Consider the following 57,546-nt stretch of genomic DNA (forward strand, 5'->3'; position numbering starts at 1 on the left):
GGGCCCCTTCCGCGAGCGCGGAAGGGGCCCCCTCATACGTTCTGTGATGTCAGTCGCGCTCGTCGCGCCCCTTCGCCTCGCGCTCGGCGTTCCGCTCCTTGATGCGGATGTTCTCCTTGCGGACGTCCGCCTGGACGGCGCGCTCCTTCCGCAGCCACTCCGGGTTCTCCTGCTTCAGGGCGTCGATCTGCTCGGTGGTCAGCGCCTCGGTGACCCCGCCTCGGGCCAGGCCCGAGATGGAGACGCCGAGCTTGGACGCGACGACCGGGCGGGGGTGCGGGCCGTTGTTCCGCAGGTCGGTCAGCCACTCGGGCGGATCGGCCTGGAGGGCCGCCAGCTCGGCGCGCGAGACGACACCCTCCTGGAATTCGGCGGGGGTGGCGTCGAGGTACACACCCAGCTTCTTCGCCGCGGTCGCGGGCTTCATCGTCTGGGCGGTCTGGTGGGACTTCATGAGGTCAAGGGTATCCAGCGCGTGCGGCGCCCTCGACCACGGCCGGTAACCTGGCGGGGTGACAGGCCCCGAAGCAACCCCCTCGTTCCGGCTGGCGTACGTCCCCGGAGTGACCCCCGCCAAATGGGTGCGGATCTGGAACGAGCGCCTGCCGGACATCCCCCTGACCCTCGTCCAGGTCCCCGCGCTCGGCGCCCAGGAGCTGCTGCGCGCCGGTGACGCCGACGCGGCGTTCCTCCGGCTGCCGGTCGGGGGCACGGACCTCAGCGCGATCCCGCTGTACACGGAGACCACGGTCGTCGTGGTCCCCAAGGACCACCTGGTCGCGGCGGTGGACGAGCTGTCGGTCGCGGAGCTGGCCGACGAGATCGTGCTCCACCCGCTGGACGACGCCCTGCCCTGGGAGCAGCTGCCCGGCCGCCCGGCGCTGGAGCGGCCGGCGACCACGGCGGACGCCGTCGAGCTGGTCGCGGCGGGCATCGGCGTCCTCGTCGTCCCCCAGTCGCTGGCCCGGCTGCACCACCGCAAGGACCTGACGTACCGGCCGCTGACGGACGCGCCGGAGTCACGCGTCGCGCTGTCGTGGCCGCAGGAGAGGACCACCGACCAGGTGGAGGACTTCATCGGCATCGTCCGCGGCCGTACGGTGAACAGCTCGCGCGGCCGGGCAGGGGCGGCGCCTGCCGCCCAGCCGAAGGCCAAGGACAAAGGCAGGCGCGCTTCCGGTACGGGGTCGGGGAAGGGCTCCCGGGGCGGCCCGGGAGGCTCCGGTGGCTCCAAGGGCACCAAGGGCGCTCGCGGCGCCGCCGCCAAGCGCGGCAAGCCCCGCCGGAGGCCGTGATCCGAGCCGTTGTCGGACCCGCCTGGCAGCATCGGGGAGCATGACGCACACCGAACGCCCGATGCCGCCCCTCGACGCCGACGAGCGCACCGGCCTGGAGAGCTGGCTCGACTTCTACCGGAGCACCGTGGCCCAGAAGGTCGAGGACCTCACCGACGAGCAGGCGCGCAGCGCCTCCGTACCGCCGTCGTCGCTGACGCCGATGGGGCTCGTCCGGCATCTCGCGGAGGTCGAGCGGAACTGGTTCCGGCGGATCCTGACCGGCGAGGACGTCCCGCCGGTGCACGGCGGACCGGTCCGGCCCGAGGGCCACGACGGGGGCTTCGAGCTCGCCGGGAGCGCCACGCTCGCCGGCGCCCTCGCGGCCTGGCGGGAGGAGGTCGCCGTGTCGCGGGCGGTCTGCGCCGAGCGCTCTCTGGAGGACTCGGCGCCCTTCATGGGCGGCGAGGTGAAGCTCCGCTGGATCTACCACCACATGATCGGCGAGTACGCTCGCCACAGCGGTCACGCCGATCTGCTCCGCGAGCGGATCGACGGAAGCACCGGTGTCTGACGGGCCGGGCGTCGGGACCGATCGGGCGGATGTCAGGATGGACGCATGACGAGCCAGGTTTTCTTCGACATCACCATCAACGACGAGCCCGCCGGGCGGATCGTGTTCAATCTGTTCGACGACATCGTTCCCAAGACCGCCGAGAACTTCCGCCAGCTGGCGACCGGCCAGAACGGCTTCGGTTACAAGGGCTCCTCCTTCCACCGGGTCATCCCGCAGTTCATGCTCCAGGGCGGCGACTTCACGCGCGGCGACGGCACGGGCGGCAAGAGCATCTACGGCAACAAGTTCGCCGACGAGAACTTCGAGCTGAAGCACACCAAGCCGGGTCTGCTCTCGATGGCCAACGCCGGACCGAACTCGAACGGTTCGCAGTTCTTCATCACCACGATCGTGACGTCCTGGCTGGACGGCAAGCACGTCGTCTTCGGCGAGGTCGCCGACGAGGACAGCATGGTCCTGGTCAAGCGCATCGAGGGCCTCGGCTCGCAGAGCGGCCGCACCCAGGCGAAGATCACCATCGCGGACTCCGGCATCCTCTGATCCCGGATCCCCGGCGCACCGAACGCGCCGTCCGACGTCTCTCGTCGGGCGGCGCGTTTCCGCATTCGGAAACGCATGCACTGTCAACTGACAGTTGACACCCCGACCACTGTCAACTTATGGTTGACACATGACGAATCCCGTAGTCCCGTCGCAGCCCATCCGTCTCGACGACCTGATCGCGGCCATCAAGAAGGTGCACTCCGACGCCCTGGACCAGCTCCAGGACGCCGTCATCGCCGCCGACCACCTCGGCGACGTCGCCGACCACCTGATCGGCCACTTCGTGGACCAGGCGCGCCGCTCCGGCGCCTCCTGGACCGACATCGGCAAGAGCATGGGCGTGACCCGGCAGGCCGCCCAGAAGCGCTTCGTCGCCAAGGACCCCGGCGAGGGCACCGCCCTCGACCCGAACCAGGGCTTCGGCCGCTTCACGCAGCGCGCCAAGAACGTGGTGATGGCGGCCCAGAACGAGGCCCGGGCGGCCGGCAACACCGAGATCGGCACCGAACACCTCGTCCTCGGCCTGCTCAGCGAGCCCGAGGGTCTGGCGGCGGCGTTCATCAAGGCCCAGGGCGTGGCCCTGGACTCCGTCCGGCAGGCGGCCACCGAGGCGCTTCCCCCGGCCTCCGAGGGCGAGATCCCCGAGCTCATCCCGTACAACGGCGACGCGCGCAAGGCGCTGGAGCTCACCTTCCGCGAGGCCCTGCGGATGGGGCACAACTACATCGGCACCGAGCACCTCCTGCTCGCCCTGCTGGAGCACGAGGACGGCTCCGGCGTGCTCAGCGGCCTCGGCATCGACAAGGCGGCCGCCGAGCTGGCCATCACCGAGGCCCTGTCCATCCTCACGGCCGGCAAGCAGACGCCCGCCCAGGAGGGGTGACCCGCCGGCCCGCCGCGCCGCACTCAGCCCGTCCCGTTCTCCAGGCGCAGGCTCCAGCGGCGCGGCAGGCCCGTGAGGGTGACGGTGGAGAGCGGGCCGACGTCGACGTTCCAGTACGTGGACGGCGGGGCCTTCAACGCGTACACGAGGGCCGCACGGACCACGGCCGGTTCGGCGACGGCCACGATCGCGCCGTCACAGGCGGGGCGGGTGTCCAGCCAGCCGCCTATCCGCGAGATGAAGGCGAGCAGCGGCTCCCCGCCGTGCGGCGCCGCACGCGGGTCCGCCAGCCAGGCGTCCACGGCCGCCGGTTCCCGGGCGGTGACCTCGGCGAGGGTACGGCCCCGCCACCGCCCCATGTCGCAGTCGCGCAGGGCCGGCTGGACCAGGGGGTGGAAACCGAGCGCCTCACCGGTGGCCCGGCTGCGCGGGGTCGGCGAGCAGTAGCGCAGCTCTGCGGAGCCCAGGGGCGCCAGGGCCGGGGCGGCGAACCGCGCCGCGTACCAGCCGGCCTCGTCGAGCGGCCGGTCGTCATCGAATCGCTCGCCGAGCAGGGCGGAGCCGCGCGCCGCGGCGAGGAGCGTGACCCGAACACTCATGGCCGCGATCGTGGGGGCGGATCGCGACGCGGGTCAAGAGGTCGTTCGCGCAGACCTACGCCCGAGTAGGTCAGGGCGAGCGGCCGGGGTGCCCTCCCAGGCCCTACGCAGTCGGCGCACGCCCTCCGTGATCTCCGGCGGCCCGGCGACCGAGGCGAAGCTCAGGCGGATGTGCGCCGCCGGCGGTTCGGCCGAGAAGTACGGGCGCCCCGGGGCGACGGCCACGCCCGCGCGCAGGGCGGACTGGACCATCGCGGACTCGTCCGCGCCCGCCTCGGAGCCGGGCAGGGTCAGCCAGAGGTAGCCGCCGCCGGACGGGACACGGGCCGGCCCGAGGCCCGGCAGGGCCGTCCGCAGCGCTGCCGCCATCGCCGTGCGGCGGGCACCGAGCTCGGCCGAGACGGCGCGCAGATGGCGGGCCCAGGAGGGCGAGCCGACCAGTTCGAGCGCGGCCTCCTGGAGCGGCCGGGGGACGAAGAAGCTGTCCACGATCTGGATGGAGCGCAGCCGCTCCAGAGCCGGGCCGCGGGCGGCCAGCGCGCCCACCCTCAGGCTGGGCGATGCGGCCTTGGTGAGCGAGCGGGTGTGGACGACGACGCCGTCGGGGTCGTCCGCGGCGAGCGGCCTCGGCAGCGGGCCCGCGTCGTCGTGCGCGAGGAGGCGGGCGAAGTCGTCCTCGATGACGAAGGCCCCCGCCTCCCGGGCGATCCGCACGACCTCGGGGCGCCGGGCCTCGGAGAGCACCGTGCCCGTCGGGTTCTGGAACAGCGGCTGGCAGACGAAGACACGGGCCCCGGTCGCCCGGAACGCGGCGGCGAGCAGGTCGGGCCGGACGCCCTCGCCGTCCACCGGGACCGGCACCGGCCGCAGCCCGGCCGCCCGGGCGGCCGCCAGCATGCCCGGGTACGTGGGCGACTCCACCAGCACGGGCGCGCCGGGCGGGGCGAGGGCCCGCAGCGCGGTGGCCAGGGCGCTCTGCCCGCCCGCGGTGATCAGCACGTCGGCGGCGCCGAGCGAGGGCCCGATGTCGCGGGCGAACCAGGCGCGCAGTTCGGTGAGCCCGTCGATGGGCGGGCGGCTCCACGCGCCCGGGCGGCGGCCGGCCCTGGCCAGGGCGGCGGCCAGGGCCTGTTCGGGCTGGAGCGAGGCGTGCAGATAGCCGCCGTTGAGCTCGATGACCCCGGTGGGCGGGGCGGCGAGGCTGAACAGGAGGCCGGAGACGTCGACGCTGCGGGGTACCGCCTCCGGGAGGCCGTCGCCGCTGAGCGAGACCTCCTGCCAGGAGGTGTCACCGGCCGGGGGCGCCGGCCGGGCGGCGGGCTGCGCCCGGTAGGCGCCGGAACCGGGGCGCGTCACGACGAGCCCTTCGGCGGCGAGCTGGGCGATGGCCCGCGACACGGTCACGGGGCCGGCCCGGAAGCGCTCCACCAGAGCCCGGCTCGACGGCAGCTTCTCCCCTGGCGAGTAGCGGTCGAGTTCGGATCGCAGGACTTTCACCAGTTCCGCCACGCTGCTACGCTCATGCATGAGAGCAGAGAGTAGCGCTACTGCGCCGAACACGATAGCGGTCGCCCCCGCCGACGTCCGCCCGAGTCCGTCCGCGCCGGCCGGCCGGGGAACGCTGCTCGCGCTGCTGGGCGTGGTGACGTTCTCGCTGACCTTCCCCTCCACCGCCTGGGGCCTGGAGAGCTTCGGCCCCTGGTCCCTGGTCGCGCTGCGCAGCCTGCTCGCCGCGGCACTGGCCGGCGGTTTCCTCCTCGCGCGACGGGTCCGGGTGCCGGCCCGGGAGCACTGGGCGGGGCTGGCCGTCGTGGCCTGCGGGGTGGTGGTCGGCTTCCCGCTGCTGACGACGCTGGCGCTGCGGACGTCCACGACCTCGCACGCCGCGGTGGTCGTGGGGCTGCTCCCGCTGACCACGGCGGTCTTCTCCTCGCTGCGGACCGGGACGCGCCCGCCCCGCGCCTTCTGGGCGGCGGCGGTGGCCGGGGCGGCCGTGGTGATCGTCTTCACCGTGGCGCAGAGCGGCGGCGCGGTGTCGGCCGGGGACCTCTTCCTGTTCGGCGCGCTGCTGGTGTGCGCGGCGGGGTACACGGAGGGCGGCAGGCTGGCGAAGGTGATGCCGGGCTGGCAGGTGACGGGCTGGGCGCTGATCCTCACGCTGCCGCTCAACCTCGCGGGCGCCGCCGTCGCGCTGGCTTACGAGCCGGTGCACCTGAGCGCGCACGGGGTCGTCGGGCTGGTCTGGGTGTCGGCCGTCTCCACGTTCCTCGGGCTGTACGTCTGGTACCGGGGCATGGCGGAGATCGGGGTGGCCCGGGCCAGCCAGCTCCAGCTCGCCCAGCCGCTGCTCACCCTGTTCTGGTCGTTCTTCCTGCTCGACGAGGAGGTCTCGGCGGCGGCCCCGGTGGCGGCCGTCGCGGTCCTGGTCTGCATCGCGCTCACCCAGCGCGCGGCGCGCACCCGGTCCTAGACTGGTCAGCACAGCACGCCACCCCGAGGAGGTCACTCCCGATGGAGGCACACCAGGGCGACCGGTTGCTGACGCACGGCAGGACCGTGGGGCAGCACGACCGGGTCGCGGAGGTCGTCGAAGTGCTCGGGACCGGGGGTTCTCCCCCGTACCGCGTCCGCTTCGAGGACGGACACGAACATCTGCTCGCACCGGGTCCCGACACCGTCGTCCAGCACACGGGCTGCGCGTCGGGCCGGGACGCGGACATCACGTAACCCTCAGCGCGGGGGCCTCGCGCGGCTCCGGTAGTGGTCGGCGACCACCCGGTCCATCGCGCCGATCCGGTCCGCCGCCACGCTCTTCGCCGAGAAGTACACGTGGCCGCGGACCTGATCGTGCCCGGCCGCGAGGGCGATGTGGCGGGACAGCTCCGCCGGGTCCTGCCAGGCGGCGGGCTGGGCCGGGTCGCCGCACTTGTACAGCGCCTCGCCGATGAAGAGGTCGACGCCCGTCCCGCGCACGGTGTCGGACCACCACGGCACGAGCTCGGCGTAGTCCGCGGCGGCGTTGCCGATGTGCCAGTACAGCTGCGGGACGACGTAGTCCAGCCAGCCCTTCTCGATCCAGCCCCGCGTGTCGGCGTACAGGTCGTCGTACGTCTGCACCCCCGCCCTGGTCCGCGAGCCCGCCGGGTCCGTGTCCGCGTTGCGCCAGACGCCGAAGGGACTGATGCCGAAGCGGACGCCGGGCTTCAGCGCCTTGACGCGCTCGGACGTCTCGCGCACCAGCCGGTCCGTGTTCTCGCGGCGCCAGGCCGCCCGGTCGGGGAATCCGGCGCCGTACTTCTCGTACGCGGCGCCGTCCGCGAAGCTCTGGCCGGCCACCGGGTACGGGTAGAAGTAGTCGTCCCAGTGCACGGCGTCGATGTCGTAACGGCGGACCGCGTCGAGCATCGCGTCCTGGACGAAGGCGCGGACCTCGGGCAGGCCCGGGTTGTAGTAGAGCTTGCCGCCGTACGGAAGCACCCAGCCGGGATTGCGGCGCGCGGGGTGGGAGGCCGTCAGGCGGGACGGGTCGGTGTGGTTGGCGACCCGGTACGGGTTGAACCAGGCGTGCAGCTCCAGGCCCCGGTCGTGCGCCTCCCGCACGGCGGTGCCGAGCGGGTCCCAGCCGGGGTCCTTGCCCTGCGTCCCGGTCAGGCACGCGGCCCACGGCTCGTACGCCGACGGCCACAGCGCGTCGGCGGTCGGGCGGACCTGGAGGATCACCGCGTTCAGCTTCCGCGCCACGGCGCGGTCCAGGACGGCGACGAGCTCGTCCCGCTGCGCGGCGGCGGACAGACCCGGCTTCGACGGCCAGTCCGTGTTGGCGACGGTCGCCACCCACATGCCGCGCAGCTCCCGCCGCACCACGTCCCGCCCGGCGGCGGGACCGGGCAGGGGCCGCGCCCGCACGGGCCGGGCGACCGCGTCACCGGCCACCACCGCCGCTCCCGCCACCCCGGCGACCGCCCCGGCCGCACCCGTCACGAACCCTCTCCGGGCCATTCCTGGCATCGCGTCGCACCCGCTCTCTCTCCGTACACGTCCGAGCCCCGCCGTATCCCCGCAATCCGGGCACGACGGGTGTCCAGGGCCGAGCATGCACGCCCCGGCCTGCTATTCCTGGTAGGGCGCGGAGTAACGTCGGGGAGTCGTGGTGGAGCCCGGAACCAGACGGAAGCCGCCGAACGGGAACAGCGAAAGGCACGAGGTGACGGACTCTATGGCCGACATTGCACGCGTCGGAGTGGTGGGCTGCGGCCAGATGGGCGCGGGCATCGCGGAGGTGTGCGCGCGCAGCGGCCTCGACGTCAAGGTGGCCGAGACGACCGGCGAGGCGCTGGAGATCGGCCGGACCCGGCTCCACAACTCCCTGTCGAAGGCCGCCGAGCGCGGCAAGATCACGGCGGAGGAGCGCGACGAGACCCTGGCCCGGCTCAGCTTCACCACGGACCTCGGCGAGTTCGCCGACCGCGACCTCGTCATCGAGGCCGTCGTGGAGAACGAGCAGGTCAAGACCGAGATCTTCCAGGTGCTCGACCAGGTGGTGACCCGCCCGGACGCGATCCTGGCCTCCAACACCTCCTCGATCCCGCTGGTGAAGCTGGCCGTCGCGACCTCCCGCCCGGACCAGGTCATCGGTATCCACTTCTTCAACCCGGCACCGGTGCAGCGGCTCGTGGAGCTGATCCCCGCGCTGACCACGTCGGACGAGACCATCAAGCGCTCCGAGGCCGTGGTCCGGGACATACTGGGCAAGCACCCGATCCGCGCCCAGGACCGCTCCGGCTTCGTCGTCAACGCCCTGCTGATCCCGTACCTGCTCTCGGCGATCCGGATGTTCGAGTCGGGCATCGCCAGCCGCGAGGACATCGACAACGGCATGGAGATGGGCTGCGCCCACCCCATGGGCCCGCTCAAGCTCGCGGACCTCATCGGCCTGGACACGGTCGCCTCGGTCGCCGACTCGATGTACGCCGAGTACAAGGAGCCCCTGTACGCCGCTCCCCCGCTGCTCCAGCGCATGGTCGACGCGGGCCGCCTCGGCCGGAAGTCGGGGTCGGGGTTCTACCCGTACGCCTGACCGCCCGTCGGCGGGCCCGGCGCTCACGCCGCCGGGCCCGCGAGGGCACGTTTCCCGAGGTCAGGACCGTGCGCGGCCCCGAAGAACCTCGTCTGCTACCGCCGATCCGCCGTCGTGCCGGAGCGCTATCGAGCGACGGCTCGTATGCGCGGGCCCGAAGCCCTGGGTCTTTCGGCGCTGTCGCAGCCTTCCGTGCTTGTACTGCGAAAACTCCCTCGGATGTCCCTCCGACAGAGCTGAAAGTCCCTGAAAAGTCCCTGGCGCCTCGGTCCCCGGACCTACGCACTACGAGACCGAGACCGGAAAATCGGTCGGCGAGGTCGCGAAGGACTTGGGGATCAACGAGACGACGTTGGCGAGCTGGGTCTCACCGGCTGCGGCAAAAGAACGCCCAGCTCAGGAAGGACAACAAGGAGCTGTCCATAAAGCGTGATGTCCTCAAACGCTGCATGGTCACCTGGGTGAAGTAACTGTGGCGGACCCGGCGGCTGCCGTCGGGGTGATCAGCGACCAGAAGACCGAGTACAACGTTCCGCACCTCGTGCCGGGCCCTGGGCGTGGTTCTACAAATGGCGCCGGCGCCCCGCCAGGCCGACGAAACGCGAGGTCGGACGGGTCGCGCTGGAGGAACGGATCCGGTACTTCTTCGACCGGTCCGGCCGGACCTACGGCTCGCCGAGGATCACACTGGACCCGCGGGAGGAGGGCTGGCAGGTGTCGCAGAACACGGTCGCGGAGATCATGGCCGAGCTCGGTCTCCAGGGCCGCAAGCCGCCCCTGACCTGGTGCGACGCGGGTTCGATGCGGTCGCGCCGGACGTGTTGTGGTGGGGTGACACGACGGAGATCGAGGCCAGTGAGGGCAAGCTCTACCTCGCCTCGGTCCACGGCGCGTTCTCGTGCCGGGACCTCGGCTACGCGATGGGGCTACGGCACGACACCGCCCTGGTCGGCGCCGCGCTGAAGATGGCGATCGCCACCTGGGGCGGCACCGTGGACGGGGTCATCTTTCACACCGACAGAGACAGCCGAGTACAACTCGGAGGCGTTCCAGCATCTGTGTGGCCGCTGGGGCGTGGTGCAGTCCATGGGACGGGTGGGGTCGGCGCTGGACAATGCCGCCGCGGAGTCGTTCCACAGCGCGCTCAAGGTCGAGTACGTCCACCGCCACCGCTTCGCCACCCGGGCCGAGGCCAGGCTCAGGATCACGGACTTCTACAACACCAGACGTCGCCACAGCGCGGCTGGCGGGCAACCACCCGTCACCTTCGAGAACACCATTCACAAAACGCGTGACCGTACCGGTCACCAGAACCAGGCTCATAACCAACGTCTCTACCCTTCCAGGGGATTGACAACCGAGGTTGACGCCCTTCGGGCCGCCAGCGCCACGAGATGCCTTTGCGCCCTACGGGCTTTTTGGTCTTGCGGAACTTCTGCTCACCAGCCGCCTCTCGAACGAGGCCAACACGTTTCTATGCCCTGAGGGCCTTTCGGCCCTGCGGAACGATACGACTTCGACGACGCCCTCCAGATAGAGGAAGCGTTTCTATGCCCTGCGGGCTTTTTGGCCTTGCGGAACGCGGTACCAGTACTGAGCACGTCCACAACCACCGGGAGTTTCTATGCCCTGCGGGCTTTTTGGCCTTGCGGAACGTCACCCTGACCCGTAAGGGACAGAACGAGTGAAATGTGTTTCTATGCCCTGCGGGCTTTTTGGCCTTGCGGAACGACGCCCTCAAGGGTGACGAGGGTTGGAAGTGGTTCCGTTTCTATGCCCTGCGGGCTTTTTGGCCTTGTGGAACTACCGACGCCGATGTAACGATCGAGGGTCAGAGCACGAAACGTTTCTATGCCCTGCGGGCTTTTTGGCCTTGTGGAACCCTTCGCTCTGGAGGGTGTCCGTGACCTGCGGTGATTCTGCCCGTTGCGCGGGGGCACTCGCTCGCCACTCGGTTGATCTGTGACGAGCGCCACAAGACTGGGCTGTGGGGCTGGGACCTGCGGTTATGGCGCGCGCGGGAATCGACTCCCACCTGGGGTTGCCGCCGGGGACGGTGATGGGTTCCCAGAGGCTGGGTGCCAGCCGGAGTATCGGCATGTCACCTCACACGATCCAGAAGTCGGCGCGTTCCTCAAGGCGGCGGTTGCCGAGGATCACGAGCTCGTTGAGGACCGGGGCGGACAGCGGGTAGAGGCGGACCTGGTCTTCATCACGGTCAATCAACTTGCGCAGTGTGCCGCGTAGTTGCCGCACCGCTTTCTTGGTCGGCAGCGTGACTTCGAAGACGCTGTACTGGACTCGGGCGCCGTGTGCGGCGAGTGTGTCGGAGATTTCGCCTCTCCGGTCGTCGTCGGCGATGTCGTAGCTGACCAACAGGGTGTAGGACACGTGGGTCACCGCCAGCTGACGGGCGAGTAGGCAGGGGTACGGTCGGCGATGACATCCGCGAGGTGGCGGGCCTGCACGGTCAGCGCCGCGCGGTAGGAGGCGCGTCGGCCGGCGGTGGGGTGGTGGGCGACAGTCAGCATGCGGCGTTCGTACGCCGCGAGGAACGTCCGGAGCGCGTCGCGGTCCATGCGGCACCCTTTGCCCTCGTCGAGGGTGGTGAAGTCACCCGGGCCGAGTTTTCCGGACATGCACAGCCCGATGACAAGGTGGTCCACGATCAGTGGGCGGAACTCCTCCATGAGGTCAAGGGCGAGCGACGGGCGCCCGCGGCGCATCTCATGGAGGAAGCCCACTCCGGGATCGAGGCCCGCGAGCTCGACGGCGGTGGCCGCCTCGCGGGTCAGCAGCGTGTACCCGAAGGACAACAACGCGTTGACCGGATCCGGGGGCGGCCGCCGGCGGCGCTGGGTGAAGGCCCACGTGGGGCCGAGCATGCGACCCACGGCGCCGAAGTGATCGCGGGATGCCGCACCTTCCACTCCCATCAGCGCCGCCGGCGACGCGGCGGCCAGCGCGCTTTTTCGGGCCTCCAGGAGGCGAGCGGCCGTCGGCTCGGTCGGCTGAATGTGTCCGGCACGGGCGGCGCGCAGAAGGCAGGTGCGCATGTTGGCGATCTTCCCGGCGACGAAGGCCGTCGCCAGGTCCAGCTTCGCCGCATTCTTGTCGGCCAGACGGTGCTGGGCATGGCGGAGTTCGACGTCGGGGCCGTCCGGGCCGGTGAGACGGCCGAGGAACTCGCCGTCCTCCTCGGTGAGGACGACATCGATGCCGTGTTCCAGCGCGCGGCGCAGGAACGGGGTGGTCAGGGTGGCGGGCGTGGTGCACACGACCTGGTGCACGCGATCGAGGGGCACGCCGAGCAGCTGCTTCTCGCGGCGCATGACACGCAGGCGGGATCCTTTGGTGCGCAGTGACGATCCGGGCTCGGTGACGTAGACCGCGGACTCCAGCGGGGAGACGCGCGTCGACGTGCGCGTCCGTGATCCGGCGGTGGTGAGCTTCCCCAGGAACTCCACGCCCTCGTCGAAGCTTTCGATACGGGACTTGCTGTCGTTGAGTTCGAGGTCGAGTCGCTTGAGGGCCTCCTCCGCCAGCCCCAGGACCCTCTCGCCTTCGGCATGGGTCGCCACAGGGACGGCGAAGTCGTCGCTGTAACGCAGGACCCGGTGGCCTGTACGGAGCAAGTCGCGGTCGAACGAGTCCAGGTAGAGATTGGTGAGCGCGGGGGAAAGGGAACCTCCCTGGTGCAGGCCGCGCCCGCTCTTGATGCGACGGGCAGCAGGGCCCACGCCATGACGGTTGACGAGTCGGCCGACCAGGTGGCACAACTCAGGGTCGGGGATGAGTTCGCGCAACCGCATCAGCGCCGGCCAGCGAGGCACCTGCTCGAAGCAATCCTTGATGTCGGCCCGGACGACCCAGCGCGCACCGTCGTCGCGCGCGGCTGCGAGGTCGTCCAAGGCATCGGACACCGAGAGGCCCTTGCGGTAGGCGTAGCTCCAGGGGAGCAGCACGGCGTCGATGTGGTCGTCGACGACCTCCATGAGCGCGCGCTCGACGACGCGATCCTCGACGGCAGGCACAGCCAGAAGGCGCTTACCGCCGGTTCTCTTGTCGATCTCCATGGCGTAGACGGGCGACGGATTCCACGTACCGGCCCGAAGCGCGCGGCTGAGCGCGGCCAGTCGACCGAGCACGCCCTTCGCGTAGTCGGCGACCTGTCGGCTCACCTTGCCGTCCGCCAGATCGTTCTCCTGCACCTCACCCCAAGCGGCAAGCAACGCGGACTCCGAGGCGGCGCGGTAGAGCAGCTCAGCCATGAAATTCCCTTCGGGGTGAACGAGGAATCCACGCCCTACGGACTTCTTCGTCCCGCGGAACTGGCAGGACGTCGAGGCCACCGCCGGGCCGTTCAGTTTCTATGCCCTACGGGCCTTTTTCGCCCCACGGAACACACCAACTTGCCCTGCAAGTCGGCGTTCCACCCCCATGCCCTACGGGCCTTGCTTCCCACGGAACCGGCATCGCTGCCGACTTCCTTTCCCGATGTAGACGTTTCTATCCCCCGCGGGCTTTTTGTTCCTGCGGAACGTCCCCGCCATGTGGATCGACTTCGGCAACTGACCGTCGGCTTCTACGCCCTGCGGGCTTTTCGGTCCTGCGGAACCCGTGTGAGACCTGTCGACCCGGCTTCGTTCCAACGTTTCTATGCCCTGCGGGCTTTTCGGTCCTGCGGAACTCTCCAGGCAGATGCGATCCGCTCTGCACAACCAGTTTCTATGCCCTGCGGGCTTTTCGGTCCTGCGGAACCATGGTCGAGTGGACCCACGAGAGTGACCTCTTCGCGTTTCTATGCCCTGCGGGCTTTTCGGTCCTGCGGAACGCAGTCTCGCAAGGAGGTCCAGATCTTCGAGAGCCGTTTCTATGCCCTGCGGGCTTTTCGGTCCTGCGGAACTGTGGCCGTCTGCTTGATGATTTGTGCCACGATTCTGTTTCTATGCCCTGCGGGCTTTTCGGTCCTGCGGAACCCTCGACCTCCAGCGAGCGTCGCGGCCTGCGCCGATTGTGCCCGTTGCGCAGGGCGCGCCGCCACCCGCATCGGCAGCCCGTGACGCAGGTCACATGATCCCCTTCTGGGTCTGTGACCTGCCCGTTTGGCTTGCGCCGGAGTCAAGGCCGACGGGCTGTCTGCGAGCGGGACGGTAACGGTCTCGGCGCGACGGCTGCTTGTCCGCTGCTCCCCGGCCGCGCTCCAGCGTGGTGACTGTCGTCCAGCCCAGGCCGTGGGTGGTCTGGGCGCCGACTCCTGCGCATTCCGCGAAGCGAGAGAGGGCGGTGAACGCGGCCAGCACTTCGGTGTCGACCGTGCGGAGCAGGGTGAAGGAAGCCTGGCCGAGGAAGCCGATGCGGTGGCCCTGGCCGATTTCGGCCGGGGCGCTCCTCACCTCGTGGGCGGCCAGAAGGACGGCCTCCCGAAGTGCGGTGATCAGGCCGTCCGGGATGGGGATACCGGCGTACGTGTTCCAGCGGCGCGCGAGACCGGCGTAGAGGAGTTCGGGGTCGGGGAGGGGGATCCAGCGGCCCTTGCGGGTGAAGTAGGTGACCGAGAGGAAGTCCATGGTCACGCGCCGAGAGGGCGGGAGGGTGCGCAGAGCAGCATACGGGGCTCCTGTGACGTGGGCGTCCTCGACGGTGAAGAACTGGCCACCGAGGCGGACCTGTTCGCCGAGGCGTTTGTCGAGCGGCGGTGTCGTGCTGTCGTCGAGCCAGCCCAGGGCGAGCAGCGCGCATCCCGGGGCATCTGGAGCGCCCATGAGCGGGGTGACGGAGAAGGGCTTGGTCTGGCTGTGGTGGTCGATCGCCGCTCCTTCAAGCAATGTGCAAGCCAGTGCGTGGAGTTGGGCGGGCGTGACTTGCTGCTCGCGTGGGGCTGCGGCGCGCAGGCGGAGTGTCCAGGTATAGGGCATCAGCGCACTCTTGGCATCTCTGGTACGGGCCGGTTGGCGGCGGAGGTGGCGGTGACGAAGGTCGTGGGATGGGGTCCGGCGGCTTCGAGTAGGTGCCAAGTCCAGGCGTAGGCGGCTTCGGGCAGAGGGCCGGCCTGCCGGTCTGTGGCGCTCCAGAGGGTTCCTGTGCGCACGCTGACGGTGGTTGCCGCTTCGGTGAGTTGGGGGGTGTGGTCGGTGAGAGGTGGGGTTCGGCGGAGGGTGGCGAGGTAGACGTGGTCGGTGTCGAAGCGGAGTCGGGCCGCGTGGGTGATGTCCTGCCATGCCCACAGGTGTGTGGCGCCTACGGGGAGGTGAGCGGGGGCCTGTTCGGCGATGTGGATGCCGTCGAGGTCCGTCCAGGTGCAGTGGTGGGCGCGGAGGAAAGGGAGGGCTTCGGTCCAGGTCAGGCGGCCGTAGCCGTGGAGGGTGAGGGTCAGGGGTTCGTGTTGTGGGCTCACGCGGGGCTGCTTTCCTGGGGGGCGGCGGTGTCCGTGAGGGCTGCTGCGAGCAGCTCGGCGGCGTGGCGTCGTTCGTCCTCGATAGCTGCCTCGTCAAGGTCCCTTCGGCGCACGGTGCCCAGACCTCTTGTGGTCGCCCCGCCGAGGCCAAGCTGTCCGGCGTGGAGGTCGTAGTAGGCCAGCCTTAGTGCGGCTACTGCGAGTGGCGGGATGGCGGGGGTGGTGAGGTCGGGGTCGCGAGTGATGGTGAGCGTGAGGTGTCCGGCGTCGACGACCTGGCGGGCGTAGAGGAGTCCGGCCGCTGCGCCGCCGGTGAAGCGGTCGAGCGGGACGTGCTGGCGTACGGAGAGTGCGGCGCCGGTGATGGGCGAGTCGGCGAAGTGCAGCAGCGCCCGCTGTCCGACGGAGTCGCCGTCATCGTCTTCGGTCGTATAGCCGAAGGCGATGCAAACGTCGCACTTGCCGCAGGTGCCGTCCGGTCCCGTGGAGTCGCACACGGGGAGGTCAAGGGAGCGCAGGATGTATTCGACCTGGCTGCGCAGTACGCCCTTCCACGTGGAGCCGGGAACGTAGGGAAGGCGGGTGCGGTTGCCGTCTCCCGTGGAGAATCGGCCGGTGAGCACACGGGCCACGGTGCGGCCGGTGGCTTCGTCGAGCTCCGGCTCTCCGGTAGTAATGGAGAGGCCGTCGACGATCTCCCAGGAGGCCCGCAGCACCACCTCGGGCTGTGCGGCTTCGAGGTCGAGCGCGGTGCCGCCCGCGAAGAGGTCCTCGCCCCCTTGGGTGAGCCAGCGGGCCCTGCCCTCAGGCGTGTTCAGGTCGAGCGCCTGATACCGGGCTGTGGTCACGCGGGCTCGGCCGAGGCCGGTGCTGCGGCCGCCGCCGATGGTGGGGCGCCAGTCGGCGAGCGCCCCCAGGACCCGCGTGTGCAGAGCCAGGTCGTCGACGCGGAGCCAGCAACTGATCCGGGTGCCGGGTGGCAGAAGTTCGTCGGTGCGCAGCTTGTGGTTGGCGGGGGCTGCGCGATGGCGGTCCACGGCGGTGCGGCCGCGTTGGGCGAGCTCGAAGCCGGTGTCGTCGGCAGGTTCGATGCGGGTGCCCAGGAATCGGATGGCGGACGGGCGAGCCTGCTGCTGTTCCTCGCCGGGATGGTTGGTTTCCCAGCGGGAGCTGGAGGTGCGGGTGCCTGGTTCCTCGCCCATCAGCGTTTCGACCTGGCCAATGTGGTGACGGCGCATATGGGCGCGAAGGGATCCGGCCAGGGAGCTGGCGGGGAGGTAGGGGCGCCCTTGGGCGTCGCGGCTGAGCGGGTGTGTGGTCTGGTCGCCCTTCCCGGCTCTTTCGGGGGCTTTGACGGCGGCGTGGCTTTCGAGTTCGAGTTCGAGGGCGATGAGCAGGACGGAAGTCATCGGGCACTCCCGTCGACTGCGCTGCTGGCCGTGCCGGGTCTCTGCTGGGCAGCGGCGTCACTCAACCTGCTGGAGAGCAACAAAAGTTGGGTTTTGTTGTGCCCGTGGGCGGCGAGTAGGAGGCTCAGGGTCTTTCGTGCTGCACCGGCGCGGGCGAACGCCGGACCGCGTACCAGTGCGGTCGCGGCGGCGGGGCTGCGGTCTTTCTGCTGGGCGAATGCCTTGATCTGGCGGGCGATCCAAGAGCCGTGGCCGGTGGCGGCCAGCCGCTCAAGCGCCTCGTCGTCGTTCGGCCCACTGCCTGCTGCTGCGCTTGGTGATGCGGCGCCGGTCTCTGTCGGCTGCTTCCAGGGGCCGAGCGTCAGCCACCCGTGACCCTCTGCGCGCCGCAGGCCGACGCCGTCCTGAATGATCCGGGCAAGTCCGGCGGGCCCCGGAGTTCCGGTCAGCTTGAGGAGGTAGACGCTGCCGGCGGCGGCGGCGAGGTCCTCCGGTTTGGGGATCCTTGCCATGGCGTTCCAGCCGCCGACTCGTTCCCATCGGGTCCATGATCGTTCGATGTCGACGGAGGTGACCCCGAGGGTCTCGGCGAGCAGTTCCGGGTCGGGGCGGTTGCTGGGCCGGCCTGCGGCATCTACGAGGATGGCGGGGCTGAGCAATCGCAGGATCAATGCCCCGTCCTTGGTGAACAAGTTGCCTGTGGGCGTCGGAGGGCTGGCGGCGGGTGTGGCCCGGTAGTGGACTTCGCCGCTGGTTCCGCGTCGGCCGCCGAGACGCAGCACACGGTCGGTGGTCAGCCAGGCCACTTGGTCGTCGTGGAGGGTGGCGGTGGCGATCTGGCCGCTGAGGGCATGTCGTGCGGCGTCTGGTTGGCCGGGTCGTTGGGCGAACTCCTGCCGGGTGAAGATCTGCCCGGTGGCTGCGGTTTCCTGTGCGGTGAGCTGGATGCGGGTGGTCTCGATGATGTTCATCGGGGAGTCGGGCCCGAGTTCCACCTGGCCGCGGCCGACGACGAGCGGCGACTCTCCGCAGGCACGACAGCGGTGCGGCCGGGGGCCGGAGTCGGCTGCTTCGTCGTAACTGTGCTGGGCGCAGTCCGGCTTGGGCCGGTACTTGCAGGTGTGGACGGAGAGCGGCACTACCCAGGATCCGTGGGCGAGCAGTGGTCCGAAGCGGGCGCGCCCTTCGAAGAGTTCGTGGAAACTCGTCCGGTGTGCGGGCGCGGCGTGCTGCGGAGGTCCGAATTCGGCGATCCACGCCGCGGCCAGGGCTCCGCGGAGTACGGATCCGGGCACGTGGTGGTGGCCGGCGACCGGGGCGAGCCCGCGCGGGCGGCGGCCCATGGCCAGTGGCTGCACTGGGGTGGCGTACACATCGAGCATGGGTGTCGGGCTCCTCAGTCTCGCCTGTCGGCGGCGCGCAGTTCCTCGAACCGTGCCAGCAGCGCCTCGTCAACGGCCGGGTGGGGTGTGCATGTCACCCATCCCAGCCCGCGCCGCCGGTCACCGCCGAGCGTGTGTACGCCGGCGGCGGCGCAGGCCAGTACGGTGCGGTGGTCGGCCAGCTGGTCGGCAGGCACGTGCCCCTGCCTGCTGATGGTGAACTCAGCGGTGGTGGCCCAGACCTCCTCACCCAGGAGAAGGTGGTTGTTGCGTGCTGCTCCGGTGTCCGGGTCCAGGGACACACGGGCCCGGGGAACAACCTCGGGTGTGTCGTTGAAGCGGACTTGCCCCCAGTGCCAGGGGGTGGGGGTGATCGCGGTGCCGAACACCGCACCCAGGAGGTCGTGTCGGCCGGGCAGCAGCTGGGCCGCGGAGGCCCGCAGCAGCCCCTTGATGGAGGAGGCGGGAATCAGATCGGCCCGGTTCACGGTCTGGTCGGTGCCTTCATGGGCACGACCGGTGGCCACCCGGAACGGACCGTGGAAGGCGATGTGGACTCTCACCGTGTCACCGGCGAGCGGATCAGGGGGCAGTTGGGCGGCGCCCGGTGTCGTGCGGGCCGGCTCGGTGTTCATGACCACCACCTCGTGATCCGCAGGGCCTGGCGCAGTCCGATCGCGGGGCGCGCACCACTGTCGTCGGGCAGGAAGGGCTGGATGATGGCGCGGCAGCCCAGGCGTTCGGCGTCGGCCAGGAGCACGTCCAGCGCGGCGTCGGGGGTTCCCGCTGTCCGGGCGGCGCGCAGGGCGGTCTCCCATCCGGTGCGTCGTGAACCGGGCAGGGCTGCCAGGGCGGTGAGCTGTGGTCGAAGGTCGAGCAGGTGCTTTGCGCGCAGTGCGGGCAGGTCGCCGCCGGCTGGGCCGTCGGCGGTCAGGTCGACGAAGTCCACCGAAGCCTCAGTCCCGGCCACCGCCTGCTTGGCCTTGCGCAGTCTCTGGTCCGCTGCCTCTACCAGCAGATGGAAGGGGTGGGTGGGGTGGGAGAAGGCGATGCCGGCCGAAGCCGACAGGTCGGGGAGCTTCTTGATGAATCCGGCGACCTCGCCCCGGGTGCGCTGAACCAGCACGCCGAAGCGTTCCAAGTAGTGCAGGACGAATGGCCATGCCCGGTCGGCGGGAAGGCTGACCAGTACGTCGTCGCCGCCCACCAGGTGGGGGACGACGGCCATCCGGATGTCGTCCGCGCGTACGACCGCGCAGGTGGCATCGGTCAGAGCGGTACGGGTGTGTTCGTTCAGCGCCCGGGAGATGGCTGCCTTGTCGACGAGTGTCCGGGCCCCGGTGCGGGACGCCGTACCGTGCATGGCGAGCTGGTCGAAGAACATGCCGAAGGCGTTGCCGTCGATGTAGACGGTAGCGATCTGGGTGATGCCCTTGTTGCCGGCGTCGGTGCCGCGTGGAAGCGTCAGAGCGGACAGGTCCGGCGCCAGCTCCAGTGTGTGGTTCAGCCTGTGCTGTACGGCGCTGAGGAGCTGCTCCTCCTGGGCTTTTCCGCCCTTGCGCGCACGTACCGAGTAGCGGCGCACACAGTCCGCACAGGCATCCAGCAGTTCAGGGCCACCGGTGGAGGCCCTTCCTGTGGAACTTGCTGTGTGGCACACCCGGCAGGGCACCGTCAGCGGGAACTCGGGGACGGCCGGGAGGGACTCCAGCCCTTGGCCTGCACGGTACTGCGCGTCGATCAGCCGGTACGCCGACGGGTAGTCCGAAGCCTCGGCCCAGCCGGCGCGGAACTCCGCCCCGGGCAGGTCTGCGCGCAGCCTTGCCAGCAGCTCGCGTGCGAGCATCTCGGCCCGGCGTGCCGCCTGGGCGGTGTCGTACGGGCGGGCGGGGTCGTCGGTCAGCACCAGGTTGAGTACACCGTCCGCTTCCCCGGCCGCCTCGTTGATCTCGGCCCGCCCCGCGATCAGGGGGTGCTGCGGGTCGATGCGGGTGGTGGCTGCCAGGGCGGCGCTCGCGGCGCGCCTGGCTTTCAGGTGGGGTGTGCGTGAGAGGTAGTGCTGGATGCGGACCGCGCCGACGTCCAGGTATATCCTCGTCGAGGGCGCCTTCATCGCCGGCCCTTCTTCTTGGGCGTGGACTGCTCGCTGATAACGGGAAGGGCCTGGTCCTGCGCAGGGGCGCTCGGCCTTGGCAGTGGGCGCAGTTCCCTGCGTCTGTCTGCGAGCTGTTCGCCTGCGGTCTCGGCCCAGAAGGTGAACCCTGCTTCCAGGTCCTCGGGGGTCAGCTTCCCCTCGGGGATGCGGGCGTTGACCGGGTACCAGACGTTGTCCGGGGCGACATGGTCGACTGTCAGCGCTGCGCGCACGTCCGGCCAGGTCTCTCGTACGCCCCGGTCGACCGTGTCGCGGAAGGCCGCGATCGCGTCCTGCGGGTCAATGAGGGTCTGCTCCCGGCCGGCGCCCGTGTACCACTGCGCGGCGGTGTAGGCGCGCAGCGCCTTCACGTGGGAGGTGCAGGTGCCGAAGCCGAGCGGGCGTCCACCGCCGGCAGCGAATCCGGTGTTTCCCGGGAACAGGCCGGCGGGGTCCAGGGCAGTGAGGAGTCCCCCCAGCTCGCCGAGGTCGAGGTTCGTGAAGCGGACGGTGTAGGTGAACCTGCTGCCCGGTGCTACCGCCTCCGCGCGCTGCTGCATGTCCTTGTTGTCCGACCAGGTGGTATTCGGGTCTGCCCTGAAGTACGGCCGTCTGTGGCTTTTTCCGGTCAGCCAGTACTGCTTGCGTCCCCGCAGCCGACGCGCTTCGCCGGCGTCGGCCCGCGACCCCCACTCACGCAGCGGAACCTCGTTGCTCTTCGGCTGGATGTTCGTCGGCTGGAGGTAGAACTGTCCCGCACCGGGGCGCGGGGTACCCAAAGGTGCCAGGTTGTACTCGTGTGTGGTGGGAGGAGCGGTGCCGAGCGGGCGTGCGTCGGAGAACCGGATGTGCCCGCGATAGGAATGCTGACGCGCGGCGAAGTCGTCCTTGCCACGCGTGTCCGCGGACCCGAAGATCCGGCAGGTCGGGCACAGCTCTTGAGGATCGTGGCAGGGCAGCAGCCGCGTGGGGACGCGTCGTCCTGACGGTTCGCCCGTGGCGGTGTGCCGCCAGATCTGGCTGAGGGCCAGCCGGGTGACCCGGGGTCGCCCCGGCATGCTGTGCGGTTCGGTCGTCACCCAGACGACCTGTCGGGGCCGCAGGCGCGGCAGAGCCTTGTGGCGCACGCCGATCGGGTCGCGGCCGGGGTCTTCTCCGGGCCTGACTCTCGCGGTGAACGGATCCTGTCCCCTTCGGCTTTCCTCGGGCTTACGGGACTCTCGCGCATCGTTGGCGCCCTCCACCGCGTCCTGGTACTCCTGCCAGGCCGCGTCGGTGATGCCGTGGGCGTCGTAGGAGCCGGGCCCGAGGTGGCCGGCGTAGGCGTAGTGCACGTCGTCCGGTTGGTGTGCGCCCGCGTGCGTGATCAGCAGGACCCAGTCACCGGACTCGCTCCAGTCGATCGTCCCGCTGCGTACCTTGGTCTTCACGTGATCGCCCACGACGACGGCATCGGGTCCGAAGCTGATCCGGTCCCCCGTCACGGGCAGCCCGCCCTTGGCCCGGCGCAGGATGTCGAGCGGTACGCGGCGGCGTTCGCTCGCGCAGACGGTGAACCTGGTGGGCCGTCCCTCCTCGTCGACCGCGTCGACCGTGGCCATGCGCCACTGAGCAGGCAGGGCCTTGGGCCGGTCCCGGTACACGGGCAGGAAGTCGTCCCTGAACACCCGCAGACAGCCGCCGCCGATGAGTTCGTGAAGCGAGCGGACGACGCCTGCGAGGGACGCCCCCGGCAGGTACGGCACCGGCTCCATCAGGCCGTCCGCGGGAAAGGCCCGGCGCGGGAAGCGCTGCACACCGTCCGCGACATCGCCCTCGCGCACCCCGCGAAGCAACAGCGGGGCGCAGGCGGTCAGCTCCACCTCGATCTCGCCCTGGTAACGGCCTTCACCCAACTTGGCGTGACCGGCTGCGGGGTGCGAAAACTGCGCGGGGGCGGCGATCGTCGGCAGCGGCACGAAGGTGTAAGGGTTGGTGAATTCGCCCTCGGGCCGCGCCGGAGAGGGAACCGGGTGCTTCACAGTGTGGGCTCCTCTCCGCGTACGAGCTCCATGGAGTGCGGCAGCATGATGACGCTCTGTTCGATGAAGCGTCCGAGCGCCAAAGCGAACGGCGCCGGCGCACTCAGCGCCAGCACGACCTGCACCGGCCGGCCGCCGAGCTCCTGCCGGCGGACACGGCAGGCTTCGCGCCACCGCTCCAGGATGTGCCGCACCATCGGCTCGTACACCTGCGCCGTGTCCGGGATGCCTTCGCCCTTCGTCTCGATCTCCACGTACGCCTTGCAGGGCGGACCAGGTGCGCGGGGATCAGCCGCGTCGAAGTAGTAGCCGGTGTGGCTCCCGTCCGGCGCCACCACCTCCCCGGTACGGGCCACTTCGCGCGCTGTCGCCACGGCGTTCGCATTGCGTGTCAGATTGACGATCAGCATGAGCCGGTGTTGATAGTCCTCGGCCACGCCATCGTGCTGCTGGATCTCCGCCCGCATCGATGCGGGGGTGAGCCATGGCTCGATGGCTCTGCGGTCAGCGGCGTCCGTGGGCCGGGTCAGACGGTTGTCCAGCTCCAAGACCTTCACGAAGGAATTGCCGGCCTGGTGCGCGAAGTGCATGACATCGAGCTGACCGTAGGAGTCGCTGATCATCCGCCGCCCCAGAGCGAACGTCTCGGGCAGGCGCGCGTGAACATAGAGCGACACATGCGTGGACGACACCGGGCCGGACGCACAGTCGTGGAGGCGGTCCTGGATCTGCCAGTGGGCGACATCCACCCGGTCACGGAGGGCGGGCAGACGCCGGTGATCGGGCCACAGGCGGTCACGCTGGATGGCAAAGAAGGCCCCATGCCGGGCTGTGGCATCCGCGATGGAGTCCGTCAGCCGGTGCAGCGATCCGGTACCCGGCATCAGCCAGACCACGACGCCCACACCACGATCGCGACGCATCCACCATCCGGCGAACACGACGATCACGGACAACACGAAGATCCCGACGAAGGCCACGACCCACGGCCCGGCAACTGCCTCGACGATGTTCGGCACCATGCCCAGTGACACAGCACCACCGATGGTGATCAGCAGCGTGCCGAACCCCACTCGGCTGAACAGCTCCCGGCATAACTGCCGGAGCACCCCACCCGTACTTCCCATACCGTGCCCCCATGACAGCCGAATCCGGTTTGAACGACAGCGCCTCACAGCGAGACCCCTCCCCCCACCCTCTGGACTCAGTGAAGGGTCTTCACTCTGGGACTACTATTAGCAGAGCGACACCGTGCCAGGGCAAGTCGTTCGAGGGCGAAAGACACGATCAACACAGTTTCGTGAGTGCGAGTTGACGCCCGGGTCCCTCCCCCCGCCCCGCGTCAGCCGAGTTGCTGGAGGTGCACCATGAATGCCACAGACCGGGGCCTTCCGAGCCGGCGAGCACGCCTCCGCGAACAGCTTGTCGACGAGACCCGGCAAGCGGCCCGGCAGATCGCGGCAGCTGAAGGCATCGACGGCCTGACGCTGGCGGCGGTCGCGCGAGCCGTCGGAGTAAGCCCCCCAGCCCTCTACCGGTACTTCGACGGCCGGAACGGACTGGTCCGGGCCCTCTACGACGACATGACCGCAGAACTGATCGTCATTGTCGAAGACGCCGTCCAGCGGCAGGACCCCCACGACCTCAGCTCCCGGCTGCATGCGGGAAGCCGAGCCGTGTTCGACTGGGCACTGGCCAACCGCGCCGCCTTCGACCTGCTCATGGGATCCTCCTACCGGGCCGTCGAAACCACGGACGGGGACCTGCCCCACATCATTCCGCGCGAACTGGGCGGCCTCTTCGGCCAGCTGTTCACGGAACTGTGGCAGCGAGGCACACTGGACTACCCTGCGGACGACGAACTGCCGCAGCCACTCAGAGAACAGGTGAACACCTACCAGCAGGCAATGAACCTCCACCTGCCCCTCGGTGTCGCCTACTTGATGATCACCTGCTGGCGGCAGATCTACGGGGTGACCTGCATGGCCGTCTACGGACACTTCGGGTTCGCGTTCGGCGACCACCACGCCCTGTTCCACGACATGATCACAAACCTCCTGAAGACACTCGGGCTGAACCCCGACACGGACCCGCGATAGAAAGGGACAGGGGCGGCCGAGCATAGAGCCCGCAGCTCCGCACGTGACTTGATCAGATCGGCCCGCATGTTCGGTCAGACCGTCGATGATGAGTAACAAGCAGCTGCTGGAGGTCAGTTCGCCGAGCATGCCGGGCCAGAAAAGCCCCAGGCTCTCGATTGGCCGTCGCGGTACGGCTCGCCGGTGACTCATGACGACTACTTCGAAGGACCCGTCGCTGAGCAATGCGACGATGCACATGCAGAACTGTTCCAGACCGATGTCGTGACTCCAGCGGTGGACCCGCTGGCAGACCTCGCCGGCGCCGGAGCGTCCTCGTGGTCGACGAGGTGGGCTACCAGCCCCTCGAACGAGCCGAGGCGAACCTGGTCTTCCAGGTCATCTCCAAGCGTTATGAGAAGGGATCGATCATCCTGACCTCGAACAAGACCTTCGGCAAAGCGCACACGTTCCGGCGAACCCGTGCGAGGTGCCGCCGAATGTCAACGAGTTCGGCTTGGGAACTCGTCGCGTGATCAGTCGTCTGTGAAGGAGAGGCAGACTGCGGTGGACTCGAGTACCACCTGGTCTTGGGTGAAGCAGTCGGCCTGCTTGGTACTGAAGTTGATTGGGTGATGTCGGGAAGCCGCCCGGCAGGGCCGCTCGTCCCGCAGATCTGCGGGTGTTGCCGGGGCGGTCCTTCGGGAGAAGATCTCCCAGTGAGTCAACCCCTGCCGCAGTTGCCGAAGCCCGAGTTGGCCTTGATTCGCGTCGAGGCCCCGCCCGAGGCACCCGCTCAGATCGCTGTCGATCTCGGTGAGACCGGCATCCCCGCCGGGTTGATCGGATACGAGTACCGGCCGCTGAACGCGCCGGTGTACCTCGGGGAGATCGGTGAGCAGGGGCTGGTCGCTATCGCGACGAGTGGCCTGTTCGGACGCATCGCCATCGACGTTGCCACTGGTCACATGGTGCAGATTCCCACGATCGACTCAGCGACGGCTCGGCACGTCAACAGCGATCTCGGCTCCTTCAACCAGTGCGTGGCCGCGGTAATCGAACGCTTCCCGTTCTATGCGGACCGCGACGAGGACAGGTACGAGGAGGTGGCGGAAGAGCTTCGCGATCTCATCCTCGGCATCGACGATACCGCGCTCGCGGACAACGGGTTCTGGGAGACGTTCTGCGACGACGTGGCGATCGGGGACTACACGGACTGGGATGCGTGATCCGGCAGCGAACTCGACCGCGGGTCAGCCGTCCATGATCAGGTCCGTGCCGGCGAGGCAGCCGTCGACAAGGTCCGGGCGGTACTGGATCTGCTTGAGCCTGCGCTTCACGGCCCGGGTGACCTGGCCGAGGTCGGCCGCGGCGAGGTTGCCGATGTCGCGCTTGACCAACGACCAGATGCCCTCCTGCGGATTCAAGTCAGGTGAGTAACTCGGCAGTTGGAAGACGGACAGCCAGTCGGCGTGGTCGGCGATGAACTGGCGCATCGGTTCGACCAGGTGCATGCGCAGGTTGTCCCACACGAGCACGATCGGGCCGCCGAGCTGGATGTGCGCCCTGACCAGCAGGTCGCGCAGGTCGCGCCAGCCGATCCCCTTCGGCTCGCCCTTGCGGCCCCGGTACTCCCGGACCGAGTAGAACATCCGCGACCGCTTCCCAGGCTTGTAGCAGGTCAACCCGGCCATGGACACCCGGCCCGAGCCCCGGCCGCGCACCCGGACCACCGGAGTACAGCCCCTGCGTCCCCAGCTCCTCGCACGCGGCGGCGTCAACGACTGCCCGGCTTCGTCCTCGAAGACGACCCAGCCGCCGCACGCCGCCGCGGTGCTTTTACCAGCGGCCAGTACTCCTTCTTCCAGACCTCGACCGCCGCGTCGTCGCGCTCGATCGCCCGCCGGGCTGGCTGCTGCCAGGACCAGCCGTGCCGCTTCAGCAGCCGCCAGGTGCCCTCCAACGTGTAGCTCACGTGGAACAGCCGGCCGATCAGCGTCTTGATCCGCGCAAGCGTCCACCGCTGATCCGCCCAGCCGTGAACCAGTGGCCCACTCTCCAACTCCCGTTCCAGCCTGGCGATCTGCGCGTCGGTGAGTCTCGGCCGCCCTGGCGACCCCTTCGACAGGACTCCGGCCTCGCCGCGCTCACGCCACTGCCGGCGCCACCGCTCCACCGACCGCTCGCTGACCCGCAACGCGGCAGCGATCTCCCGATTCCTCTGCCCGTCCTCGAAGCGTTCCACGGCCTGCAGCCGGACCCGCTCTCTCACGGCCCTCCCGGCGTCGGTCAAGCCGCCGCCCTGCGCGTACCTCACGGTCCAGGGCTACCGGAACGGACCATCCACCGTCAGGCGAACGGCTCCGACATCACCCAATCAAGTTCAGTAGCCACCTCGGCGCCGCAGCTCCCGCAGACGACATTGGGTCCGTTGGTGCCGCTGGGTCCCTGGCAGCAGGCGCTCAATCGGTCCCAACCGGAGTGCAATTCGGTGCCGACGACATCGTCGGGATGAACCACAAAGCCGGGGATGTCGATGGTGAACTCGCTCAGCCGGAAGTTCGCGGCATAGGTGCCGCGCGGCATCCGGGGTGGCCGTGTCCGGATGCCGGGAGTCTCGGAGGGTGGGACTGGCGACGGAACTTTGATCTTGGTGACCGGTATGGTGAGCGGGCATCGGCAACGGTCACACAAGAAGCGCGGCATGTTGCTGATTCTGCAGGTCCCAGATCAGCTCTGAACAGCGATTTTGAAGCGGTCACGGCTCCACCAGGCGGATGGCATCGACGTGGTCGGCGAGGTAGATCATGACGCCTTCAGGGTCCATGCCGAGCGCTGCGGCGACGAGCTTGGGATCGAGGGTGTTCACCAGGTCTGCGAGTCGGGTGCTTCGCAGGGTTCGGGGCGGGACGCCGCAGGGGTCCAGGAGGTGGCTGACATAGGCGGTTGAGGCCGGGGCCCGGCCGGTCTTGGTGATCCGGGTGACGATCACGTGGGGGTTGTCGGTGCTCTGGTCCGCGCGGTGGGCCAGGCAGCGTTGGAGTGCCGACCAGCTGGCCGGGTCCATGGGTACTGGATGCGGCCGTCTGCCCAGGCGGATGGTGCGGCTGCTGGGGTCGAGGTCGTCCACTCGCAGGAGCCGGACCTCACTGCTGGAGGCCGCGTGAAGGAGAGCCAGGATCCCGAGCAGTGCCTCATGCGGGTGCGCGTCCGTGCCGGTGGTCCAGCGGCGGAACAGCTGGCGCTGCCGGTCGACGGCGACGGTCGTGCCGCTGAACCCTGACGGGCACTTGGCCTTCACTTCCCGGGTGGGGTCGATCAGCACGACCTTGCGGGAGCAGGCGAAGCGGAAGTACTGCCGCAGCACGGTCAGCCGGCGTTGCCGGGCCTTCGGCATAGTCGCCAGGAAGGCCTCGACATCGTGGACGTCGGCCAGGGCCCAGTCCTGCTTGTTGCGCGTGCCGGTCAGGAAGCGAGCGAGGTCCCGGACGATGGCCAGGGCCGCCTCGATGGTGCTGTCGGTGCGAGGCAGGGTGCCGGCCTTCAGGGCGCGCTCGCGCGCTCGCAACATGGACTCGGCGAACGCCTGCACCTGCGGTCGAAGCGGGAGCGGGGTGGCGTCGATGCGGCGTCGGCGGCGTCCAGCGGCGAGCCGTTGCGCCTGGTCGGTGGGAAGGGCGAGGCCGCGCTGGGTGAAGAAGCCCTCGAGCGCGCGAGCGAGGGAGCCCATCGATCGGCCGGGGCGGCGAGCGCGGTCCAGCAGTGCCTGGGGGTGGTTGGGGTGTTCGTCGTCCAGCAGTCTGCCCAGGGTGCTGATCATGGTGCAGGCACGGCTCGCGCAGTGCCGGTCGGCGAGATGGCCGACGAAGTCACCCAGCCAGGGCACGGGCTCGGCAAGCCGTGCGGCCAGATTCTCGGCGGCGATGAAGGGTCGGTCGGGGTGCTTCTGCCAGCAGCCCGAACAGAGTCCGAGACCGGCATGGCGTCTCACCTGGCCGCAGTCGGCGCACTGCCGCGGAGGCTGCTTGGCCTGCCGCTGGCGCGAGCAGTGGCCGCACCATCCGGTGCCGGTCTGCAGAAGGCCGGGCCGCTGGCAGCGCGGACAGACCTGCTTCGCGGCCTGCCGGTCGGCTTCCCGTCGGCAGATCCCGCAGTGGCTGGCGGTCGGCGAGCGGACCGGGCGGCCGCAGCCCGCGCAGGTCCGCGAGCAGGTGATGCACCGTCCGGTGTCGGCCTGCAGGACGCGTGACCTCCCGCAGGCAGGGCAGGACGCGCGGGCGGCTTCCTCCTTCGTCCGGGCCGTGCAGCGGCAGCAGTGCTGCCGGCCGATGTAGCCGACCGGCGCCCCGCAACCGACGCAGTCCCGCTGCCTCTTGCCCATGCTTCGACCACACCTCCTTCGGTCAGATCGGCGGCATGGACCGGCCGCGGGCCGAGGCGACCCGGGGCAGTTCGGTTGCCGGTCGAGGAGGGGCCGCAGGGCGTTCGACGGGGGTGGTGTCGACCTCGATCAGGTCGTTGGGGGTGCACTCCAGTGCGGTGCACAACGCTGCGAGCGTGGACATCTTCACCTGGGAGGGTTCCTTGGTGAACAGGGCCGACACCGAGGCGGAGGACAGTTCCAGGCCCGCTTTCTCGGCCAGGAGGCGCCGCAGCTGGGCACCGGTCCAGACCTCGCGCTGGGCGGCGGCCATCCGCAGCTTCCACTTGATGTTCACGGCGTGGGTTCCTCTCCGGTGAGCTCGCCGAGTGTGCTGGTCACGGCCCGTCGATAGGCTTCCTCGATGAACGTGGCCGAGGGCCGGACGTATCTCATGGTGGAACTGACTGTCCAGTGACCGAGTAGCTGCTGGATGGCCACCAAGTCCACTCCGCGCTCGTAGTTGTGGGTCGCGCAGGCCCTCCGCAGGGCATGAGGGCTGAACCGGTCGGCGGCCGGACGGCCCTCGAGTTCCATCAGATAGCGCAGGCGGTTGCGGACGGTGCCTTGGTGCAGGTGGCCGCCCGACTCGTCGGCGAACAGTGCGGGCGAGTCGGGGAACTTGCCGCGGACGTCGTCGAGGAACCAGCGCAGGACCAGGTCAAGTTGATCGAGCATGGGCACCCAGCGCGGACGGGGCCCGGAGGTGTGGGCGCCCTTGCCGAAGCGCACGTGCAGTTTGCCGAACGGTCCGCGGTCGAAGTGGACGTCCGCGCGGTCCAGGAGCGAGGCCTCTTCCGAGCGCAGGCCGGCGTGATACAGCGTCCGGAACAATGCGTAGTCGCGGGCGGCGGGCGCGTACTTGCGGGCGGTGGCGATCCGGGCCTTGAGGAAGTCGAAGAACTCCTCGACCCGCTCGGGCGTCGGCGGGGGCAACAGCGCCGGGGAGTCGTCGCCGACATGTCGTGAGGCGTTGAACTCGTCCACCGGGCAGACCAGCCGGACGCCGAACGCCGCCTGGATCTCAACCGCTTTGCGGGCCTGCAGGAACCGGTGGAAACCCTTGAAGATCTGGACGTATCCGCGGCGGGTGGACGGCGCCCGCCCCTGCACGGCCAGGCCGCCGACAACGCGGTCGATGTCCTCGGGCGTGACATCCCACGCCGGCCGCCCCAGGGCCTTCAATGTCCGCTCCAGCAGGCCGATGTCGTTGTCGACCGTCACCGGGCTGAACCCCCGGGCCCGCCACGAGGCCACGAACGCCTCCACGCACAGCGCCTGGAACTCCCACGGGTCCCAGGCAGGCACCTCGGGCACCGTCCGGCCCTCGATCACCCGCAGACGCGACTCCACCATCCGGCACACCTTCCTCGCACCTGACGAATGAAGGTAGCGCCTACAAAACCACGCTGTCAGCAGGATAACCAAAGAGACGCCCAGGACCCCGAAACCGGCAGGTCGCAGGACAGATCTCCTCCAGGGAACAAGTGCCAGCCCCAGTTCTATTGGGACGTCCCCGCCGACGAAGAATGGCAAGAGTGAGCCTTGTCCTCCATCACGCGTCAGCGTGAGGTTGGAAAAGGCTCCGTGTTGTGCCCCTTCCTCCGAACCTTGCGCACCGCGTTCGGCTCCACTTCCAGCTCTTCCCGCCAGTCGAGTGCACCCTGCCGTGGCGTAATCCTGAGCAGCCGGCGACCGAGTTGGAAGAGCGTCAGCGCAAGCCGATCACCGTGCGACTCGTACTGAGCACCTCCCACGGGCTTCGGATCAATCCCGGGACTTGGAACGAGCGCAGCTGGAAACCCGCTCTCGTAGCCGCGGGGGTTCTGCGCCAGGTCGGCGAGAAGGCGGAGAGTTACGGTTCCCGCGTCCGCCTCCACCCCGTCTACGAGCGCTCACGGCCGGACATGTTCCACGTCCTGCGCCACACCTTCGCGAGCGTACAGTTGGAGGCTGGCGAGTCCATCGTGAGCGTGGCGACCTGGCTGGGGCACTCCTCCCCCAAGGTCACGCTCGACTACTACGCTCACTTCATGCCGGGCGCAGGCAAGCGCGGGCTGGCCGCGATGGATAGGTGGCTCATGTGACGCAGGATCGAAAGTCCCTGAGAAGTCCCTGGCGCTGGCAAAGCCGCCACATAACCGACGAATGCGCAGGTCACACGGCTACGCGCAACGCCGCCCAGTTGTACGCCGAGTACAAGGAGCCGCTGTACGCCGCTCCCCCGCTGCTCCAGCGCATGGTCGACGCGGGCCGCCTCGGCCGGAAGTCGGGGTCGGGGTTCTACCCGTACGCGTGACACGTCCCGGGCAGGCCCGGCGCCGGTGCCGGCGGGCCTGCCCGGCGCACGTCACCCGGGGCCGGATGCCCCGCCCGGGGATCAGGAACGCCGGCCTTCCCCGTCGCGGAGCAGCAGTGCGGCCACGGCGGTGAGGGCGAGCGGGGCGCTGAGCGCGTAGAGGATTCCCGAGATGCCCCATCCCGCGCCGATCATCATGCCGCCCAGCAGGCCGCTGGCGAGCGTGCCGACGCGGCCGACGCCGGTCATCCAGCCCATTCCGGTGGCCCGCAGAGCCGCCGGATAGGCCAGCGCCCCGATGGCCTGGAGCGAGCCCATGGAGCCGCCCAGGAACACACCGAGGGCGAGGACGAGGGCGTACATCCGGGCATGCCCGGTCCCCGCGGCCGCGGCGGCGCAGACGGCGACCGCGCTCAGCGCCGCCGCGAGGGCGAGGAGGCGGAAGCGGTCGCACCGTCGGAGGCCGAACGACACGAGCAACTGTCCGCACAGGGTTCCCACACCGAACAGGGCCACGACGGCCCCGGTGCGCGCCGCGGTCAGTCCGGCTCGCGCGGTCATGAGCGGCAGGTAGTTGAGGAGCAGGTAGACGACGCCCAGCAGGGCGAAGTAGCAGACCCAGATGAGCAGCGTGATCCGCGCGTAGGAGCGCGACAGCACGATCGCCCTGAGCTGCTCCGGTTCCCGCTCCTCGAGCCGGACCCGCGTCAGGTCGACGTGGGACACGTCCCTGCCCGGCACCAGCAGCGCGAGGCTCGTGTGGATGTCCTCGACCGGGCGGCCACGGGCGACGAGCACGCTCACCGATTCCGGAACGCAGGTCACCACGAGGGGGACGAGCAGGAGGGGGACCAGGCCGCAGAGGGCCAGCAGGACCTGCCAGCCGTGGCCGGGGATGACCGCCGAGGCGAGGAACCCGCCCGCGACCGTCCCCGCCGCGATGCCTGAGAAGGCGAGGGCAACGACGGATGCCCGGCAGCGCGCCGGAGTCGCGTCGGCGACGATCGCCATGACGCCGGGGGCCACGGCACCGAGTCCGAGGCACGCCACGACGCGCAGGAGCGCGAAGAGGCCGATGCCGGTGGCGAGCGCCATCGCCGCCGTGGCCGCGCCGAAGACGAGGATTCCGGCTGTGGTCACGCCCTTGCGCCCATACCTGTCGGCCAGCGGTCCGGCCACCACGCCACCGATCGCCATACTCAGCACACCGGTGGTGACGATGGTGGTCACCACACCGATCGGCGTCCCCCAGTCGTCCATGACATGGGGGTACACGAAGCTCGCGATGGTGATGTCGAGGCCCTCCGCGACCATCACCACGAGGCCGATGAGGGCGACCAGCCGCTGTCGCGCCCCCACGGGGGCCGAGTCGATGAACTCCTGGACGCTCGGTCGCGCCGCGGGCGTCCGGCCGGCGTCCGGCAGGGAGTCGAGGGACATGGGAAACCTTTCGTCGCGCGGTGGGCATTTCCTTCGGTCCGGTCAGCTTCCGGTCCACTTCGGGGTGCGCTTCTCGACGAAGGCGCGCGGGCCCTCCAGGGCGTCCCGGCTGTGCATGCGCCGCTCCTCCCACGCGTACCGAGTGGCGAACGCCCGGTGCAGCGGCATCGTGGCCGAGACCGTCGCGGCCTCCTTGGCGGCCCGCAGGGACAGCGGCGCGCAGCTGAGGATGTCCTCCAGCCAGCCGTTCAGACAGGCGTCGAGACCGTCGGCCGGCACCACCTCGTTGACCAGGCCCAGCTCGTACGCGCGCGCCGCGGTCATGCGACGGCCGGTCAGCAGATATCCCATGGCCGCGCGGTACGGCGCCTGCCGGGTCAGCCGGAACACGCCGCCGGCGCCCGCGACCAGGCCCAGTCTCGCCTCGGTCAGCGCGAACTCGGCGTGTTCCGCGGCGATCACGATGTCGCAGGCCAGGGCCAGCTCGAAGCCGCCGCCGAAGGCGTAGCCGTTCACCCGGGCGATCAGCGGTTTGAACAGGGAGAACCGCTCGGTGAGCCGGGGCCAGCCCGGCTTGTCCCGGCTGCCGAAGGTCGAGGTGGCGGTACCCTCCTCGACCCGGCGGACCAGCTCCTTGAGGTCCTGCCCCACAGAGAAGGACCGGTCACCGGCTCCGGTGAGCACGCCCACCCAGAGGGCGTCGTCCTTCTCGAAATCGTCCCAGACCTCGGCCAGTTCGGCATGCGTGCGCAGGTCCATCGCGTTGAGCACATGCGGACGGTCCAGGGTGATGTACGCGACGTGGTCGCGCTTCTCGTAGCGGACGCGCTGCAAGGCGTCGAGCATCCGTCATTCCTCATTCGTCGGCCGGTCACTGATACGGGAGGGGGTCCGCGCGGCGCGACCATGGCCGTCGCCGGGTCACACCAGCGGGCTCGCCCACCTCTCCACCGCCTCGGCCGTGGTCGTGGAGTGCTTCTCCAGCATGGTGAAGTGATCGCCCGTCACCTCGGCGGCCTCGTGGGGGTGATGCCAGGAGGCGATCCGCCGCGCGTCGGGCCCGTACGGGGTGTCGGCGTGCACCAGCAGGGTGGGGGACGCGATGGGCTCGGGCGTCCAGTCGCCGAAGAGACGCGCGTAGGCGGCCATCGCGGTCAGCCGGTAGTCGTCGACCGTGACGAGCCGGCTGTCGCGCTCCAGCATGCCGCCGACCATCACGCCGTGCCCCCGCGGGTCCTCCCCGCCTGCCGGGGTGTCGAGCAGGACGACGCCGATGGGGGTCTCGCCCATCCGCTCCAGGGCGGCCGCCACCTCGTGGGCCACCCAGCCTCCCGCGGAGCGGCCGACCAGCAGGAGCGGGGCGCCCTCCGCCAGCTCATGGACCGTCCGTGCGTGCAGCTCCGCCAGGACCCTGACCGACTCGGGCAGCGGCTCGCCCGGCGAGAACCCCGGATGGGCCAGCGCCGCCACCTTCCACGCGTCGCTGAACCCGTCGGCGAAGCGGGCGTACACGTGGACGCCCGCTATCGCGCTGAAGGAGGGCAGGCAGACGACCGTGGGACGGGCCGGCCGTCGCCCGAGCCAGACCGGGACACGGCGGACGGCGGGGTCCGCGGGGTCGGTGAACCTCCTGCGCATCCGTGCGGCGGCATCGGTCACCTTCGCAGCGTCCTCGAACCTCCCGGCCGCGACCGCTTCCCGGAACAGCTCGGTGAGCAGCCCGGTGCCTCCCGCCCCGGACCCGGAGTTGTCCGCGCGCCGCCCGGTGGAGACGTCCTCCAGCCGGGCGTCGATGAAGGCCGCGACGGAGGCCAGGTCCGCATGGTCCAGGACCAGCGTGGCGGGCAGTCGCAGACCCAGGGTGCGGCTGAGCCGGTTGCTCAGCTCGACAGAGGTCAGCGAGTCGAAGCCGAGTTCCTGGCGGGTCATGCCTGCCGTGATCGTCGTGCCGGTGTGACCGAGGGTGTCCGATGCCTCGGTCCGTACGAGCTCGACCAGGGCGGCCAGTCGCTCGGCGCCCGTCAGCCCGACCGGAGACCCGGCCACTCCGTCCTCCGCGCCCGGCCCTCCTCCGGCTCCTTCGACGGGGGCCGTGGTCCGACGGCCCGTGGACGGCGACGGGGAGATCGTCGTCGAGACGTGGTCCTCGACCCAGAAATGCCGGTACTGGAAGGGGTACGTCGGAAGGTCCACCAGCGTGCCGGGGCCGGCCGTCAGCCGGCTCCAGTCGACCGTCCCGCCGTCGACATGGATCTGGGCCAGGGCCGTCACGAGCGACTCGGTCTCCGGGCGGTCCGGGCGCAGTGCCGCCGCGAAGACCTGCCCCTCGTCCTCGTCGGGCACGATCCGCTGGGCCAGGGCGGTCAGGACGCCACCGGGTCCGGCCTCCAGCCAGCGCACGACCCCGGCCTCGCGGGCCCGGGCCACGGCGTCGGCGAAGCGCACGGGCCGGCGCACGTGCCGCACCCAGTACTCGGGGTCCACCACCTCGGCGGGCAGACCCGCCGCCAGGGGTTCACGCAGTTCGATGCCTGTCACGACCCGGCGGAACTCTGCCAGCATCGGGTCCATCAGCGGCGAGTGGAACGCATGACTGACCGTCAGCCAGTGTGTGCGCACGCCTCGTTCGCGCCAGCCGTCGATGAGCTTTTGAACCTCGGCCTCCTCGCCGGACAGAACGACGGAGGTGGGGCCGTTGACGGCGGCCAGTGCCACCCGGTCCTCCAGTCCGGCCAGGGCCGACATCGCCTCGTTCTCGGACACCTCGGCCGCCGCCATCGCGCCGCCCTCCGGGAGCGCCTCCATCAGCCGGCCGCGTGCCTCCACGAGTCGGCACGCGTCCTCCAGGGACATCACTCCGGCCACGTGGGCCGCGGCCACCTCACCCACCGAGTGGCCGACGACGGCGTCGACGTCGACGCCCAGGTCGCGTATCAGCCGGTACAGCGACACCTCCACGGCGAACAGGGCCACCTGCGCGTAGCGCGTACGGTCGAGAGCCCCGTCCCGTGCGGGACCGAAGACCACGTCCTTCAAGGGCAGCCCGGTGTGCTCCGCGATCGCGTCGAACGATTTCGCGAAGACCGGATAGGCGTCGTACAGTTCCCGCCCCATGCCGAGCCGTTGGCTGCCCTGGCCGGGGAACAGCAGGGCCGTGCCGCCCGGCCGCGCCACGCCGGTGATCTCGCGGGTGCCCGCGGCGCCCCGGAGAAGCACCGCGCGGTGCCGGAAGACCGCGCGCCGCGCGAGCGTGAAGCCCACGTCCCGGGGGTCGGCCGGCGCCTCGCCGAGGGAGGCCCGCAGCCGCGTGATCTGGTCCCGCAGCGCTCCGGCGCCGAGCCCGGACAGCGGCCAGGGCACCAGGGGAGGCAGGACGGATTCCACCGCCGGGCCGTCGGTCGCGCCGTCCGGCGCCGTCCGCACGTCCGGTGCCGGCGGCGCTTCCAGTATGACGTGGGCGTTGGTGCCGCTGATCCCGAAGGAGGAGACGGCCGCCCGGCGGGGCCGGCCCGTCTCGGGCCAGTCGCGCCGGCTCGTCAGGAGCTCCACCGCCCCCGCCGACCAGTCGACATGCGGGGTGGCCTCGTCCGCGTGCAGGGTCTTGGGCAGGATCCCGTGCCGCATCGCCTCGACCATCTTGATCACTCCGCCGACTCCGGCCGCGGCCTGCGTGTGACCCACGTTCGACTTCATCGACCCCAGGTAGAGGGGCAGGTCGGCGTCGTGTTCCAGGCCGTACGTGGCCAGCAGCGCCTGGGCCTCGATCGGATCCCCGAGCTTGGTGCCGGTGCCATGGCCCTCGACGACGTCGACGTCCCGGGCGGAGAGCCCCGCATGCGCCAGGGCCTGGCGGATCACCCGCTGCTGGGACGGGCCGTTGGGCGCCGAGAGTCCGTTGGAGGCGCCGTCCTGGTTCACCGCCGACCCCCGCAGGACCGCGAGCACCGGGTGGCCGTTCCGCCGGGCGTCCGACAGCCGCTCGACGAGCAGCATGCCCACCCCCTCGGCCCACCCCGTGCCGTCGGCCCCGGCCCCGAACGCGCGGCACCGGCCGTCGGGCGACAGGCCGCGCTGCCGGCTGAAGGAGAGGAACGCGCGCGGTGTCGCCATGACCGTGACGCCGCCCGCCAGCGCGAGCCCGCACTCCCCGGACCGCAGCGCGTGCGCCGCCTGGTGCAGGGCGACCAACGAGGACGAGCACGCGGTGTCCACGGTCACCGCCGGCCCCTCCAAGCCGAAGGTGTACGCGATGCGGCCCGAGGCCACCCCGCCGGACAGGCCGGTGACCAGATAGGGCTCCAGCGCGTCCGGCACCGCCGCGGTCGCATAGTCGTGGTGGACGACCCCGGTGAACACGCCCGTGTCGCTGCCGCGCAGCGAGGCCGGGTCGATCCCGGCGCGCTCGAACGCCTCCCAGGCGGCCTCCAGGAGCAGCCGCTGCTGCGGGTCCATCGCCTGCGCCTCACGGGGCGAGACTCCGAAGAACTCCGCGTCGAACAGCCCGGCTTCGTGCAGGAAGCCACCCTCACGGGCGTTGCAGGCCCCCGGCTTGTCGGGGTCCGGGTCGTAGATGCCCTCCAGGTCCCAGCCCCGGTTCGACGGGAATCCGGAGATGGCGTCCCGCTCCTCCAGGACCAGCCGCCACAGATCCTCGGGGGACCGGATACCGCCGGGATAGTGGCAGGCCATGCCGACGATGGCGATCGGTTCACGGCTCGCCGCGGTGGCGTTGCGGAGCTTCCGGCGGGTTTCCTGCAACTCGGCGGTGACCTTCTTGAGGTAGTCGACCAGCTTCTCCTCGTTGCCCGTCACGTCACAGTCCCTTCAGTTCGTTGTCGATGAGGTCGAAGAGCTGGTCGACCGTCGTGGCCTGGAGGATCCGCTCGCCGGGCGCCCCGTCCTGCGCGCGCTCGGAGTTCCCCGCCGGGCCCTCCACGAGGTGCGCTGTCAGGGCGCGCAGCCGCTCCACGAGCCGGTCCCGGGTGGCGGCGTCGGGACGGTCGCGTTCGAGGGACGCCTCGAACCGGGCCAGTTCCCCGAAGACCGTGCCTTCCGGCGTCCGGGCGTCCTCACCGTCCCGGGTGAGGCCGGAGGCGTGGAGTGCGGCGAGCACGTGGCGTGCGATGGCCGTCGATGTCGGGTGGTCGAAGGCCAGGGAGGCGGGCAGTTCGAGCCCGGTCCGCGCGCCGAGGCGAACGCTCAGGTCGACGACGGAGACGGAGTCGAGCCCGAGCTCGCTCATGCTGCTGTGCGCCTCGAACTCGTGGGGACCGTCGAAGCCGGCCACTTCGGCGACCTCCTTCCGGACGAGTTCGGTCAGCTTCTTCTCCCTCAGCTCGTCGGAGAGACGCGCCAGTTCGGCGCGCAGCCGTTCCACGGCCGAGGGCTCGTCCGGGGGCGGCGGTTCCGCCCCCTGGGTCTGCGCGTTTGCCTGTGTCTGCACCCCGGTGGTCCCCGCCGGTACGGAGGCGAGCCAGTAACGGCGGTGCTCGAACGGATAGACGGGCAGGTCGACCGGGCACGCGGGACGTCCGGCGAAGAACGCCGGCCAGTCCACGGGAACGCCGTGCGCGTGGGCCCGCGCCACGGCGTCGAGCAGGGAGCGCACTTCGGACCGTCCGCGGTGCAGTCCGCCGCACAGGTCCAGCTCGCCGCCGGGCAGGCTGTCGCGCACCATCCCGGTGAGCCGGCGGTCGGGTCCGAGTTCGAGGAAGGCGGTGATCCCCTGGGCCGGGAGGGCGGTCACCGCCTCCGCGAAGCGAACGGCCTCGCGCGCATGACGCACCCAGTAGTCGGGCGAGCAGAGCTGGGAGGTCTCGGCGAGCCGCCCGGTCAGGTCGGAGATCATCGGGATCACCGGCGGCCGGTAGACCGCTTTCTTCGCCACCGCTCGGAAATCCTCCAGCATGGGTTCGATCAGCGGTGAGTGGAAGGCATGACTGACCCGGAGTCCGGTCACCCGGCGCTGCCGTGCCCGGAACGCCTCACCGACGGCTCGTACCGCTTCCTGGGTGCCGGACACCACGACCGAGCGCGGACCGTTGACGGCGGCGACGGCCACGACCTCGGCGCCCGCCCCGCACACGGTGGCGCACGTGTACCGGACCTCGTCCTCGGTCGCCTCGATCGCCGCCATGGCGCCGCCGGACGGCAGCGCGGCCATCAGCCGGCCGCGGGAGGCGACGAGCGACGCCGCGTCCTGAAGGGACAGCACCCCGGCCGCGTGTGCGGCGGCCAGCGCCCCGACGGAATGTCCCATGACGAGATCGGGAACCAGGCCCCAGGACTCGACGAGCCGGAAGAGCGCGGTCTCCAGGGCGAACAGCGCGGCCTGGGCGAAGTCGGTACGGTCGAGGAGCGCGGCCCCGGGTGTGTCCTCGGGGGCCCACATGACGTCGCGCAGCGCACGGTCCAGGTGCGGGTCGAGAGCGGCGCAAACCGCGTCGAGCGCGGCGGCGAAGACGGGGTAGGAGGCGTACAACTCCCTGCCCATGCCCGTGTGCTGACTGCCCTGCCCGGTGAATCCGAGGGCCAGTGACGGCTCGCCGCGGGCCCCGTCCGGCGCGAATCCGCGATCCTCGCCGGCGGCGACGGCCGTCAGGCGGCGCTGCAGTTCCGCCGTCCCTTCCACGACGAACGCGGCGCGCCGCGGGAAAGCCGTACGGGTGGTGGCCAGGGCGGCCGCGAGGTCGGGGACACGGACGTCGGATCCGGTCCGGACCAGGTCGAGCAGGAGTTCGGCCCGGCGGCGCAGCGCTGGCCCCGTGCGGGCCGACAGCACGACCGGCACGGTGTCGGGCGCTCCGGCCGGATCGGGGACGGGCGGTGATTCCGGGGCCTGTTCCAGGATGAGGTGGGCGTTGGTGCCGCTCACCCCGAACGACGACACGGCGGCACGCCGGCGGTCCGCCGTCCCGGGCCAGACGGTGTGCTCCTGGAGCAGCTCGACCGCACCCGAGTCCCAGTCGACGGCAGGAGTCGGCCGCTCGGCATGCAGGGTGCGCGGCAGTTCGCCGTGCCGGATCGCCTGCACCATCTTGATGACGGCGCCAACGCCGGCCGCGGACTGGGCGTGGCCGATGTTGGACTTGAACGAGCCCACGAGCAGCGGATTCTTCGGGTCCCGGCCGCGCCCGTAGGTCGCGAGGAGGGCGTTGGCCTCGATCGGATCGCCGAGCACGGTGCCGGTGCCGTGGGCCTCGACGGCGTCGATGTCGTCGGGGACCAGGCCCGCGTCGGCGAGGGCCCGGCGGATGACCTGCTGCTGCGCCGGTCCGCTCGGCGCGGTGAGGCCGTTGCTGGAGCCGTCCTGGTTGACCGCGCTGCCGCGGAGCACGGCGAGGACGGGATGGCCGTTGCGCCGCGCGTCGGAGAGCCGTTCCAGGACGACGACGCCGACGCCCTCGGACCAGCCGGTGCCGTCGGCATCCGCGCCGAAGGGCTTGCAACGGCCGTCCGGGGCCAGGCCGTGCTGCCGGCTGAACTCCACGAAGGTGGCGGGGGTGGCCATCACCGCCACACCACCGGCCAGGGCCAGCGAGCAATCACCGCGGTGCAGTGCCTGCGCGGCCAGGTGCAGGGCGACGAGCGAGGAGGAGCAGGCGGTGTCGATCGTGAGGGCGGGTCCGTGGAGGCCCAGCGTGTAGGCGAGGCGCCCGGAGGCGACACTGCCTGCGGTGCCCGTGCCGAGGAGCCGTTCCAGGTCCTCGGGGAGGGGGCCGGGGTTCTTGGCGTAGTCGTGGAACATCAGCCCCATGTACACGCCGGTGTCGGTCTGCCGCAGGGCGGTCGGATCGATGCCGGCGCGCTCCACCGCCTCCCAGCCGACCTCCAGGAGCAGTCGTTGCTGCGGGTCCATGGCGAGGGCCTCGCGGGGGCTGATGCCGAAGAACGCGGCGTCGAAGTCGCCCGGCGCATCGAGGAATCCGCCCTTGCCGGTCGCCGAGGTGCCGGGCTCCTTTCCGTCGCCGGACAGCAGCCGCTCCAGGTCCCAGCCGCGGTCGGTGGGGAACGGACCGATGGCGTCGCGGCCCTCGGCCACGAGCCGCCACAGGTCCTCGGGGGAGGCGACGCCGCCGGGGTAGCGGCAGCCCATCCCGATGATGACGACGGGGTCGCCGTCGGCGCGCGCGGGGGCCGGGCCGGAGTCCTCGTCCGGACCGCGGCCGAAGAGCTCGCGGTCCAGGGCCGCGGCCAGCGCCTTGGCCGTCGGATGGTCGAAGGCCATGGTCACGGACAGGCGCAGACCGGTACGGGCGGCCAGCCGGTCGCGGAGGGCGACGGCGGTGAGCGAGGTGAGCCCGAGGTGGGTCAGGGCACGGTCGGCCTCGATGCGTTTGGGCTCGTCGAGGCCGAGGACGTGCGCCGCCTCGGCCCGTACGAGCTCGGTGAGCGCCCGCTGTCGCGCCCTGTGGGGCAAGCCGCCGACCCGCTGCCGAAGCCCCTCGTGGTCCGTGTCGCCGGGGCCGGCGAGGTCGTCGGCGGGCACGTGGAGCAGCTTGCGGAGCGGGGCGGCCTCCGAGGACCGCACGGTCCATGGGTCGGTGCGCAGGACGAACGCCTGGCCGTCACCCGTCGCCCGCGCGGCGTCGAATGCGTCACCCGCCTCCCGGGCGGTGAGTGCGGCGAGTCCGGGCGGGGTGTCGGGGACCTCCCCGTCGACGGCGACCGGCCCGAAGGCCAGGAAGGTGACGTGGCCGGCGTCGTGGGCGAGGGCGGCGGCACAGGCAGCGGCCGCCGCCGCGGAGGCCGTGCCCGGTCGGGCGGAGGCGCGGTCCGGGAGGCGGGCGAAGAGACCGTCGAGCGTGCCCAGGAGCGTGACGGTGGTGCGCCCGTCCCCTCGGGTGAGGGCGACCAGCCGCTCCGCGGCCGCGGCGTCGGCGGACGTGGCCACCGGGTGGACGATCGTGTCGAATGCGCGGTCCGGGCCGAGGGCGCCGATCAGGGCGGCGGCGCCCTCGGCGGTGTCCGGCCGTTCGGCGCGTACGGTCACGGTGGCGCCGAGTTCCGTCAGCCGGGCGGCCAGGGTTTCGGCCGCGGCCGGGTCGGTGTCCGTCACGGCGATGTCGCGGACGCCCTCGTCCACGACCAGGTGAGCCGCGACGATGTGGGTGAGGGTGTTGCTCGTGCCGGTCACGAGGGCCGTCCCGCCGGCCCGTGGTGCGACGGCGGCGACCGCGGCCGACGCCCGTGCGCGCCTGAGCCGCGGCACGAGGACGGTCCCGGCGCGGACCGCGAACTCCGTCTCCTGCGGCGGGGCTTGCAGGATGATGCGCCAGGCGGCGGCTTGCGCCTCCCCGGTCGGCTCCCCCGGTTCGAGGTCGACCACGGCGGCCCGGCCGGCGCCGTCGGCGAGGATCCGGGCACAGGCGGCCGCTGCGGCCGGATCCACCCGGTCCTCGGGACGGGCCGCCGTGGCGCCCCGGGTGACGACGACGATCCGGCCGTCGGAGGGAACGTCCCGCTGCCATGCGGGCGGCCCGTCGATCGCGCCGTACGGCGGGGCGAGGTCCGAGGGACCGGTGCCGGAGGTGCTGTCGTCCGGCGTGCCAGGTGTCAGCAGATAGCCGTCGAACGGTCCGGCCGCGTGAGCCGCATCCAGGTCCGGGAAGGCATCAGTGGTGGTGCCGGTCCGGCGCAGGGCCTCCGCGAACGCCGGTTCACCCGGCCCGATCACGGCCCAGCGTGCGGTCGTGTCGTCCGCCGCCGCCGCGCTGCCGTCCGGGGCTGTCGGCTCCCACGGAACCCATACCCTGCGCCAGAGGTGTTCGTGGTGGCTCGTGCCGACGCCCCGCATCCTGGCGGGCACCTGCCCGAGCCTGCGACGGCTGACCTTGCCGGAGCCGGTCAGCGGAAGCGCGGCGACTTCGTAGAGTGCCGCCGGAACCTTGAAGTAACTGAGCCGGTCCCGGCACGCCGCCAGTGCCTCGGCGGGCGACCACGTCCCGGACTCGGGAACCACATAGGCGACGGGCACTTCACCGAGTACCTCGTCCGGGCGGCCGGTGACGGCCGCGTCCTCGATGCCCGGGACGCTTCGCAGGACCTCTTCGATCTCGCCGGGGAGGATGTTCTCGCCGGCGCGGATGATGAGCTCCTTGACGCGGCCGGTGAGGGTCACGCACCCGGCGGCGTCGATCCGAGCCAGGTCTCCGGTGCGGTACCAGCCGTCGCGCAACGCGGCCGCGGTCTCCTCCGGCCGGCCGTGGTAGCGGAGCAGCAGGCCCGGGCTCCTGACGAGGACCTCGCCCTCGTCGCCGGTGCGCACGTCGAGGCCGGTGCGCGGATCGACCAGGCGCAGCGTGGTGCCGGGCACCGCGGTACCGCAGCTGCCGGGTGGCCGCGGGGAGCCGGGGCGGCTGAGGGTGATCGCGCCGCAGGTCTCGGTGGCGCCGTAGCTGTTCACGAGCGGTGCGCCGAGCACGCGCTCGACGGTCTCCGCGAGCGCCGCGCCGGTCGCGGCACCCGAGACCACGCAGACCCGGGGCCTCGGAACCGCCCGGCCGGCCGCCTCGGCCTCCTCCACCGCTTCCACCAGCTGGAAGTACATCGACGGGACGCCGACCAGCACGGTGAACGACCCGGTGCGCAGGGCGTCGAGCACGTCGCGGGCGCCGAAGCCGGGGAGGATGCGCGCGGTGGCTCCGGTGGCGGTGACGCCCAGGACGCAGAGGATGTGCGCGAGGCTGTGGAAGAGCGGCAGGGGCCACAGCACCCGGTCGTCCGGCGCGAGTTCGAGGACCCCCTGATAGGAGGAGCGGACCGACCACAAGCAGGCCCGCTGGTGGGAGACCACGCCTTTGGCCGGTCCCGTGGTGCCGGAGGTGTAGAGGATCCAGGCCGGCTCGTCGAGGCCCAGGTCGTCCCGCGGCGCCTGGCCGGGCTCGCTCTCCGCGAGCTCCTCGAAGGCGTGGACGTCACGGCCGGAGGCGCTGCCGTGCGCGAGGACGACGGTGATGCCGGCCCGGGTGGCCCGCATGCGTTCGACCTGTTCCGTGTGGGCGGCGTCGGTGATGACGAACCTGGCTCCGCTGTCGTCCAGTTGGTGTGCCAGTTCGGCGTCCGAGGAGTGGGGGTTGACCGGCACGCCCACGGCGGCCGCGCGGGTGACGGCGAGATAGCTTTCGACGGTCGTCACGCTGTTGCCGAGCAGGATCGCGATCCGGTCGCCGCGCTCCGCCCCGAGCCCGGCCAGGTGGCCGGCCAGCCGCCCCGTCCGCTCGGCGAGCCGGGCATAGGTGACCCGGCGCTCCTCGTCGGCGAAGGCCACTTTGTCCGGACGGTCGAGCGCGTGCCCGCGCAGTAGCTCGGAAAGTGGCTGAATATCTTCGACTTGCGTCACTCGTACGCTCCTGCCTGCTTGAGCCTGCCCATCCCGCTGCCGCAACCGGCGAGCACACTTCGAGTAACACTAGAAACGCCGACTCAGGGAATACAACCCCTAGTTATTCCCCTGATCCAGTGCGCCTTCCGAATTCCAGAAGGACTTGTCCAGATGCTGTACAGAAGGCATTCAGCACGCCTCGTCGAACCTGACTGGGTCCAGCCAACGCAGTGCTGCGGATGCCCGCTCGGCGGGATGTGGCACGTTCCGGATCAGGAAGGTCGAGCATGCCCTCCACTCTCACTGGCATACCCTCTGAATTCGATGTCGTCGTCATCGGTGGCGGGCCGGCCGGTGCTACCACCGCCGGCCTTCTGGCGAAACGCGGACACCAGGTGCTGATTCTCGACCGGGAGCGTTTTCCGCGTTATCACGTCGGCGAATCCCTTATTCCGGTCGTCATGGCCCCCATGGAAGAAATGGGGCTGACGGAGCGTCTTGAGCAGCGTGGCTTCGAGCGCAAGTACGGCGGCACTTTCGTCTGGGGCAGCGAGGAGGCCGCCTGGGACTTCTCCTTCGTCGACGGCGGCGACTACCCCTTCGCCTACCACACCCGGCGCGCCGACCTGGACGCGGTGATCCTCGACCGGGCACGGGAGTTGGGGGCCTACGTCGTCGAGGACGCGACGGTGAAGGAGCCCGTCGAGGAGGACGGCCGGGTCACGGGTGTCCGCTTCACCGTGCGCGGGTCCAAGGAGCCGTACGAGGTCAGGTCCCGGATGGTGGTGGACGCGTCGGGCCAGGCCCGCGTCCTCACCCGCAAGTACTCGGAGATCCACTGGCACGACAACCTCCGCAACGTCGCCGTGTGGACGTACTTCGACAACTGCGAGCGGCTGCCCGGCGATCAGTACACGAACATCCTCATCGAGGGCATCGAGAACGGCTGGTTCTGGGGAATTCCGCTCGACAAGGGGACGGTCAGCGTCGGTTTCGTGACGCCGAGCACGATCGCCGGCGAGTCCGACCAGAACCTGGAGCAGTTGTTCCGCGACGAGGTCGAGAAGACCTCGAAGCTCAAGCACATGCTGCGGGACGCCCGTCAGTCGGCCGGCTTCCGCAGTGCCCGCGACTGGTCGTACACGAACCAGACCATCTACGGGAAGGGCTGGGCCGCGGTCGGTGACGCGGCCGCCTTCGTCGACCCGCTGATCTCGACGGGCGTCGCGCTGGCGACGACAGCGGGCAGCATCCTGTCCCGGGTCATCGACAAGGTCCTGCTCCACCCGGAGATCGAGGAGGTGGCCTTCAAGCGCTACGCCACCGCCTACCTGAGCTTCTTCAACGAGGTCCGTTCCTTCGTGGAGCGCTTCTACGACCGGTCGCTGAAGAAGGACGACTACCACAAGCTGGCCCAGTCGGTCATCGACCCGGAGGAGAAGAACGCGCCGGCGCAGGACTTCGTCACCCTCCTCGCCGGTATGCGCGGCAAGCACCTCGCGCTGGACATCTCCATCGACGACCTGATCCCGCAGACCGGGCCCTCCGCCACCGTCCAGAACTGAGCCGACCGGAACGAACGCCCAAGGGAAGGAAGAACTGGTGCAGGACAAGAACTCCGCCTCCGCGGCGACGGACCGGTACGACGTGGTGATCCTCGGCAGCGGCATGGCCGGGGGCATGCTGGGCGCGGTGCTCGCCCGCAACGGGGTGAAGACCCTCATCCTGGACGCCGGCACCCACCCGCGCTTCGCGGTCGGCGAGTCGACCATCCCGTACACCTCGGGCATGGCGAGGCTCATCGCCAAGCGTTACGACGTGCCCGAGCTGAAGGCGTTGTCGAACTACAAGGGGACCATCGAGGAGATATCCCCCAACTGCGGCCAGAAGCAGAACTTCGGTTTCGTCTATCACCGCGAGGGCAAGCCGCAGAATCCGCAGGAGATCAACCAGCTCGTGGTCCCCATGGACCTGCGCACGGAGACCCACCTGTTCCGGCAGGACGTCGACGCGCATCTGTTCCACGTGGCGCTCACCTACGGTGCGGAGGCGCGGCTCTCGACCCGGGTCACCGAGATCGACATCGACCCGGACGAGGGCGCGGTCCTGCGCACGGAGCACGGTGAGGAGTTCCGGGCCTCCTACGTGGTGGACGGCAGCGGGTTCCGCTCGCCGCTCGCGGAGAAGTTCGACCTGCGCGAGACGCCGACCCGCGCCCGGACCCACTCACGCTGCCTCTTCACGCACATGATCGGTGTGAGGCCGTTCGACGACTCGCCCACGGCGCGGCCGCACGACCAGCCGAGCCCGTGGCACCACGGCACGCTGCACCACGTCTTCGACGGGGGTTGGCTCTGGGTGATCCCCTTCGACAACCACGACAAGGCCCGCAACCCGCTGTGCAGCGTCGGCCTGACCCTGGACCCGCGGAAGTACCCGAAGGGCGACATCCCGCCGGAGCAGGAGTTCCAGGACTTTCTCGCGCGGTTCCCCGAGATCGCCTGGCAGTTCGAGGGGGCGAAGGCGGTCCGCCCCTGGGTCTCCACCGGCCGGCTCCAGTACTCCGCAAAGACCGTCGTCGGCGACCGCTACTGCCTGACGTCCCACGCGGCCGGGTTCATCGACGCCCTGTACTCCCGCGGTCTGGCCAACACCCTGGAGCTCGTCAACGCACTCGGCTGGCGGCTCATCGCGGCCTCCCGGGACGGGGACTGGTCCAAGGAGCGGTTCGCACACGTGGAGGCGCTGCAGCAGGGGCTGTTCGACTTCCACGACGACCTGGTCTACAGCTCGTTCGTCGGCTTCGGCCACTACGAGCTGTGGAACGCGGTCAACCGCACCTGGATGCTCGGCACGATGAGCGGCAACATGATGGTCGAGGACGCCTACTACCGGTTCAGCGAGACCGGCGACCCCGATGTCTTCCTGGAGGCCGAGCGGTCCGCGAACCCGGGTTCCCCGCTGCCCATCAGCGAGACCTTCGTCCGGCTGGGCACGCTGACCCGTGAACTGTGCGAGGCCGTCGAGGGCGGCACGCTCGAACCGGATGTGGCGGCCGCGCGCATCCACGAGTACATCCGCAAGGACGTGGACTTCATCGCGCACGCCGACAGGTTCGGACTGCCCGAGAACCGCTGCTTCAACATGACGCGGGAGCGGATGGAGGCGGCCGAGGAGTGGTCGCGCACCCAGGCGCCGCCGGAGATCGGCAAGCGCATGCTCAACGCCGCACGCGGCATGGCGCTCGCCAAGGAGGCCGAGGCCGGGACCGGTTCCGCGGGCTACTGATCCCGGTTCACCGGCCCGGTCCTCCGCGGCGGGCTCCCCGGCCCGGTCTTTCCCTCCCCCACACACCGGACGGCCTCGTGGCCGAGCCTTCTGGGCCCGCGTGGCCGTCCGGCCCTTCCCTGTTCGCACCTCCGACACCGAGGCGAGTGAGGACCATGTCACACCAGCCGCACCCAGCCGACCTGCGCCGACTGATGGCCGGATTCCCCACGGGCGTCTCGGTCGTCACCGCGCTGGCCCCCGACGGCACCCCGTGGGGGATGACCTGCACCTCGCTGTGCAGCGTCGCCCTCGACCCGCCCACGCTGCTCGTCTGCCTGCGGGCCGGCAGCCCCACCCTCCGCGCGGTCCTGGACAGCGGGGAGCTCTCGGTGAACCTGCTCCACGAGCGCGCACGCTCCACCTCCGAGCTGTTCGGTTCGGGGGCCCCGGACCGGTTCGGCCAGGTGCCGTGGGTTCCGGCCCAGAACGAGGGCGGCCCGCATCTGATCGAGGCGGCGCACACGATCGCCGACTGCGTGGTCACCGCCGAACAGACCGTCGGCGACCACGCGGTGGTCATGGCCCACGTCACCCTCGTCACGTCGCTGCGCCGGCCGATTCCCCTGCTCTACGGCATGCGCCGCTACGGGTCCTGGGCGGAGGACGCGGAGAACGGCTTCCTGTCGTACGACTTCATCTCCTGACGGCCGCGGCGGAGAGGAACGGCGGACCATGGACGTCTCCGTAATCGATCCGTATGCGATGCCCGGCCGGGACCCGCTCGTCGAGAACAGGGTCTCCTGGAGCCTGGACGCCCGGCGCTCTGCCCTGGTCGTCCTGAACATGCAGGGGTTCTTCCTCCGGCCGTACGCACCCGGCACCTCACCCCTCGATCCCCTGCTCGCCGCCTGTTCGGACCTTCTGGAGACATGCCGCAGCCTGCGCGTACCGGTCGTTCACATGGTGCAGCCGGGCACCCAGGCCCCGGGCGAGCGCGGTCTGCTCACCGACTTCTGGGGGAAGGGCCCCGACGACGCGCTGGAGGACGCGGCCATCCCGCACGAGCTCGCGCCGGATGCGAGCGGCGCCGTGCTGACCGCGTGGCGGTACAGCGCCTTCTTCGGCTCGGGCCTCGAGCGGCACCTGAGGTCACTGGGCCGGGACCAGATCGTGATCTGCGGCCTGTACGCGCACCTGAACTGCGTCGCCACGGCGCTCGACGCCTTCAGCCACAACCTGGAGGTCTTCCTGGCGGCCGACGCGGTCGCGGACCTCAGCGCCGACGAGCATCGAGCGGCGCTCTCCTGGGCGGCGGGCTGCTGCGCGGTCGTGAAGCCCGCGGCGGCGTTCACGGCGCAGCTGCTCGGTGCCGCGCGCCCGGTACCGGAGTGACCTGCCGGAAGGCTCCCGTACAGGCGGTGGACGCGCAGTTCTCGCTCGACAACGTCTACCCCCGAGGCTACTATTTTTACATGTACAAAAACTCTGCACGAGAGGAACGGGCCGTCAGCCCCGGCGGCGTCCTGTGGACCATCTCCGTCGCCCAACTCATGGTTTCGCTCGACGTCTCGGTGGTGAACGTCGCCCTGCCGTCGATGCGCACGGCACTCGGCTTCGACGAGTCGGGACTGTCCTGGGTGGTCAACGCCTACACGCTCACCTTCGGCGGACTACTGCTGCTGGGAGGACGGGCAGCCGACCGCTTCGGCCGCAGGCCGCTGCTCCTGATCGGACTCGCGCTCTTCGGCATCACCTCGCTCCTGGGCGGCCTCGCGCAGGCCCCGGGACAGCTGATCGCCGCGCGCGCGGTGCAGGGGGTGGGCGCCGCTCTGATCGCCCCGGCCGCGCTCGCGGTCCTGACGACGAGTTTCCCGGCCGGCCCCCAGCGGGGGAAGGCCCTCGGCGTGTACAGCGCCGTCACGGCCGGTGGTGCCGCCGTCGGCGTGGTCGTGGGCGGTCTGCTCACGGAGTACATCAACTGGCGCTGGGTCATGCTCGTGAACGTCCCCATGGCGGTCATCGGTGTCTGGCTCGCCCGCCGTCACGTGGCGAGGGCCGCCGCGGGCGACACGGCACGCCGGCTCGACGTCGTCGGTGCCGTCCTGGCCACCCTGGGTACGTCCCTGCTCGTCTTCGCGCTGGTGCGGACCGAGAGCGAGTCCTGGGGCTCGGCGGCGACGGTCGGCAGTCTGGCTGTCGCGGCGGTCCTGCTCGCCGGGTTCTTCGTCTACGAGGGCACGTACGCCAAGGAGCCACTGCTGCGGCTGCGGGTGCTCACCAACCGGTCCGTGTCCGGCTCGAACCTCTACATGATGATGGTCTCCATCACGATCTTCACCTCCTTCTACTTCGTCTCCCTCTACCTCCAGCAGGTGCTCGGGATGGGCGCGCTCAGCGCCGGGCTCTCGTTCCTGCCGTTCTGCCTGGGCCTCGTCGTGGGGTCGCTGTACGCGGTGAAGCTGCTCGCCCGGTACTCGGCGCGGCAGCTGCTCATCGTCGGCGGCATCATCGGCGCCGCCGGCATGGCCTGGTTCAGCCAGATCCGGCCGACCGGCAGCTTCCTGGTCGACGTCCTGGGCCCGTCACTGGTGACCAGCTTCGGCATCGGGCCACTCCTCGTCCCCATCGCCAACGCGGCGACCGCGGGAGTCGCCCCGCACGAGGCCGGCATGGCGTCGGGCCTGCTCAACAGCGCACGGCAGCTCGGCGGCAGCATCGGCCTGGCCGCCATGGGCACGGTGGCGGCCACCGCGACGGCGAACGCGGCCGCTTCGGACTCCGCCGACCAGCGGCTCGCCGACGGATACGGCATGGTGTTCGCGTGCAACAGCGGTCTGCTGATCTTCGCCGTGCTCGTCGCCGTGTTCCTGCTCCCCCGCCGGAATCCCGGCCCCGTGCCGGGACCGGCGCCCCGCCAGGGCGCGGGCGGCGACGCCCCGCGCGACGCACGGCGGGAGGAGGCGGCTTCGGCGGAGCGGGGCTGAGGTACCTGCCGCAGTCACCGCCTGACGCCGCGGCACCCGCCCCATCCGACCCCCGACCATCCGACCGGCCGTGAACGGGACCTCCCGCGCGGCCGGTCCTTCGTATGTGTGACCTGCCGCGGTCCGCTCCGGCCACGGGGAGAGAACGTCCAGCACTCCTTCAGACGAGCCCGCGCAGACTGAAGCCGTCACGGCCCAGGAGGTGCACACGGATGGTGTTGGTCGAGCGGGAGCGCCAACTCGCCGAGCTCACAGGACTGCTGGAGGAGTGTCTGCACGGAACCGGCAGCGTCGTCGTGCTCCGCGGCCCGGTAGCGGTCGGCAAGACGGAACTGCTGCACACCTTCGCCGAGCAGGTGGCGGGCGACCGGGTGCGCATCCTCGCCGCCGCCGCCTCACCGGTGGAGCGACACCTGTCCTTCGGTCTGCTCAGCCAGCTCCTGCACGGCGCCGACCCGGCGTTCGCGCGCCGGGCCGAGGCCGTCATGCGCGGCGGAGCCCCCGAGGGGAGCGAGGTCGGTCCCCAGGTGCTGGAGGGAATGTCCCGGATCTTTCTCGACATGAGCGCCGGGGAACCCCTGCTCATCGAGGTCGACGATGTCTGCCACGCGGACACCGACTCCTTGCAGTGTCTGCTCTTCCTCGCCCGGCGGCTGCGGCGGTCGCGCATCACGCTGCTGCTGAGCGATCAGGACCGCTCCGGCATCCGGCACCCGGACTTCCGCACCGAGCTGTCGCGCCATCCGTACTGCACGCAGATCCGGCTCGCCCCCCTCACCCACGACGGCGTCGCGGCGCTCCTCGCCCACGACCTCGACGCGCATGTGGCCCACAGTCTCGCCCCGGCGGCGTTTGCCCTCTCCGGCGGCAACCCGCTCCTCGTCCGGGCGCTGGCCGAGGACTGGGAGGCGTCCACCCGCTCCGCGGGCAAGGAGCCGCCCACCGGCCCGGTGGTCGGGGACCGGTTCGCCGAACGGGTCGTGAGCTGTCTCCACCGGCTCGAACCGGAGGCGCTCGACGTGGCGAGAGCCGTCGCCGTGGTCGGCGAGACGACCCGCCCGGAGCTCGTCGCCAGGCTCAGCGGGGTGGGCGCGATCGAGACCCGCGCCCTCGTCGACCTGCTCGACGAGTCGGGCCTGCTGCACCACGGCCGCTACCGGCACCACGCCGCCCAGGAGGCCGTCCTGAGGGACTTCGGGGCGCCCGCGCGCATCGTCTGGCACCGGCGCGCGGCCGCGCTGCTGCACGCCGACGGGGGCCGCTCCACGTCGATCGCCCAGCAGCTGGTCGCCGCCGGGGAGGCCGAGGAGCCGTGGGCGGCGGCGGTGCTCAAGGAGTCCGCCGCCAGCGCGACCGCCAGCGGCCAGATCGACTTCGCCCTCGACTGCCTCGAACTGGCCCATTCTCTCGCCGACGACGAGCAGCAGCGCGCCGTGAGCCGCGCGGTGCTCGCCGAGACCGAGTGGCGCGTCGACCCCGCGGGCGCCGTACGTCACCTCGGAGCGCTCACGGACGCTTCCAGGCGGGGCCTGCTGAGCGGGCGTCAGCCGGTGGCGGTCGTCGAGTACCTGCTGTGGCACGGCCGCGTGGACGAGGCGGCCGCCGCACTCGACCGGCTCGCCGCCACCGCGAGCGGACCGCAGGCGGCGGAGCTCGATGCCGTGCGCGCCTGCCTGGAGCTCTGCTACCCGGCCCAGCGCCGACGGTCCGGCCCCGGCGCCGTACCGCCCCCGCGCCTGGAACCACACGCCGACGGACCCGCCTCGCTGGTCGCCACCGCTCTCGCCGCCGTACGGGGAGACGTGGCGGTGTCGAGCGACCCTCTCGGACAGGGCCTGCACACCGACGAGCCGCTCACCCGGATCGCGCTGGGCCTGCTGGCGCTGGCCAGGCCCGAGCGGCTGTCGACCGTGGCGCCGTGGTGCCTGCCGATGCTCGCGGACGCCGCCGGGCAGGAGGGCCCGCGCTGGCGACGCCTGTTCACCGCGGCACGCGCCGACGCCGCGCTGCTCCGGGGCGACCTGCCGGCCGCCGGCCGGTTCGCGTCCGCGGCCCTGGACGAGACGTCACGGAGCAGCTGGGGAGTCCTGGCCGGTGCGCCGCTGGCCTGTCTGCTCACCACCGCCGTGGAGACCGGGCGTTACGAGGACGCGGCCGGCTATCTCAACCTGCCGACGCCGGGCGCGCTCCTGGAGACGCCCTTCGGGCTGCGGTACCTGCGGGCGCGCGGGCAGTACCACCTGGCGGTCGGCAGGCCCTACGCGGCCCTCAGCGACTTCCGGACCTGCGGCCGGCTCGTGACGGAATGGTGGGACGACGGCCCCCGGCAGCTGCCGTGGCGGGTCGACGCCGCCCAGGCCCTCGTGCGCCTGGACCGCCGGGACGAGGCGCGCGTGCTCCTGGAGGAACAGCTCGACGGCCTCCCGGTGGACGACGCGCGCACCCTGGGGCGAGCGCTGCGGCAACTGGCCGCGACCCTGGAACCGCACGAACGGCCCTCGCTGCTCAACGACTCGGTGGAGGCTCTGCAAGCGGCCGGCGACCGGCTGGAGCTCGCCCACGCCCTCGCCGATCTCGGCGCCGCGTTCGCCGCCAACGGCGACTCCCGGAGGGCCAGGCCGGCCCTGCGCCGGGCGTGGCGGGCAGCGCAGGAGTGTCACGCGGAGCGCCTCGCCCGGTCAGTACAGCCCGGACTCGCGGGCACGTCGTCGTCCCGGGCCGGGTCCGGCGGACCACGTCTGCGCGGCGATCTCGCGGCGGAGCTCAGCGCGGCCGAGCGCCGGGTCGGGGGGCTGGCCGCGCAGGGCCACAGCAACCGGCAGATAGCACAGCGGCTGTGCGTAACCGTCAGCACGGTCGAGCAGCATCTGACCCAGGTCTACCGAAAGCTCCGCGTGAAGAACCGCACAGACCTTCCCGTGCTCCTCGACGCCGGGGAAAACGAATCAGAGGGAATGGACCCCTTACTCACCGAGGTCCTTTCCCATTCTTCCCCCTATTCCCCCTAGGGGGCCCGGTGACTCCCTTCACAGCGGAAGGGGTATTCCCTCGATGAATTCCTCGACTAGGCTCGTTCCGTGACTCTTTCGCAGAGCATCGAGGGCATTTACCACCGACATCAGCGAGGGGCATCAGAATGATTCTCAGTGAAGACACGGCCTCCTGGGCCGCCACGCGAAGCGGGCCGACGATTTTGGGCGTCGGCACCTCGACCCCGGATTCCTCCTATTCCCAGAAGGATCTCCTGGACCTGTACGGGATCCAGGACGAGCGGATTCGTTCGGTATTTCTCAACAGCGCGATCGACCGGCGCTTCCTGAACGTTCCCCCCTACGGCGACGACGGCCGGCCCACCATGGAGACCCAGGGCGAACTGCTCGCCAAGCACAAGGCCCGGGGCACCGAGATGGGCGCCCGCGCTCTGCAGTCCTGCCTCAAGCGGATCGGCGCCGCGGTCAGCGACATCGGCTATCTGGTCTGCGTGACCTCGACAGGGCTACTGACCCCCGGCTTCAGCGCCCACCTCATTCGCGAGCTGGGCATCCCCACCGACTGCGGCCGGCTCGACATCGTCGGCATGGGGTGCAACGCGGGTCTCAACGCCCTGAACGCGACCACCGGCTGGGCCTCGGCCAACCCGGGGAAGATCGCCCTGATGGTGTGCATAGAGGTGTGCTCGGCCGCGTACGTCTTCGACGGCACCATGCGCACCTCCGTCGTCAACAGCCTCTTCGGCGACGGTTCCGCGGCGATAGCGGTCTCGCGCGACACCGAGAGGCCCGGCCCCCAGGTGTTGAAGTACGCCAGCCGCATCGTCCCCGACGCGGTCGACGCGATGCGCTACGACTGGGACGACGAACAGGGCAAGTTCAGCTTCTACCTCGACCGTGACGTGCCCTACGTCGTGGGCGCGCACGCCGAGGGCGTCATCACGAACCTCCTCCGGGGCACCGGCCTGCGGCGCAGCGAGATCGCGCACTGGCTCGTTCACTCCGGCGGCAAGAAGGTCATCGACTCGGTGTCGGTCAACCTCGGTCTCACCCGGCACGACGTGCGGCACACCACCGACGTGCTGCGTGACTACGGCAACCTGTCGAGCGGCTCCTTCCTGTTCTCGTACGAGCAGCTGCTGCGGGAAGGCGCCACGCGCCCCGGCGACTACGGCGTCCTCATGACCATGGGCCCCGGCTCGACCCTCGAATCGGCACTCGTCCGGTACTGAACGGCGAAGCCCGCACCCAACTCCCCTTGTCGGACCAGACGATCAGGACTCAGACATGCCTCCATCGAACCTCGCCCAGGCTCCCTCCTCCGACACCCTCCTGGAGATCGACAGCACACGTCCGCTCTGCCCCCTGCTGGTGGCGGACGTCAACGCCCTCTGCGACCGCCTCGAGGACGCGCAGGGCAGGACGAGTGCCGTGATCCGGCTGCACGGCACCGGTCCGGCGGAGAACTGGCCGGGCAGCGTCGGCATCGACCTGGTGAGCCGCTGGGAGAAGGCCCTGCGCCGGCTCGAACAGGGCCGGTTCGCGAAGATCGTGGCGATCGAAGGCGTGTGCAGCGGCCCCGCGCTCGACGTGCTCCTCACCGCCGACCACCGGGTCGGCGCACCCGGGACGCGGATCGCCGTTCCGGTGAACAACGACGGCGTGTGGTCGGGCATGGCCGTGCACCGGCTCACCAACCAGCTCGGTGGTGTGCACGCCCGCAGGATCATGCTGTTCGGCGCCGAGCTGTCCGAGCAGCGGGCGCTGGCGATGGGCCTGATCGACCAGGTGACCAAGGATCCGGCCGCGGTCGCCGCAAGGCTGGCGGAGCGCTTCACCCGGCTGGACCCGTCCGAGCTGGCCATCCGGCGCCAGCTCATCATCGAGGCCGGGGTGACGGCGTTCGAGGAGGCGCTGGGCAAGCATCTCGCGGCGTGCGACCGCACGTTGCGCCGCAGCCGCGGTGAGTTCCTCGGCGCGGACGGCAACGCCTGATGACCGACACGGAAGGAGTCGAGAGCATGACGGCACGTCCTCTCGCCGGTGCGGATCGGTGGTCCGTCCCGGCACCGGTCCTCAGCGGCTCGCTGCTGACCGACGCCGAGGCCCTGCGGGCGTACACGGCCGAAGCGGAGAAGCTGCTCGGGGAGCTCCCGGCCAAGCCCGACCGGGACGCCGGCCAGCAGCAGCTCGCGGCCGAGGTGCTCGCCGACCAGCGTCGTCTGCGCAGCGCGTTCCTGGAACTGCACGTCGAGCGCGTCTACCACGCGCTGACGGGGGGCCTGCGTGAGCAGCGCTCGCTGTCCGAGCTGGTGTTCGCCGCAGCCGAGGCATTCCCGGGGCTCACCCCGACCGAGGCCCAGCTGGCGGCGGAACGCGAGTGCGGTCAGTCCGACAAGGACGGGCGGGAGATCGACCAGGGCATCTTCTTCCACTGGGTGCTGCGGTCGCCGCAGGCCGGCCCGCACCTGATGCGGGCCATGCTGCGGCCCACCCAGCGCGCCCGTTCGTTGCTCGGGGAGTTCAGCCGGACGGGCAGCCTCCAACTGGGCACTGTCCGGCTGGAACTGATCGACCGAGCGGCCCACATCACCCTGTGCAACGGCCGGTTCCTCAACGCCGAGGACAACCAGCTCGTCGACGACCTGGAGACCGCCGTCGACCTCGCCCTGCTCGACGACCGCGTCAAGGTGGGGGTTCTGCGCGGCGGGAAGATGACCCACCCGCGCTACCAGGGCCGCCGGGTCTTCTGCGCCGGAATCAATCTGGTCGACCTGCACCAGGGCCGGATATCCCTCGTGGACTTCCTGCTCCGCCGCGAACTCGGCTACCTCCACAAGCTGATCCGCGGCGTCCAGGTCGACGACGCCTGGCCCCGGCCCCTGGTCGAGAAGCCGTGGGTGGCCGCCGTGGACACCTTCGCGATCGGCGGCGGCATGCAGATGCTGTTCGCGGTCGACCACGTCGTCGCGGCGGCCGACTCGTACCTGAGTCTTCCGGCGGCGCAGGAGGGCATCGTGCCGGGCATGGCCAACCTCCGGCTGACCGCGCTCGCCGGCGGACGGCTGTCGCGGCAGGTCATCCTGTCCGGCCGGAAGCTCTGGGCTCGCGAGCCCGAGGCGGGCGTGGTCTGCGACGAGGTGGTCGACCCCAAGCTGATGGACGCGAGCGTGGACGCGGCGGTCGACCGGCTCGCGAGTCCGGCCGTCGTACCGAACCGGCACATGATCAACCTCTCCGAGGAGCCGATGGACCGGCTACGCGCGTACGCCGCCGAGTTCGCGCTCGAACAGGCGCTGCGGTTGTACAGCCCCGACGTCATCGACAAAGTGGACCGGTTCAGCGCCGGTGCGTCCTCGGACCGACGGAACGGCAGCGTTTCGTGAGGCCCGTCGACGCGATGCTGGAGGTGCTGCGCGACGAGGGCGTCACCCGCGTCTTCGGCAACCCGGGCACGACGGAACTGCCCTTCGTGGAGGCGGTCACCGCGGCCCCCGACCTCCAATACGTCCTGGGGGTCCAGGAGGCGTCCGTGGTCGCGATGGCCGACGGGTACGCGCGCGCCACCGGCCGCCCGGCCTTCGTCAGCCTGCACATCGCGGCCGGGCTCGCCAACGGCATGGTCGGGCTCCTCAACGCCAGTCGGTCGCGCACGCCGATGGTGGTGACCGCGGGTCAGCAGGACCGACGCCACCTGGCTCACGACCCCATGCTCTCCGGAGACCTCGTGGGCATCGCCCGGGCAGCGGTGAAGCACACCTTCGACGTCCAGCACGCCCACGATCTGCCCCGCATGCTGCGCCGGGCCTTCGCGCTGGCCGTCCAGCCGCCTGCGGGCCCGGTCTTCCTGTCGGTCCCGATGGATCTGCTGGAGGAGGAGGGGCCGGTCGACCGGCCCGCGCCGAAGTCGCGGCTCGGCGGGCTCGGCCCGGCCCTCGACTGGCCGGAGGCCGCCGAGCGGCTCGCCGGGGCCGCTCGGCCGGCGGTCGTCGCCGGGGACGGGGTGGGGCGAGACCGTGCCGTCGCCGAGCTGGTGGCGGTCGCCGAGGCCGTCGGAGCCACGGTCTACCACCAGCCGATGCACGACGGGGTGAACTTCCCCACCGTGCATCCGCTCTACGCAGGCATGCTCGACGCCCGCTACTCGGCGATCCGCTCGGCTCTCGAAGGCCATGACGTGGTCCTGGTCGCCGGCACCCGGGCGTTCATGGCACACCACTACGAGCCGGGCTCGCCGATCCCCACCGGTACCTCCGTCATCCAGCTGGACGACGATCCGGGCGAGCCGGGCCGGACCTTCCCCGTGGCCCTCGGTCTCGTCGGCGGGGTGCGGGCCACCCTGAGCGCGCTGGCCGCGCAGCTCGCCGGGAAGGTGCCCGAGGCCCCTCGGCGGCTCAGGGAGACCGGCCGCCTGCACGAGGCCACCCGTGGGCGGCTGACGAAGCG

At 70.8% G+C, this 57,546-nt stretch carries 42 protein-coding genes, 7 pseudogenes and 2 CRISPR repeat arrays (1 of these 51 only partly in view); of the genes and pseudogenes, 26 read left to right on the top strand and 23 right to left on the bottom strand.

Translation table 11 applies throughout. The features are described 5' to 3' along the window. Nucleotides 1-49: 49 nt before the first annotated feature. Nucleotides 50-454, bottom strand: coding sequence for a DUF5997 family protein (locus tag ACLQ2N_RS29495; RefSeq protein WP_425817714.1), 405 nt, complete (start codon nt 452-454; stop codon nt 50-52). A gap of 58 nt (nt 455-512) precedes the next feature. Between ACLQ2N_RS29495 and ACLQ2N_RS29500 the strand changes: the two genes are divergently transcribed. The 4 genes from ACLQ2N_RS29500 (at nt 513) to ACLQ2N_RS29515 (ending at nt 3,277) form a co-directional block, all read left to right on the top strand. Further along, nucleotides 513-1,295 carry a LysR family transcriptional regulator substrate-binding protein gene (locus ACLQ2N_RS29500; RefSeq protein ID WP_425817716.1) on the top strand — a complete coding sequence of 261 codons (783 nt, stop codon included), beginning with the start codon at nt 513-515 and terminating at the stop codon, nt 1,293-1,295. A 40-nt stretch (nt 1,296-1,335) separates the two neighbouring features. Further along, on the top strand, nt 1,336-1,848 hold the full coding sequence (locus ACLQ2N_RS29505) for a DinB family protein (RefSeq protein WP_425817718.1): 513 nt from the start codon (nt 1,336-1,338) through the stop codon (nt 1,846-1,848). A gap of 45 nt (nt 1,849-1,893) precedes the next feature. Further along, nucleotides 1,894-2,391, top strand: a complete 498-nt coding sequence (locus ACLQ2N_RS29510; RefSeq protein ID WP_365684262.1) for a peptidylprolyl isomerase — start codon at nt 1,894-1,896, stop codon at nt 2,389-2,391. Nucleotides 2,392-2,521: 130 nt separating this feature from the next. Continuing rightward, entirely contained in the window at nt 2,522-3,277 is a 756-nt protein-coding gene (locus ACLQ2N_RS29515) for a Clp protease N-terminal domain-containing protein (protein WP_425817720.1), read from the top strand. A 23-nt stretch (nt 3,278-3,300) separates the two neighbouring features. On the opposite strand, the gene ACLQ2N_RS29520 is transcribed toward ACLQ2N_RS29515, so the two are convergent. Together ACLQ2N_RS29520 and ACLQ2N_RS29525 are read right to left on the bottom strand one after the other, a co-directional pair. Beyond that, on the bottom strand, nt 3,301-3,876 hold the full coding sequence (locus ACLQ2N_RS29520; protein ID WP_425817722.1) for a histidine phosphatase family protein: 576 nt from the start codon (nt 3,874-3,876) through the stop codon (nt 3,301-3,303). Between the two features lie 33 nt (nt 3,877-3,909). Continuing rightward, nucleotides 3,910-5,403, bottom strand: coding sequence for a PLP-dependent aminotransferase family protein (locus ACLQ2N_RS29525; RefSeq protein WP_425817724.1), 1,494 nt, complete (start codon nt 5,401-5,403; stop codon nt 3,910-3,912). On the opposite strand from ACLQ2N_RS29525, the gene ACLQ2N_RS29530 reads away from it, so the two are divergent. Both ACLQ2N_RS29530 and ACLQ2N_RS29535 read left to right on the top strand, forming a co-directional pair. Further along, nucleotides 5,402-6,346, top strand: coding sequence for a DMT family transporter (locus tag ACLQ2N_RS29530; RefSeq protein ID WP_425817726.1), 945 nt, complete (start codon nt 5,402-5,404; stop codon nt 6,344-6,346). The two genes, ACLQ2N_RS29525 and ACLQ2N_RS29530, sit on opposite strands and share 2 nt — an antisense overlap. Before the next feature lie 41 nt (nt 6,347-6,387). Next, nucleotides 6,388-6,603, top strand: coding sequence for a DUF1918 domain-containing protein (locus tag ACLQ2N_RS29535; RefSeq protein WP_383297012.1), 216 nt, complete (start codon nt 6,388-6,390; stop codon nt 6,601-6,603). 3 nt (nt 6,604-6,606) lie between these two features. Here the strand turns inward: ACLQ2N_RS29535 and ACLQ2N_RS29540 are convergent, their stop codons facing one another. Next, nucleotides 6,607-7,857, bottom strand: coding sequence for a glycoside hydrolase family 10 protein (locus ACLQ2N_RS29540; protein WP_425817728.1), 1,251 nt, complete (start codon nt 7,855-7,857; stop codon nt 6,607-6,609). 235 nt (nt 7,858-8,092) lie between these two features. On the opposite strand from ACLQ2N_RS29540, the gene ACLQ2N_RS29545 reads away from it, so the two are divergent. The 5 genes and pseudogenes from ACLQ2N_RS29545 to ACLQ2N_RS29565 all read left to right on the top strand — a co-directional run. Then, entirely contained in the window at nt 8,093-8,953 is an 861-nt protein-coding gene (locus tag ACLQ2N_RS29545; RefSeq protein WP_425817730.1) for a 3-hydroxybutyryl-CoA dehydrogenase, read from the top strand. 304 nt (nt 8,954-9,257) lie between these two features. Continuing rightward, nucleotides 9,258-9,386, top strand: a pseudogene (locus ACLQ2N_RS29550) (hypothetical protein); the annotation flags it as partial. A 188-nt stretch (nt 9,387-9,574) separates the two neighbouring features. Beyond that, nucleotides 9,575-9,709 (top strand): annotated as a pseudogene (locus tag ACLQ2N_RS29555) (IS3 family transposase); the annotation flags it as partial. 62 nt (nt 9,710-9,771) lie between these two features. Continuing rightward, nucleotides 9,772-9,924: pseudogene (locus tag ACLQ2N_RS29560) on the top strand (IS3 family transposase); the annotation flags it as partial. A 106-nt stretch (nt 9,925-10,030) separates the two neighbouring features. Beyond that, a pseudogene (locus ACLQ2N_RS29565) lies at nt 10,031-10,216 on the top strand (integrase core domain-containing protein); the annotation flags it as partial. A 207-nt stretch (nt 10,217-10,423) separates the two neighbouring features. After that, nucleotides 10,424-10,836: direct repeats of the CRISPR family, unit length 38 nt; unit sequence GTTTCTATGCCCTGCGGGCTTTTTGGCCTTGCGGAACG. Nucleotides 10,837-11,059: 223 nt separating this feature from the next. Here the strand turns inward: ACLQ2N_RS29565 and cas2 are convergent. From cas2 to ACLQ2N_RS29615, 10 genes are all read right to left on the bottom strand, one after another. After that, nucleotides 11,060-11,344, bottom strand: coding sequence for a CRISPR-associated endonuclease Cas2 (cas2, locus tag ACLQ2N_RS29570; protein WP_425817732.1), 285 nt, complete (start codon nt 11,342-11,344; stop codon nt 11,060-11,062). Nucleotides 11,345-11,349: 5 nt separating this feature from the next. Continuing rightward, nucleotides 11,350-13,224 (bottom strand): CRISPR-associated endonuclease Cas1, encoded by a 1,875-nt coding sequence (cas1, locus tag ACLQ2N_RS29575; RefSeq protein WP_425817734.1) that lies wholly within the window; start codon nt 13,222-13,224, stop codon nt 11,350-11,352. A 234-nt stretch (nt 13,225-13,458) separates the two neighbouring features. Then, nucleotides 13,459-13,932: direct repeats of the CRISPR family, unit length 37 nt; unit sequence GTTTCTATGCCCTGCGGGCTTTTCGGTCCTGCGGAAC. Between the two features lie 90 nt (nt 13,933-14,022). Then, a complete protein-coding gene (gene cas6, locus ACLQ2N_RS29580; protein ID WP_425817736.1) occupies nt 14,023-14,871 on the bottom strand; it encodes a CRISPR system precrRNA processing endoribonuclease RAMP protein Cas6 in 849 nt (282 codons plus the stop codon). Then, complete coding sequence (locus ACLQ2N_RS29585) at nt 14,871-15,350, bottom strand: hypothetical protein (RefSeq protein ID WP_425817738.1); 480 nt, start codon at nt 15,348-15,350, stop codon at nt 14,871-14,873. The genes cas6 and ACLQ2N_RS29585 overlap by 1 nt, the downstream gene beginning before the upstream one ends. After that, complete coding sequence (locus ACLQ2N_RS29590; RefSeq protein ID WP_425817740.1) at nt 15,347-16,759, bottom strand: RAMP superfamily CRISPR-associated protein; 1,413 nt, start codon at nt 16,757-16,759, stop codon at nt 15,347-15,349. Before ACLQ2N_RS29590 ends, ACLQ2N_RS29585 begins: the two co-directional genes overlap by 4 nt. After that, complete coding sequence (locus tag ACLQ2N_RS29595) at nt 16,756-18,141, bottom strand: type III-B CRISPR module-associated Cmr3 family protein (RefSeq protein WP_425817742.1); 1,386 nt, start codon at nt 18,139-18,141, stop codon at nt 16,756-16,758. Before ACLQ2N_RS29595 ends, ACLQ2N_RS29590 begins: the two co-directional genes overlap by 4 nt. Nucleotides 18,142-18,155: 14 nt before the next feature. Next, entirely contained in the window at nt 18,156-18,776 is a 621-nt protein-coding gene (locus ACLQ2N_RS29600; RefSeq protein ID WP_425817744.1) for an RAMP superfamily CRISPR-associated protein, read from the bottom strand. After that, nucleotides 18,773-20,254, bottom strand: a complete 1,482-nt coding sequence (locus tag ACLQ2N_RS29605) for a Cas10/Cmr2 second palm domain-containing protein (protein WP_425817746.1) — start codon at nt 20,252-20,254, stop codon at nt 18,773-18,775. Before ACLQ2N_RS29605 ends, ACLQ2N_RS29600 begins: the two co-directional genes overlap by 4 nt. Continuing rightward, the gene (locus tag ACLQ2N_RS29610) at nt 20,251-22,296 is read right to left on the bottom strand and encodes a hypothetical protein (RefSeq protein WP_425817748.1); all 2,046 of its coding nucleotides are present in this window, start codon (nt 22,294-22,296) and stop codon (nt 20,251-20,253) included. Before ACLQ2N_RS29610 ends, ACLQ2N_RS29605 begins: the two co-directional genes overlap by 4 nt. Next, nucleotides 22,293-23,369 (bottom strand): hypothetical protein, encoded by a 1,077-nt coding sequence (locus ACLQ2N_RS29615; RefSeq protein WP_425817750.1) that lies wholly within the window; start codon nt 23,367-23,369, stop codon nt 22,293-22,295. The genes ACLQ2N_RS29610 and ACLQ2N_RS29615 overlap by 4 nt, the downstream gene beginning before the upstream one ends. Before the next feature lie 294 nt (nt 23,370-23,663). On the opposite strand from ACLQ2N_RS29615, the gene ACLQ2N_RS29620 reads away from it, so the two are divergent. The 3 genes and pseudogenes from ACLQ2N_RS29620 (at nt 23,664) to ACLQ2N_RS29630 (ending at nt 25,603) form a co-directional block, all read left to right on the top strand. Continuing rightward, complete coding sequence (locus tag ACLQ2N_RS29620) at nt 23,664-24,395, top strand: TetR/AcrR family transcriptional regulator (protein ID WP_425817752.1); 732 nt, start codon at nt 23,664-23,666, stop codon at nt 24,393-24,395. A 311-nt stretch (nt 24,396-24,706) separates the two neighbouring features. Continuing rightward, nucleotides 24,707-24,835: pseudogene (locus tag ACLQ2N_RS29625) on the top strand (ATP-binding protein); the annotation flags it as partial. 258 nt (nt 24,836-25,093) lie between these two features. Further along, on the top strand, nt 25,094-25,603 hold the full coding sequence (locus tag ACLQ2N_RS29630) for an SUKH-4 family immunity protein (protein WP_425817754.1): 510 nt from the start codon (nt 25,094-25,096) through the stop codon (nt 25,601-25,603). 24 nt (nt 25,604-25,627) lie between these two features. Here ACLQ2N_RS29630 and ACLQ2N_RS29635 read toward each other — a convergent pair. The 5 genes from ACLQ2N_RS29635 to ACLQ2N_RS29655 all read right to left on the bottom strand — a co-directional run bounded on the left by ACLQ2N_RS29635 (nt 25,628) and on the right by ACLQ2N_RS29655 (nt 30,150). Beyond that, nucleotides 25,628-26,691 (bottom strand): IS630 family transposase gene (locus tag ACLQ2N_RS29635; protein WP_425817756.1). Its coding sequence is split into 2 segments (ribosomal slippage): nt 25,628-26,244 and nt 26,244-26,691, totalling 1,065 coding nucleotides; the frame shifts between segments, so codons are not numbered across the junction. A 32-nt stretch (nt 26,692-26,723) separates the two neighbouring features. Beyond that, nucleotides 26,724-26,960, bottom strand: coding sequence for a hypothetical protein (locus ACLQ2N_RS29640; protein ID WP_425817758.1), 237 nt, complete (start codon nt 26,958-26,960; stop codon nt 26,724-26,726). Nucleotides 26,961-27,132: 172 nt separating this feature from the next. Further along, nucleotides 27,133-28,755 (bottom strand): tyrosine-type recombinase/integrase, encoded by a 1,623-nt coding sequence (locus ACLQ2N_RS29645; RefSeq protein WP_425817760.1) that lies wholly within the window; start codon nt 28,753-28,755, stop codon nt 27,133-27,135. A 22-nt stretch (nt 28,756-28,777) separates the two neighbouring features. Continuing rightward, on the bottom strand, nt 28,778-29,092 hold the full coding sequence (locus tag ACLQ2N_RS29650; protein WP_425817762.1) for a helix-turn-helix domain-containing protein: 315 nt from the start codon (nt 29,090-29,092) through the stop codon (nt 28,778-28,780). Then, nucleotides 29,089-30,150, bottom strand: coding sequence for a tyrosine-type recombinase/integrase (locus ACLQ2N_RS29655; protein ID WP_425817764.1), 1,062 nt, complete (start codon nt 30,148-30,150; stop codon nt 29,089-29,091). Before ACLQ2N_RS29655 ends, ACLQ2N_RS29650 begins: the two co-directional genes overlap by 4 nt. A 374-nt stretch (nt 30,151-30,524) precedes the next feature. Here ACLQ2N_RS29655 and ACLQ2N_RS29660 point away from each other — a divergent pair, with 374 nt between their 5' ends. Both ACLQ2N_RS29660 and ACLQ2N_RS29665 read left to right on the top strand, forming a co-directional pair. Then, nucleotides 30,525-30,881 carry a tyrosine-type recombinase/integrase gene (locus ACLQ2N_RS29660; RefSeq protein WP_425817766.1) on the top strand — a complete coding sequence of 119 codons (357 nt, stop codon included), beginning with the start codon at nt 30,525-30,527 and terminating at the stop codon, nt 30,879-30,881. Between the two features lie 95 nt (nt 30,882-30,976). Next, nucleotides 30,977-31,093: pseudogene (locus tag ACLQ2N_RS29665) on the top strand (3-hydroxyacyl-CoA dehydrogenase family protein); the annotation flags it as partial. 81 nt (nt 31,094-31,174) lie between these two features. Here the strand turns inward: ACLQ2N_RS29665 and ACLQ2N_RS29670 are convergent. From ACLQ2N_RS29670 to ACLQ2N_RS29685, 4 genes and pseudogenes are all read right to left on the bottom strand, one after another. Continuing rightward, nucleotides 31,175-32,533, bottom strand: a complete 1,359-nt coding sequence (locus tag ACLQ2N_RS29670) for an MFS transporter (protein ID WP_425817768.1) — start codon at nt 32,531-32,533, stop codon at nt 31,175-31,177. 42 nt (nt 32,534-32,575) lie between these two features. Continuing rightward, the gene (gene dpgD, locus ACLQ2N_RS29675) at nt 32,576-33,379 is read right to left on the bottom strand and encodes an enoyl-CoA-hydratase DpgD (protein ID WP_425817770.1); all 804 of its coding nucleotides are present in this window, start codon (nt 33,377-33,379) and stop codon (nt 32,576-32,578) included. A 75-nt stretch (nt 33,380-33,454) separates the two neighbouring features. Continuing rightward, nucleotides 33,455-37,336, bottom strand: a pseudogene (locus tag ACLQ2N_RS29680) (type I polyketide synthase); the annotation flags it as partial. 10 nt (nt 37,337-37,346) lie between these two features. Further along, entirely contained in the window at nt 37,347-43,874 is a 6,528-nt protein-coding gene (locus tag ACLQ2N_RS29685) for a beta-ketoacyl synthase N-terminal-like domain-containing protein (protein WP_425817772.1), read from the bottom strand. Between the two features lie 269 nt (nt 43,875-44,143). Between ACLQ2N_RS29685 and ACLQ2N_RS29690 the strand changes: the two genes are divergently transcribed. From ACLQ2N_RS29690 to ACLQ2N_RS29735, 10 genes are all read left to right on the top strand, one after another. Further along, nucleotides 44,144-45,421: an NAD(P)/FAD-dependent oxidoreductase gene (locus ACLQ2N_RS29690; protein ID WP_425817774.1), complete on the top strand. Its 1,278-nt coding sequence runs from the start codon at nt 44,144-44,146 to the stop codon at nt 45,419-45,421. Nucleotides 45,422-45,458: 37 nt separating this feature from the next. Next, the gene (locus ACLQ2N_RS29695; protein ID WP_425817776.1) at nt 45,459-47,144 is read left to right on the top strand and encodes an NAD(P)/FAD-dependent oxidoreductase; all 1,686 of its coding nucleotides are present in this window, start codon (nt 45,459-45,461) and stop codon (nt 47,142-47,144) included. 155 nt (nt 47,145-47,299) lie between these two features. Next, nucleotides 47,300-47,830, top strand: coding sequence for a flavin reductase family protein (locus tag ACLQ2N_RS29700; protein WP_425817778.1), 531 nt, complete (start codon nt 47,300-47,302; stop codon nt 47,828-47,830). A gap of 28 nt (nt 47,831-47,858) precedes the next feature. Further along, nucleotides 47,859-48,518, top strand: a complete 660-nt coding sequence (locus ACLQ2N_RS29705) for an isochorismatase family protein (protein WP_425817780.1) — start codon at nt 47,859-47,861, stop codon at nt 48,516-48,518. 80 nt (nt 48,519-48,598) lie between these two features. Beyond that, the gene (locus ACLQ2N_RS29710) at nt 48,599-50,110 is read left to right on the top strand and encodes an MFS transporter (protein WP_425817782.1); all 1,512 of its coding nucleotides are present in this window, start codon (nt 48,599-48,601) and stop codon (nt 50,108-50,110) included. Nucleotides 50,111-50,322: 212 nt separating this feature from the next. Beyond that, the gene (locus tag ACLQ2N_RS29715) at nt 50,323-53,118 is read left to right on the top strand and encodes an AAA family ATPase (protein WP_425817784.1); all 2,796 of its coding nucleotides are present in this window, start codon (nt 50,323-50,325) and stop codon (nt 53,116-53,118) included. Between the two features lie 128 nt (nt 53,119-53,246). Further along, nucleotides 53,247-54,332 carry a 3,5-dihydroxyphenylacetyl-CoA synthase DpgA gene (gene dpgA / locus ACLQ2N_RS29720; RefSeq protein ID WP_425817786.1) on the top strand — a complete coding sequence of 362 codons (1,086 nt, stop codon included), beginning with the start codon at nt 53,247-53,249 and terminating at the stop codon, nt 54,330-54,332. A 55-nt stretch (nt 54,333-54,387) separates the two neighbouring features. Further along, nucleotides 54,388-55,095, top strand: coding sequence for an enoyl-CoA-hydratase DpgB (gene dpgB, locus ACLQ2N_RS29725; protein ID WP_425817788.1), 708 nt, complete (start codon nt 54,388-54,390; stop codon nt 55,093-55,095). Nucleotides 55,096-55,121: 26 nt separating this feature from the next. Continuing rightward, nucleotides 55,122-56,486: a (3,5-dihydroxyphenyl)acetyl-CoA 1,2-dioxygenase DpgC gene (gene dpgC, locus ACLQ2N_RS29730; protein ID WP_425817790.1), complete on the top strand. Its 1,365-nt coding sequence runs from the start codon at nt 55,122-55,124 to the stop codon at nt 56,484-56,486. Next, nucleotides 56,483-57,546, top strand: the 5' portion of a protein-coding gene (locus ACLQ2N_RS29735; RefSeq protein WP_425817792.1) for a thiamine pyrophosphate-binding protein. It continues 673 nt past the right edge of the window; the window shows 1,064 of its 1,737 coding nt (coding positions 1-1,064); the start codon lies at nt 56,483-56,485; its stop codon lies beyond the right edge, outside the window. Before dpgC ends, ACLQ2N_RS29735 begins: the two co-directional genes overlap by 4 nt.

Origin of the sequence: Streptomyces sp. DT224, from assembly GCF_049844595.1 — a bacterium.
Lineage (GTDB): Bacteria > Actinomycetota > Actinomycetes > Streptomycetales > Streptomycetaceae > Streptomyces.

Excerpts from the sequence above, each read along its gene's own strand:
- ACLQ2N_RS29655 (WP_425817764.1), bottom strand. The coding sequence starts at position 30,150 with ATGGTGGAGTCGCGTCTGCGGGTGATCGAGGGCCGGACGGTGCCCGAG.
- ACLQ2N_RS29600 (WP_425817744.1), bottom strand. The coding sequence starts at position 18,776 with ATGAACACCGAGCCGGCCCGCACGACACCGGGCGCCGCCCAACTGCCC.
- ACLQ2N_RS29515 (WP_425817720.1), top strand. The coding sequence starts at position 2,522 with ATGACGAATCCCGTAGTCCCGTCGCAGCCCATCCGTCTCGACGACCTG.
- dpgC (WP_425817790.1), top strand. The coding sequence starts at position 55,122 with ATGACGGCACGTCCTCTCGCCGGTGCGGATCGGTGGTCCGTCCCGGCA.
- ACLQ2N_RS29620 (WP_425817752.1), top strand. The coding sequence starts at position 23,664 with ATGAATGCCACAGACCGGGGCCTTCCGAGCCGGCGAGCACGCCTCCGC.
- ACLQ2N_RS29510 (WP_365684262.1), top strand. The coding sequence starts at position 1,894 with ATGACGAGCCAGGTTTTCTTCGACATCACCATCAACGACGAGCCCGCC.
- ACLQ2N_RS29525 (WP_425817724.1), bottom strand. The coding sequence starts at position 5,403 with ATGCATGAGCGTAGCAGCGTGGCGGAACTGGTGAAAGTCCTGCGATCC.
- ACLQ2N_RS29705 (WP_425817780.1), top strand. The coding sequence starts at position 47,859 with ATGGACGTCTCCGTAATCGATCCGTATGCGATGCCCGGCCGGGACCCG.
- ACLQ2N_RS29595 (WP_425817742.1), bottom strand. The coding sequence starts at position 18,141 with ATGCTCGATGTGTACGCCACCCCAGTGCAGCCACTGGCCATGGGCCGC.
- ACLQ2N_RS29710 (WP_425817782.1), top strand. The coding sequence starts at position 48,599 with ATGTACAAAAACTCTGCACGAGAGGAACGGGCCGTCAGCCCCGGCGGC.
- ACLQ2N_RS29530 (WP_425817726.1), top strand. The coding sequence starts at position 5,402 with ATGAGAGCAGAGAGTAGCGCTACTGCGCCGAACACGATAGCGGTCGCC.
- ACLQ2N_RS29505 (WP_425817718.1), top strand. The coding sequence starts at position 1,336 with ATGACGCACACCGAACGCCCGATGCCGCCCCTCGACGCCGACGAGCGC.
- ACLQ2N_RS29495 (WP_425817714.1), bottom strand. The coding sequence starts at position 454 with ATGAAGTCCCACCAGACCGCCCAGACGATGAAGCCCGCGACCGCGGCG.
- ACLQ2N_RS29715 (WP_425817784.1), top strand. The coding sequence starts at position 50,323 with ATGGTGTTGGTCGAGCGGGAGCGCCAACTCGCCGAGCTCACAGGACTG.
- cas1 (WP_425817734.1), bottom strand. The coding sequence starts at position 13,224 with ATGGCTGAGCTGCTCTACCGCGCCGCCTCGGAGTCCGCGTTGCTTGCC.
- ACLQ2N_RS29645 (WP_425817760.1), bottom strand. The coding sequence starts at position 28,755 with ATGGGCAAGAGGCAGCGGGACTGCGTCGGTTGCGGGGCGCCGGTCGGC.
- ACLQ2N_RS29545 (WP_425817730.1), top strand. The coding sequence starts at position 8,093 with ATGGCCGACATTGCACGCGTCGGAGTGGTGGGCTGCGGCCAGATGGGC.
- ACLQ2N_RS29590 (WP_425817740.1), bottom strand. The coding sequence starts at position 16,759 with ATGACTTCCGTCCTGCTCATCGCCCTCGAACTCGAACTCGAAAGCCAC.
- dpgA (WP_425817786.1), top strand. The coding sequence starts at position 53,247 with ATGATTCTCAGTGAAGACACGGCCTCCTGGGCCGCCACGCGAAGCGGG.
- dpgD (WP_425817770.1), bottom strand. The coding sequence starts at position 33,379 with ATGCTCGACGCCTTGCAGCGCGTCCGCTACGAGAAGCGCGACCACGTC.
- ACLQ2N_RS29640 (WP_425817758.1), bottom strand. The coding sequence starts at position 26,960 with ATGCCGCGCGGCACCTATGCCGCGAACTTCCGGCTGAGCGAGTTCACC.
- ACLQ2N_RS29605 (WP_425817746.1), bottom strand. The coding sequence starts at position 20,254 with ATGAAGGCGCCCTCGACGAGGATATACCTGGACGTCGGCGCGGTCCGC.
- ACLQ2N_RS29520 (WP_425817722.1), bottom strand. The coding sequence starts at position 3,876 with ATGAGTGTTCGGGTCACGCTCCTCGCCGCGGCGCGCGGCTCCGCCCTG.
- ACLQ2N_RS29670 (WP_425817768.1), bottom strand. The coding sequence starts at position 32,533 with ATGTCCCTCGACTCCCTGCCGGACGCCGGCCGGACGCCCGCGGCGCGA.
- dpgB (WP_425817788.1), top strand. The coding sequence starts at position 54,388 with ATGCCTCCATCGAACCTCGCCCAGGCTCCCTCCTCCGACACCCTCCTG.
- ACLQ2N_RS29700 (WP_425817778.1), top strand. The coding sequence starts at position 47,300 with ATGTCACACCAGCCGCACCCAGCCGACCTGCGCCGACTGATGGCCGGA.
- ACLQ2N_RS29690 (WP_425817774.1), top strand. The coding sequence starts at position 44,144 with ATGCCCTCCACTCTCACTGGCATACCCTCTGAATTCGATGTCGTCGTC.
- cas6 (WP_425817736.1), bottom strand. The coding sequence starts at position 14,871 with ATGCCCTATACCTGGACACTCCGCCTGCGCGCCGCAGCCCCACGCGAG.
- ACLQ2N_RS29535 (WP_383297012.1), top strand. The coding sequence starts at position 6,388 with ATGGAGGCACACCAGGGCGACCGGTTGCTGACGCACGGCAGGACCGTG.